We start from the raw sequence: 57,671 nt of genomic DNA, 5'->3' as shown, positions 1-57,671 counted from the left end.
TGTATTGAGGAGCGAGGCGGGACGAATTTGGTCAGGATTAACGGCAAGCCTCGCGTCAGCCGCAATGGCCCGGAGACCAGTGAGGGTGATTGGCGACCTTCTAAATCCAATGGCTTCATCCGTGGTGTCTACTCGTTTTGTTTTTTTCAATTGTACGCCAGCCACCGGGATGACATGGGGCAGGCAAACTTTATGGCCACACAAAATTTAGAAAGTTTGACCTCAAGCATGAAAACCCCCACCTACCCCCCCATGAAGGTGGCTTCGCACTCTCTCTAACCGCTCGTAGATTCATTGCATGGGTGTGGCCAGGGTTATTCGCCCTGTCTGTTGGCCCCGCCTGGGTGACCTTTATTGAGGAGAATTAAACGATGCTCAGCAAACAGGCGTTATTGCAGGCTTACCGCAAGATGCGGGAGATCAGGACCTTTGAAGAGCGGTTGCATCAGGAAAATACCAGCGGTGATATTCCGGGCTTCATTCACCTTTATACCGGTGAGGAGGCCATCGCGGTGGGGGTCTGCGAAAATTTAACGAGCGCAGATTTCATTGGTTCAACACACCGTGGACATGGCCACTGTATTGCTAAAGGTTGTGACATTCACGGCATGATGGCCGAAATATTCGGTAAGGACAGCGGGTTATGTCGCGGTAAGGGTGGCTCGATGCACATTGCCGATCTGTCGAAAGGAATGCTGGGGGCGAACGCTATCGTTGGGGGAGCCCCTCCACTGGCCATCGGCGCCGCGCTAACGGCAAAAACGCTAAAAACCGGCAACGTCGGTGTCTCTTTTACGGGCGATGGTGGTTCTAATCAGGGCCTGGTCTTTGAAGCCATCAATATGGCCGTCGTGCTCCAGCTTCCAGCCGTCTTTATTTTCGAGAACAACGGTTACGGCGAAGGGACCGGCCATGACTACGCCGTGGGTGGGCGTGATATCGCCCGGCGCGCCGCTGGCTTCGGCCTGCCGGCAGTGACCGTCGATGGCACCGATTTCTTTGCCGTTTATGAGGCAACCTCAGAGGCGGTCAAGCGTGCGCGAGAAGGCGGTGGCCCAAGCGTCATTGAGGCCAAAGCCTTCCGCTGGCATGGTCATTTTGAAGGCGATCCCGCGCTATACCGCGCGGAAGGTGAAGTGCAACGCCTGCGTGAACAACATGATCCGCTGAAGATTTTCACCGCTAAGGTCAAGCAGCATATCACCCAGGAAGAACTGGCGGCGATTGACGAGGAAGTAGAAGCCCTGGTCAACGATGCCGTATTGAAGGCCCGCGCCGCTGCCTACCCGGCTCCGGAAGACCTGCTGACAGACGTGTACGTCTCATACTGAGGGTGATAACCATGACAATAAAAACCTATCGTGAAGCGGTCAAGGAAGCCCTGGCTCAGGAAATGGAGCGCGATGAACGCGTAGTGCTCATCGGTGAAGACTTGCGTGGCGGTCATGGCGGAAATGCGCCCGAAGAGGCAAAGATTGAAGCCTTTGGCGGTGTGCTGGGTGTCACTAAAGGGCTGTGGACGCAGTTCGGCTCCGATCGGGTGATCGACACGCCCATTACCGAGTCAGCCATCATCGGTATGGCGGCCGGCGCCGCAGCGACGGGGCTGCGGCCGGTCGCGGAACTGATGTTCATGGATTTTTTTGGTGTGAGCCACGATGCACTGTATAACCAGGCGGCTAAGTTCCGCTACATGTTTGGTGGCAAAGCCAGAGCTCCGCTGGTAATGCGAGGGATGATCGGCGCAGGGTTTTCCGCCGCGGCCCAGCATTCACAGTCACCCTATAATATCTTTGCCACCACGCCTGGACTGAAAGTGGTGGTGCCCTCGACGCCTTATGACGTCAAGGGTCTGTTAATCCAGTCCATTCGCGACGACGACCCGGTGGTATTCTGCGAGCATAAAATGCTGTACGACCTCAAGGGCGAGGTACCGGACGAGATCTATACCATCCCGCTAGGTGTAGCCAACTACACTCGCGAAGGAGAGGACGTCACCATCATTGCGTTGTCGGCAATGGTACATAAAGCAAACCAGGTGGCGGACAAACTGGCCAGAGAGGGGATCTCGGTCGAGGTGGTCGACCCGCGAACCATTTCGCCGCTGGATGAGGAAGGTATTCTGGAATCGGTGGCTTCCACGGGGCGGGTAGTGATTGTCGACGAATCCGCTGCACGCTTCGGTTTTGCTCATGATGTCGCGGCGCTGATTGCGTCCCAGGCATTCCATTTCCTCAAAGCGCCCGTACTGCTGGTAACGCCGCCACACACGCCGGTCCCGTTCTCCCCTGCTCTCGAAAAACTCTGGATCCCTGGCGTTGAACGTATCGAAGCCGCCGTCCGTCAAGTGCTGGAGGATTAACCTATGAGCGAAATCAAGACGCTTGAAATGCCAAAGTGGGGGCTTTCCATGGAGGAAGGCTTGCTCGCTCGATGGGCAATCCAGGAGGGTGACGATTTCACCAGAGGACAGGAAATCTGTGAGATTGAAACCAGTAAAATCGTCAATGTGCTGGAGGCACCTTTTGCCGGTACATTACGCCGGATAATCGCCCGGGAGGGTGAGACGCTTCAGGTTGGCGCCGTGCTGGCTCTGGTGGCTGACGCTTCGGTCAGCGATGCTGAACTGGACGAATTCGCTGCCAGTCTGGCGACAGTGAAACCCGCAGCCCCTGGCCCGGAGGCTGCCGCGCCGGACGTAGCGGCACAGGCAGGCGGTAAGCCACCTTCCGTTGTTTCGCCGCCATCCAACAGTCCGGAGCCCCCTATTGGGCAGACCGTCATTCCCGTCAGTCTGCAAGGCGTGACTGATGTGACTCAGGTTAATGCCACGCCCCATGCGTTACGACTGTCTGCCCGCTGGGGTGTCGACCTGAAAAAGGTCCGCGGCAGCGGACGCGGGGATCGTATCTCTGTTTCTGATCTGGAAAGCGCGATCGTTGCCGCCGGCGGTCGCCTGGCCTCTCCGACGCCACCCGTTCGTCGCAGCAAAGCGCCCCGCTCGCATGCCGATGATAGCCAGGTATCGGCCACCCCGCTGGCGCGCCGCCTGGCCGGCAAGCTGGGTATCAACTTGCATGACTGCCGAAGCAGCGGTTCACGCGGTCGGGTGAGTCGCGATGATGTGCTGGCTGCGTCGTTGTTGCTCGACGGGCCCCCGCAGACCAGCCCTGTGCAGGAGAGTGCCCCGACACCCTTTGAGAGCATCCCCATGTCCGGTATGCGGCGGGCTATCGCTTCTCGCTTGCAAACCTCTAAGCAACAGTCTCCCCATTTCCGTTTGAGTGTCGATATCGATCTGGAACGACTGTTAGCGTTTCGTCAGGAAATTAACCGCGAAGTACCCGGTGTCAAGATTTCGGTTAACGACCTGCTGGTGAAAGCTTGTGCCCTGGCGCTGGTGGCCGTGCCAGACGTCAACATCCAGTTTGATGAAGCGACACAAAGTATCCGCCGCTTTGTGGATGCCGACATTTCAGTGGCCGTTGCGCTGCCTGACGGGCTAATTACCCCCATTGTTCGCTCGGCGAACCGGAAATCGATCAGCGACATATCGGCCGAAATTCACGCCCTGGTGACCAGGGCCAAAGCGGGCACGCTGAAGCCGGAAGAGTTCCAGGGGGGGACCTTTAGCGTGTCAAATCTGGGGATGCTCGGCATCCGGCAGTTTGACGCCATCATCAATCCACCGCAAAGCGCAATCCTCGCCATTGGCACCGGCGAGATGCGGGCGGTAGTACGCGACGGGCAAATCGTCGCGCGCCACCAAGTGACGGTATCGCTATCCTGCGATCACCGGGTCATCGATGGGGCGGCAGGTGCAGCTTTTCTCCGGGAACTCAAGCGACTGACTGAAACCCCAACCCTGATGTTTATCCAGGAGACGAGCTATGCACGATAATTACGATGTGCTGATCATCGGCGGGGGTCCTGGGGGGTATGTGGCCGCCATCCGTGCCGGCCAGCTAGGTCTTCGTACCGCCTTAGTGGAAAAACAACATCTGGGCGGCATCTGCCTGAACTGGGGATGCATTCCAACCAAGGCGCTGTTGCATGGCGCTGAGGTCGCGCACAGTATCACCCATGCCAGTCAGCTGGGCATCAGCGTGGGTGAGGTGAATGTCGATCTGCAGAAACTGGTGCAGTTTAGCCGTGCCGTTTCGCAACAGCTCACCGGCGGGGTTGAGTACCTGTTGAAGAAAAATGGCGTGAGGGTGATTGATGGCACCGCGCGGCTGCGCGGTAAGGGACAAATAACGGTAGCGGATGCCCGGGGGGAAGCGCACGATTACCGGGCCGATCACGTGATCCTGGCCACGGGCGCCCGACCACGCGCATTACCAGGCATAGAGCCAGATGGCGAATATATCTGGACCTATTACGAGGCACTACAGCCTAAGCGATTGCCCAGGTCGCTATTAATCATCGGTTCAGGCGCGATTGGCGTCGAGTTCGCCAGCCTTTATAACGATCTGGGCTGTAAAGTGACGCTGGTCGAGCTAGCGTCGCAGATTTTGCCCGTGGAAGATGCCGAAGTGTCAGCGGCGGTGCGTAAGTCATTCGAAAAGCGCGGGATTCAGGTCCATACCCAGACCCAGGTAACGCAAGTACAGCTCACCGATACCGGGGTGCGCTGTACAATGAAAAATACGAGCGCCGAATCTTTCCTGGAAGTCGAACGCGTGCTGCTGGCGGTTGGCGTACAGCCGAATATTGAAGATCTGGGGCTGGAAGCACTGGGCGTCGAGTTAGACCGCGGTTTTATCAAGACGGATGCGGCTTGTCGCACTAACGTATTTGGGCTTTATGCCATCGGCGATGTAGCCGGCCCGCCGTGTCTGGCGCACAAGGCCAGCCACGAAGGCGTGATCTGCATTGAGACACTGGCTGGTGTCGAAGGCACCCACCCGCTTGATCGCGACTATGTGCCCGGTTGCACTTATTCCCGGCCTCAGGTTGCCAGTCTGGGCCTGACGGAATCGACGGCCCTGGCCAGGGGACGGCCCGTCAGGATCGGTAAGTTCTCTTATCAGAGCAATGGTAAGGCGCTGGCCAGCGGCGAGACGGAGGGTTTTGTGAAGACCATTTTCGATGCTGAAACGGGTGAATTGCTGGGCGCGCATATGGTTGGCGCACAGGTCACGGAACAGATCCAGGGGTTTGGCATCGCCCGTCACCTGGAGGCCACAGATGAAAGTCTCCTGTCGATGATCTTTGCGCATCCGACACTTTCCGAAGCGATGCATGAGTCAATCCTCGCGGCCTGCGACCAACCGTTGCATCAATAAAAAATAAGGGAGGCGATAGCGTCGTGATACGGAGTAAGTTGCCCGTTATCCCTCCTGTATTTTCCTTGAACGTTCGATAAGGTAACAGCCCGTCGTTAGGTAAGTATCCCGCATCATTGATCTCCAGCCACTGGCAGTCATCTCACTTTATTGAAAATGAGCAGGACTAACGCAAGGCAAATGGCGCTACCGACAAATGCGGTGATGAAGAGATTATCCATTGATCCTTCTTTCCCTATTCTCTGGAGATCCCGATGCTGACTATCTGGGGCCGAAAAACCTCCTCTAACGTGCAGGCGCTGATGTGGTGTGTTGGCGAGCTTGGGCTGGACTATCTTCGGTTCGACGTGGGGCATCACTATGGCGGTACCGACAGCGAGGCGTTTTATATGATCTTACCCAGCAACCATGGTCCGGCAATAGCGAGAATCTTATCTTCCGGTAAACTAAAAAGAGAGCGAACGCCTTTATCTTCCTTAAGCGACTCATCAAAGAAACGATCGTATTGAATACCATCCACCAGGGTATATAAATTTAGATATTCAGATTTTTAGTCACATTCAGGCAGATTCCACTCTTTCCCCCCATCACTTGTTGGGTAAATCACATTTTGCCCATGCCATTTTGGTATCATATCGTCAGAAAACTGATTTTGACAAAAAAACCATGCTCAACTTTTTAATTTTTCACTTCGCATCATACACAATAAAAATAATTGATTGGAAAATAACTGCAATACTCCTCCAGCACCACCATATTTTCTATAATCAGGCACGTAAATAACCAGTTGAAACCTTCCCCGGCCACTCCTTATAAAATCATTTTATGCATTACGATAAGCCATTATTTTAATAAGCATGAGCAAAACAAAAATCAACAGAAACATTAACATTGCAAACCTATTTATTATTCTATTCAGTGGTATTTTACTCACTTCGGATAGAATGAACCGAATGAACGCCAGGTCCGTTTCCCGCCACGAGGTAAAAAGTTCGCGATACGGGCCTGCGGGGTGGTAAACCAGATATTCTACCATAACGGCTCGCTCAGCACTTCATGTCCGGTGAAATTCAGCACAAGCTTTTACACCATTAATTTCAGTGCTGGCAGCCTGGCCGCTGGCTTTTACCTGCTCACCAATTCGGTTCAGTTCTTGTTTCAGCATCTCATCCACATTAATGAGCACGTTGCCCTGTGCTTTGGCCTGCGCATCCGAACTGACAAATAGCCCCTTGCCCGCATGGATAACGCCACGTTCGTCGGTACGACGCTCCGTGCCCTGAGCGCTCGGTTACCCATGACACCTGTAATGATATCTCCTCCAACGTTGATGGCGACGTTTTTCGTGGCCGTCATTTGTATATGCTCACCGCTGATCAAGCATCTATATCTGGCCGTCGATATTTATCTACATCTTTAAATACTTCTCTTTCATAACACCACAAATGACCACTACGGCATATCCAATCGAGCACGAGAAAAACATCAAAATAACTCGAAGTGGATTTGTACCATACCATGAAAAGGTCATATAGATAATAACCACACAAATAGTCAATAAAGAGTATTTTACCTTTATGAAAGCAGAGAGAAACACCACAGGGATAACAATAAATCTCATATATAACATTACAAAACCTAGTGTAACCCCTCTGCTTCTCGGGTTAAAATGAGCCATATACCATTCGTATCCCAATTTATGTACCAAAAGGACGAAAAAACAGCCCAGAAATGCTATTGCTGTATTTATGATAATGTTTTTATTTTTTCCAGATACCATATTGCATCAACTCATTATTATTAATTGCTTCTCCAAGAACCAGTGGATTTACTGGATGATAAGTCTCTTCTACAACGATGGCAGGATATGTTTGCCCAGAAGATTTGGATTTATATGTAAAACTTTTACTTGCAAACAAAGCCCCTCTCAAAACAAAATAATTATCGTATTCATTAGAGTAATCCACATTCCCAGTTAGCGTCCCAGTACCCCATTCAATTCCGGTCTGTACTGTCTTAGTTATGCTCTGTTTACTACGGTATGTATCGACAGCAAAGGGAATCTGACCTACGGCATCGGTCCAGTAAGGTATGCCAGAGATCAAGACTAAAAGATAACCTGCTCCACCTTTTGGATTTTGTTTCCAGTCACCTTCCATATTTTTGTAAAAGCTATAAGATGGTCTATCCACCAGTGAAAATTTTGCTATGTCAGCCCAAGATAATATTTTGTAGGCCTGTTTAGCATAGTCCGCCTCGTTTACATAAAGCAACTCACGGTAGTTGTCAGCTAATGGTTCAAACCATTGATATCTAAATTCATCATACAATTTTTGAGCCGTCATAATTTTAAAAGAATCCTTTTCATCCCCTCTCAAAACGAACAAAACATCTGCATTTTTTCTTGTGATAATTAAAATTTTAGGTACATCGACCTCATGGGCTTCTTCGTCTTTTTCAGGAGTAGTGTTACCTTTTATACCTAATTCTGTCTTTCCATCTTTTGTAACGACTAGATAGGGTTTACCATCGATTTCAATATTTATTTTTTTCATTAAAACATCACTCAACTTATAAAAACCCAGTACTCAGATTCACTATCACTCTTGGTGATATAACCACTCGTACCTGAACCGGAAAGTAATATTGCTCCTTCAACTGTTTCAACCCTAAAGTTGATATCAGAGGAAAAATGAAGTTTTCTATCGAAGTATGGGGTTATCATTTTCATCTGCTTCAATGAGTCAAGTGGCTGAGTGCTTGCCCCCGCAGCCATCGTCTTTTTCACCCGGCGCAGATACGTCGCCGTCGTGCCGTACTCGATTTTCCCGGCCTCCAGCCGCAGGTAACTCCCGCCGCCGATTAATGTAATGCGTTTCTTTCCGGCAAACGTGATGTCGCTCTCATATACACATCCAGACCGCGCTCGCCGTCCATCTCCGTGCGCCAGTAAATCCCCACTTCGGACAGTATGCGCTGAAGGAACGCCAGGTCCGTTTCCCGCCATTGGGTGATAAGTTCGCGAGGCGGACAGTTCTCACAGGTCTTTTCATCCGTCTTCGCCTGTGCTCCGGTTCTGGTGTTGATGCCCTCATAACTTACTGTTTCTGAATAATCCATATCATCTTCCCAGTAATCACCGTGCGTCTCCGCACTGACATTCATCGGCTCATTCAGAATCGGGTCATAAGGTTTTCCCTGATAATCAAAGCCGCCCTGGCTTCCGGAGTGTCCGCCTCCCGGAACATAAAAAATATCATCAGCTTCCCAGCCCCCATGACTTTCTGCCCCGGGAAAAGTTGATGTTCCAGTCGCACTACCCGCGGCACCAACACTTCCGGCAGCTGCAGTACCCGTTCCGCCTGCCAGTACTGGCGGGATCATAACCATCAGAGTCCTCTCCTTTCCCTGTTTATCATCACATGCATATAGTCTTTCACCCGCTGATCAACTGCATAGCCGTTTGGGATTCTCAGCCATTTATCCACCTCGGACTGCAGGTAAAAACCGGGCCAGAATGCCTCGAGCAGCAAAAAGTCACTCCTCACTTTTTTTTCTTTCAACGGGAGCGTATTGGCATAATCCAGTGCTTTTCCCAGGCGAACATGGAACGTGTCATCTGGTTCGTTAATCGCAGGGAATTTCTTCTTCAGTTTTTGCGCGGTGTCCCGGACAAAATCGTCATCTTCCATTTTGTCCACACTGGCACACTGTTTTTCAGACAGCTTCAGCATATAAATGTCCTTTGCTTAAGTGACCAGACTTTTCCGTCCACCGTTGTCAGCCATTCCCGTATTAAACCTGTCAGTTCCCGGTGTTGCAGGTTGTCCAGCATCGTTCCCAGACGAACCTGAACGCGCGGGTCATGAAAACGCAGCAAAGCAGCCCGACCATCCGGCAGCCCAATGTTCATGTTTTTCCTGAAGTGAGCAGCCAGTTCGGCAAGCGTTGACGAAGATACTATCCATGAAACAGAAGGCAGCGTTGCTTCCAGTTCGCACAGCTTGTCTCTGAAATCCATTACGCTGTTCTGTAGTGGTCAAGTAATATTGGCCACGGTTTTACAGTAAAAATGGTACCTGTTCTCAGACTCTTCCGGCGTCAACCCACCGTTATAATGGTGAGGTCTGACGCTGTTGTAGTAGTTCAATATGTAACCATTAATTTGCTGTCGGGCCTCGTCCTTGCCCGCATAGCCTTCCGCCGGCACCCACTCTGTTTTCAGGCTGCGGAAGAAGCGTTCCATAGGGCTGTTATCCCAGCAGTTTCCCCGTCGGCTGACGCTTTGTTTTATTCTGTAACGCCAGAGAAGTTGTTGATATTTCAGGCCTGTATACTGACTTCCCTGATTGCTATGGAACATGACACCATGTGGTTGACCACGCGTCTCATAGGCCATCCGCAGCGCATCGCTTATCAGTGCGGTATCGGCATTCGCTGACAGACTCCAGTCGATAACCCTGCGGGCAAAAAGATCCATAACAACCGCCAGATAGCACCAGCGATTTCCTGCCTGGATATACGTAATATCTCCGCACCACACCCGGTCTGGCTCCGGAGCACCTGCTCCGGGGCGATACCGGCCTGCGGCGTGGTGAATTCAATGTCCCAGTTGAACGGCTCGCTGAGCGCTTCCCGGCCGGTGAAATTCAGCACATCGGGTTTTACCGCACTGTCTTTTATCTCCAGAGAATAACGCGGCTGCCCGTCAAACAGCGCCAGCCAGTTGTCTTTATCCAAAGCCAGTTATTTAATTATCCCCTGGATTTATATATACACTGCCTCCGTCTTCCCGATTTAAAAGATTCCACACAGCCGGAATTCGTATTTCAGGTGCATATATATCGCTCTGGTATTTCGTCGCTTCCGGCATCACCTGCCCGGCCTTAATATCAATAAACTGCTGATGCCCTCCGGCTATGGTCGACCAGTGACCTGAGTGAGGACAACGCTCCCCGCTTGCGCAGGTAATGCGTTTGCCTGGCGCATCATCCAGAAAGTATTCTGATTCATCGGGGATAATACCGTCACAGTAGCGGGAATCTTCCCAGACCAGACGCCAGTGAACATCCCGGTAACGAATGGGGTCATCAGGAATGACCATTTCTTTATCACTTTCAATTAATACATCATAATAATCCTGGCGGGGGGCATTCATGCCACGGATGAAATAGTTATACGGTCCGAGGTTTTTAAACCCACTAATATCGGTTCTTATCACCAGTAGCTTATGATTATACTGAATTCTTACCGGCTCCCAGATACCGTCGCAGGGTACCGGGTCATCGGTTTTGATAATAATATCGCTGCGTTCTGGAACAGGAGGGAGATTTTTAGGAAAGACAGGGTAAGGGTAAGTTGAGAATTCCCACTGATAATTTTTTGGATCGAGTAAGTATGCTGCATCAAAAAGATTACAGACATTGTTATGTGGAGGATAAAGTAAATTATCACCCCAATATTCAGCTGTAATACGTAATTTATTAATTTTTTCAACCGCAGGGGGATATGCCTCCACTTGGGTCCAGCGTTCATGGCAACGAGGATAAAAAAACTTCTGTACTAAATCGACGGGCCGATCGAGCTGGAAAAACTCCCCGGTTTTAATTTGCCATACCTGCCGGTTCCCGATAGCCAGTTGAGGCAGTCCTTCATCGTAAAGTCGTAGGGCATCATATGCCCAGATTGTGGCCTCCGGATCGAACCCTTTAGTTATCTCTTCCGGCCAGGTTTTCAGGACGTTTTCATATTCTTGCGTAAAATAAGCCCAGGCATCCCGTTTTCTCTGCCACAACGTATAGCTGCTTAGCCGCTGCAACAGCCAGAATAATCTGCGACGCACCTGCTCATCAGTCATCGGATATTTCGTTTTCTCAATGGTAATCATTGCTCACTCCCTGTCGTAGTCTGGTGTTCAAGGCGGGCTGCATTAATCATCGTCCGGTCTATCACTTTGCTGCGCAGTTCATCATCATGTAGCTCCCGAGTCGTGGTTGCATAGGGCGGTTCAATTCCCTCAGGTCTTGTATAACCAAAAGTGCCCTCAACATCTTTCCAGTGAGTCGGATAAAATTCGGCCTTCACGCCGTTAATTTCAACACTGGCAGCCTGTCCGCTGGCTTTTACCTGCTCACCAACACGGTTCAGCGCTTTTTTCAGCTCTTCATCCAGATTAATAATTACCTGCTCGCCGCCACCCTGTAGATACTGGTCAGGTCTCTTTTGACCGAACTGTTCGGCAATCTTGCCATGCCAGGCATTGGTACCCGGCATGCGGGTTGCCAGGTCTTCCGGTAGATGCAATACCACCAGAAAACCGTTACCGTTCCACTCATCCAGTACCGCTGAAAGCTGACGCCATTCCTCCGCCTTCCCAGGCACTTTCTGGTAGCCCCAGAATCCTCCTGCGGCCCACGAACCATTGGGAGCTAAATCAGTTGGATTACCAAAAGCACGAAAAATCGTGCTGCCTGCCATCTCGCGGGCATTTTTGGCGGTAATTTCACCGCTGAAAGAAGCGATGTTGGCATACACTAGACTGTTGCCAAATGCTGGGCTTTTCTCTGGTTTCCTGGAAAATAAATCCGGATATCCCTCCTTAGAGTATTTTCGCCGTAGTCTGTCTTCATGAAGTACCTCCGCATGAATACTCGGAAAACGCGTACCCTGCTTTGGCGCTTCCCGCAGCGGACGTTCGATAAGGTATGCCTCAGCTTCACGCCGGACTTCAGCGCGTCCTGTCCCCGTCGCTATCGTATGTATCTCACCCTTATACACCAGCGCCTGCAAAACCCGTAGCTTCGCATCCAGCTCTTTCAGCGCCTGCGGGATCATTCTCGACGCCAGTGATTGCAGGGCGGCAAAACCATCTCGTACCCGGAGTAACTCCGCCTGCCATTTCTCCGGCAGCATCCGTCCGACCCGGGCTTTCAGAATCTGATTAATTGCCGTGATCATCGTGTTGCAAAAATCACTCATCTTCTCAATCAACTGCGCCTGATACTCAACAACATTCAGTTTATTCAGCCACTTCACCGCATCGCCTTCGCCGACACGGTTCAGAAACTTAATCACATCCCCAAGTGTTTCCACATTTTCTGCCGCTTTTGTTGTCACGCGCAGGGCCAGACGTCCGACCCCTTTTATCACGCCGCCAATCACCGGGATCAGCGCAAACAGCAGGATCACCAGAAATACCCATTCAGTAACGCTTTCCCGTTTCTTCGGTTCTTTTGCCATCCCTATCGAAACAGCAATCAGATCGCGTACTGCCGTCACATCACCAACCAGAGGGATCATGCCGATCACCGCATCGACAATGATCTGTCCGATCGTCTGCTTTTCATTAAACGCCCCCTGAAGCGTGCCCCAGATCCACTGCCCGGTTTCCAGGCTGGTTTCCTTAAACCAGGCAATACTTATCCCGCTAATTCCACACCTCCGCTGTGCTTCGCTATCAGTGAGTCAATATCTGCCTCGCTGAGAGATGGCCCGACAAACGACTGATTATCGGTCTTATTTTTTCGTAAATAATTCCGGGTATCCGGCCCGAACGCCACCTGAATCCCTCCTGGCGGAACGTCTTTCAGGTGCAGATATCCCGCACCGTCAAGGTTACCTTTCCTGACGGTGCCATCAGCCAGGGTTGCTATGAAGGAGGCTCCTACTACCGGGGCATCGTCGTGATACAAATACTGCATCAGCGCATCGGCAGAGTGTTTAACCGGGTCGGCAAGCCAGGGCATTTCCGGCGGCATCGCCGCCGCCCCCGCCGCCATCGACCTTTTCACCCGGCGCAGATACGTCGCCGTCGTGCCATACTCGATTTTCCCGGCCTCCAGCCGCAGGTAACTCCCGCCGCCGATTAATGTAATGCGTTTCTTTCCGGCAAACGTGATGTCGCTCTCCGAGTTCAGGGTCAGCTTTTTCTCCGCAAACAACCGCATATTTCCGTTCTGCGCCTGCACCTCCACCGGTCCTTCCGAGCCCTTCAGGCTCAGTTGTCCTGTCCGCGCGAACACCCCCAGTTTCTCTCCGGCCAGCGCCGTCATATTGCCCATCACACCGGCGCTGATATCGCCTCCGGCATTAATGGCGACGTTTTTCGTGGCCGTCAGTTGCAGGTGCTCCCCGCTGGTCAGCACCATCCCCTCCGGCGCGGAGAACAGGAGGGCTTCGTTCAGCGGCTTCAGCCGCTGCTCAAACATCCGTATCTGGCTGTCGATATCCGCCTTCAGTGCCTGCGCCTGCTCCGCCGCAATCTCCAGCTGTTGCAGTTGCTGAGTTAGCTGTTCGATTTCTTTCAGCGCGGCGTGCATATCCAGCACGTCACCTTCTGCTTTTGGTTGTGTATCGGCGCTGACAAACAGTCCTTTCCCGGCACGGATGACGCCATATTCATCGGTGCGCAATTCGGCACCGGTACCGCGGGGCTGCTCCTGGGTGTCCACCAGATGTCCGGTGTTCAGCTGGGTTCTGCCGTACTCTGTGGCGAGTTTGATGTGCTCTTCGCCGCGCCGGTCCTCCATCCGCAGCTTGTTGTTCGCCGGAGTGCGCAGCACATTGCGGGTGTGGTTGTCGCGGGTGACGGGGTCAGGGTGTTCAGAGTCATGCAGGGCATAAGCGATGTACGGCAGGTCGATATCCCCGTTGCTGCAGGCAATCGCCACTTCGGTGCCGTCAGTGAGTGGGGTATGCCAGCCATATGTTTCGCCTGCATACGGCTTCGCCATCCGCAGCCACAGGTACGCAAATCCCGGCTCTGTCGTTTCCCGGTCAAAGTCCAGCTTCACCCGGTAGCGGCCCTGGTCATCCAGGTGCGCGTAAATATCGTCCTTCTCCCGGCTCTCGATGCGGGCAGGCAGCGTGCCGTGGATTTCCGGGCGCGGAACTTCAGCAGGACGGTAACAGTAACGTTCGCTGTAGGGCATGCCTTCGACAGTAACGTGCAGGCGGGTGTCACGGGCGGCATGGTAGTTCACCGTTGTAATGATGACGCCTTCCTGTAGCGCCCGGATGACATTCCCCTGCGGCTCCAGCACCTGGCCCGGCGTCAGGCCGGCGGCGTTACTCTCAAGACTGACGCGGGCCCATGCGTTCAGCTCGCGCTCATGATGGATACGCGCATAAAACGCACCGGATTCAGTTTTCGGCTCCGGGGTGGTGTCGTCTCCCGCCTCCCGGTACGGCTCTGCATAGCGGTAGTGCTCCCCGGCGGTTGCCGCCTCACTTCGCACGGAGACGGAGGTATCCATCGGCGTCGTGGCGGTGCGGTAGTTGTAGTCCCGGGTGCTGACCCTGCCCGGCACCACCTGATAACGGGTGCGCACGCCCCACACCGACTCCTCTGCACCGTCATACAGTCCCGAGGGTTCGCAGTACGGCAGGCGCACGTCAAACCGGTAGTTCAGCTGGCTGTCGGCAAAAATATACACATCCAGACCGCGCTCGTCGTCCATCTCCGTGCGCCAGTAAATCCCCACTTCAGAGAGAATACGCTGAATGAACTGCAAGTCGGTTTCCCGCCACTGGGTCATCAGCTCACGTGGCGGATAGGTGCGCTCCAGGCGGAAATCAAAATCGGGACCTTCCAGCCCGTGGCCGCGCAGCACCTGCTCAACCACCTCAGGAACCGACAGGTTCTGGAACACGCGGCACTGGCGGGTGCGCTGCAGCAGCGCCAGGCGTGCACTCAGCACCACCTGATAGTGAGACTGGTCGGCAGTGGTGGAGAGCCATTTCAGGTGAGTGATGATGCCGTGCACCGCTTTGCCGCTGCGCATGCGCAGGGTGGCGTATTTCAGCAGTATCTGTTCCGGGGTGATACGGGCCTGCGGGGTGGTGAATTCGATATCCCAGCTAAACGGTTCGCTGAGCGCTTCCCGGCCGGTGAAGTTCAGTACATCTGGTTTCACCGCGCTGTCGTTAATTTCCAGAAGATAGCGCGGCTGCCCGTCAAACAGCGCCAGCCAGTTATCCATAACAAGGCCCCTGTTACCTCAGTGATAGTTAGGCTGATTATAGTTTCACCAGAGTGATAGCCTGTAAATACCCGACGCGGTCAAAAGTGCAGAATAAGAAATTGTTTAAAGGTGAGGGGATCTTTCGTCGGGGAGTAAGGCGTTCACGGAACGTTTGACCAAAACTATCCCCTTCCCCCAACCCCCTAACGTTTTCAACCCAACCTGCTATGCTCCTTCTTTCCCTGTTCTCTGGAGATCTCAATGCTGACCATCTGGGGCCGAAAAACCTCCTCTAACGTGCAGGCGCTGATGTGGTGTGTTGGCGAGCTTGGGCTGGACTATCTCCGGTTCGACGTGGGGCATCGCTATGGTGGTACCGACAGCGAGGCGTTTTATCAGCTCAATCCCAATCGCACGGTGCCAGTGCTGCAGGATGGCGATAATCCGCCGCTGTGGGAAACGGGCGCGATCCTTCGCTATTTAGCCAGTCGCTACGCCGATGACGCCTTCTGGCCGGGCGACCTGCTGGCTCGCACTGAGGTTGATCGCTGGGCCGAGTGGTCAAAGCAGAATATCGCCCTCGGCTTACGGCGCCGGTGTTCTGGCGCGTGGTGCGCACGCCTGCCGCCGAGCGGGATCCGCAGGCCATCGCCGCGGCGGTGAAGGCTCTGGAGCAAAAGCTGGCGATTGCCGAGACGCGTCTCGCCGGTAGTCGCTATCTGGTGGGCGATACGTTCACCCTGGCCGACATCCAGTTTGGCCATGTGCTGTACCGCTACTTTGCCATCGACATCACCCGTCATTCCCTCCCCCATCTGGCGGCTTACTATGCACGGCTAACCGAACGGCCCGCCTTTCGCCAGCACGTCATGGTCAGCTACGACGAGCTGAAGGTCTGAAGATGGTCGGTAGCGCCTCCTGACGCTACCGACATACCGGTTAACGCGCCATAAGGACAAACACGCCCCAGCCGAGATATTCCCGGGTCCAGGTGACATGGTGCAGCGGCGCGGTGGTCAACTGCTGGCGAACCTCCGGCGCGAAGTCATCGTGCGGATTGGCCTCCAGCCAGCGGCGCATCGTCAGCCATTTCGCCGCTTCATAACGATCCCAGCCCTCCTGGTCGGCCAGCACCATCTCCACCACGTCATAGCCCAGTTCACCAAAGTGGGCGACCAGCGCCGGCAGCGTCAGGAAGTCATCGGGAGTCTGCGCGCCGCAGGCAACCGCCTCTTCCGCCGTGGCCGGACGTTTACGCCACCATGGCTCGCCGATCAGCAGCATGCCGCCGGGCCGCAGGCTCTGCTTCAGCAGCGCAATCGTGCCGGCCACCCCGCCGCCGATCCACGTGGCCCCCACGCAGGCGGCAATATCGCACGGCTGGCTGGCGACGTATCCGCTGGCATCCTGATGCACAAAGGTTACCCGGTCGCTTACCCCGAGCGCTTCTGCACGGGCGGTCGCCTGCTGGCTGAACAGCAGGCTCATGTCCACGCCGGTGCCGACGATCTGATGATCGCGCGCCCAGCTACAGAGCATCTCGCCGGAGCCGCTGCCAAGGTCAAGAATAGCGGTGCCCGGCGCCATCCGCAGCGCCCGTCCCAGGGTGGCGTACTTTTCCGGGGTAAAAGGGTTATGAATACGGTGTTCGCTTTCACTGATAGTAAAAATGCGAGGGATATCGATCATGGGTGTTTCTCCTTGAGAGCCATACGCCCGGGCAGCGACCCTGCCCGGGTCGCTGTATCAGCGGTTGTCCGCCTGCGCGCGAACGTTATTCAAACCAGTGGTGTTGATCCGGTACGGCTGGCCGTTCACCGACTTAATCAGCTTTTTGGTTTTGAGCTTTTTGAAGACCGCGAGGGTGCAGTCGTTCAGCAACAGCCCTTCCCGGGTGTAGCATTCGACGGCGGTAATGCGGCCGGAGGTATCGCGGACGTGCGCAATACGGCCACCTTTGGCGAGAACGTGTAAGGTCCGTTGTTCCTGACGGGATAAATTCATACTGAAACCTGTTCATTATCATGTGCGAAAACATGCCTACACCCGCAGGTGTGTGCGTAAGGTTTAAGCGCAGCGATAATCAGTCCGGCCTGGGCAGGTCGGGGAACTGATTATCTGATAATGACATTCTCCAGCATCGAAGCCTCGGTAAGCATTGAAAGGTATTAACGCGCTGAATACTAACACCCTCAGTTCATAAGGGTATGGCGCAGATTAAAAACTGTGACCGGTATTACGATTTCCCCTCAGCCTTCCCCGCATTTTGCGCTTTCCGCCACCCGCTCTGTTCCTCAAGGTTAACCACCACCTTATCTCCCTCCTGCATTGTTAAATAATTGTTGTCAGATCACAAAATAGAAACAAAAAGGCCATTTCGTACGCATTTTATAAAAATGTAGATATTTTTAATTTATGGCTACGAAATGAACATCACCCTGACCTTACAGCGAGGAACGATCCTGATGAACGCCCTGACCGCAGTAAAACCGACACCCGCGCCGTTAGCCCAGCCATATCCGGGCTTTTCCATTGCCCCTTCCGCACAGTCGCCGCGCCTGCTGGAGCTCACCTTTTCCGCCGAAACAACCACGCATTTCCTGCAGCAGGTCGCGCAGTGGCCGGTGCAGGCGCTGGAATACAAATCTTTCTTACGCTTCCAGGTCGGCAAGATCCTCGACGATCTGTGCGGCAATCAGCTGCAGCCGTTGCTGATCAAAACATTGCTCGATCGTGCGGAAGGCGCGCTGCTGATCAACGGCGAAGGGATCGATAACGTCAGCCAGGCCGAGGAGATGGTCAAGCTGGCCACCGCCGTCGCCCACCTGATTGGCCGTTCCAACTTCGACGCCATGAGCGGTCAGTATTACGCTCGCTTTGTGGTGAAAAATGTAGATAACTCAGACAGCTACCTGCGCCAGCCACACCGGGTGATGGAGCTGCACAACGACGGCACCTACGTCGAAGAGCAAACCGACTACGTGTTAATGATGAAGATCGACGAGCAGAACATGCAGGGCGGTAATTCCCTGCTGCTGCATCTCGACGACTGGGAGCATCTCGACGAATTTTTCCGCGACCCGCTGGCTCGCCGCCCAATGCGCTGGGCCGCGCCGCCGAGCAAAAACGTCAGCAAGGATGTCTTCCATCCGGTGTTCGACGTCGATTCGCTGGGCCGCCCGGTCATGCGCTATATCGACCAGTTCGTCCAGCCGAAAGATTTCGAAGAAGGCACCTGGCTGAGCCGCCTTTCCGACGCGCTGGAAACCAGCAAAAACATCCTTTCCATACCGGTGCCGGTGGGCAAATTCCTGCTGATTAACAACCTGTTCTGGCTGCACGGCCGCGACCGGTTTACGCCGCACCCGGACCTGCGCCGCGAACTGATGCGCCAGCGCGGCTACTTTGCGTATTCCACGAATCATTACCAGACTCATCAATAAGAGTTCTCAGGCGAAGGAATTGAGCGGATGTATGATTTCGTGATTATCGGCGGCGGCATCATCGGCATGTCGACCGCCATGCAGTTAATTGAGATTTACCCGGACGCCCGCATTGCGCTACTGGAAAAAGAGACCGGTCCGGCCTGCCATCAGACTGGCCACAACAGCGGCGTGATCCACGCCGGGGTGTATTACACCCCCGGCAGCCTCAAGGCGCAGTTTTGCCTCGCCGGCAACCGCGCCACCAAGGCCTTTTGCGAGCAGAACGGCATCCGCTATGACGTCTGCGGCAAAATGCTGGTCGCCACCTCGCCGCTGGAGATGGAGCGGATGCGCGCCCTGTGGGATCGTACCGCCGCCAACGGCCTGCAGCGCGAGTGGCTAAGCGCCGGGGAGCTACGCGAGCGCGAACCGAACATTACCGGGCTCGGCGGGATCTTCGTCCCTTCCAGCGGCATCGTCAGCTACCGCGACGTGGCGGCGGCAATGGCGAAGATCTTCGAATCAAAAGGCGGAACGATCGTCTACGACGCCGAAGTCAGCGCCCTGAAAGAACATGCCAGCGGCGTGGTGATCCGCACCCGCCAGGGCGCCGAATATGAGGCCTCCACGCTGATCGCCTGTTCGGGCTTGATGGCCGATCGGCTGGTAAAAATGCTCGGCGTCGATCCCGGGTTTATCATCTGTCCGTTCCGCGGCGAGTATTTCCAGCTGGCGCCGCAGCACAACCAGATCGTCAACCATCTGATCTATCCGATCCCCGATCCGGCGATGCCGTTCCTCGGCGTCCACCTGACCCGCATGATCGACGGCAGCGTCACCGTCGGCCCCAACGCCGTGCTGGCTCTGAAGCGCGAAGGCTACCGCAAGCGCGATATCTCGCTGGCCGATACCCTGGAGATCCTCACCTCGCCCGGCATCCGCCGGGTACTGCAAAACAACCTGCGCGCCGGACTGGGCGAAATGAAGAATTCGCTGTGCAGAAGCGGCTATCTGCGGCTGGTGCAGAAATACTGCCCGAGCCTGACGCTGAGCGATTTACGCCCGTGGCCCGCCGGCGTGCGGGCGCAGGCGGTATCGCAGCAGGGCAAACTGATCGACGATTTTCTCTTCGTCACCACCGCGCGTTCGATACATACCTGCAATGCGCCATCGCCGGCGGCCACCTCCGCTATCCCGATCGGCGCGCACATCGTCAGCAAGGTGCAGACCCTGCTGGAAAGCCAGAGCAATCCCGGACGCACGCTGCGTGCGGCACGTAGCGTGGAGACACTACACGCCGCTTTTACCCGTTAACCCCCTTAAGACAGGAAGCGATTATGCAACTCAACGATATGACACTGTTTCGCCAGCAGGCGCTGATCGATGGTCAGTGGCGCGATGCGCCCAACGGCGATGTGATTGCGGTGACCAACCCGGCCAACGGCGAGCAGCTCGGCAGTGTGCCGAAAATGGGCGCCGACGAAACCCGCGAAGCAATTGAAGCCGCCAATCGCGCCCTTCCCGCCTGGCGTGCCCTGACCGCCAAAGAGCGGGCGAATATTCTGCGCCGCTGGTTCGATCTTATGATGGAGAATCAGGACGATCTCGCCCGCCTGATGACCCTTGAGCAGGGAAAACCGCTGGCGGAAGCCAAAGGCGAAATCAGCTACGCCGCCTCCTTTATTGAGTGGTTCGCCGAAGAAGGTAAGCGCATTTACGGCGATACCATTCCCGGCCATCAGGCCGACAAGCGCCTGCTGGTGATTAAGCAGCCCATCGGCGTTACCGCCGCCATCACCCCGTGGAACTTCCCGGCGGCGATGATCACCCGCAAAGCGGGCCCGGCGCTGGCCGCCGGCTGCACCATGGTCCTGAAACCGGCCAGCCAGACGCCGTTTTCAGCGCTGGCGCTGGCCGAACTGGCCAATCGCGCCGGGATCCCCGCCGGGGTGTTCAACGTGGTCACCGGTTCCGCCGGGGCCGTCGGCGGCGAACTGACCAGCAACCCGCTGGTGCGCAAGCTCTCCTTTACCGGCTCGACCGAGATTGGCCGCCAGCTGATGGAGCAGTGCGCGAAAGACATCAAAAAAGTCTCCCTGGAGCTGGGCGGCAACGCGCCGTTTATCGTCTTTGATGATGCCGACCTCGATAAAGCCGTCGAGGGGGCGCTGGCGTCGAAGTTCCGCAACGCCGGGCAGACCTGCGTCTGCGCCAACCGACTGTACGTCCAGGACGGGGTGTATGACCGTTTCGCTGAAAAACTGCAGCAGGCGGTGGAAAAACTGCGCATCGGCGACGGCCTGCAGGATGGCGTCACCACCGGCCCGCTGATCGACGAGAAAGCCGTCGCCAAAGTTGAAGAACATATTGCCGACGCCATCGCCAAAGGCGCGAAAGTCGTCACCGGCGGCAAACCGCACGCCCTGGGCGGCAACTTCTTCCAGCCGACCATCCTGGTCAACGTTCCCGACAGCGCCAAAGTGGCGAAAGAGGAGACCTTCGGCCCGCTGGCGCCGCTGTTCCGCTTTAAGGATGAAGCCGACGTCATTGCCCAGGCCAACGATACCGAGTTCGGCCTCGCCGCCTATTTCTACGCCCGCGATCTGAGCCGCGTCTTCCGCGTCGGCGAAGCGCTGGAGTACGGCATCATCGGCATCAACACCGGCATTATCTCCACCGAAGTCGCCCCGTTCGGCGGCGTCAAGGCCTCCGGCCTTGGCCGCGAAGGGTCGAAGTACGGTATCGAAGATTATTTAGAAATCAAATACATGTGTATTGGCCTTTAACAGGAGCGATGGATGAACAGCAATAAAGCAATGATGGCGCGTCGCAGCGATGCGGTCCCGCGCGGCGTCGGCCAGATCCACCCTATCTTCGCCGAACGCGCGGAGAACTGCCGGGTGTGGGACGTCGAAGGCCGGGAATATCTCGATTTTGCCGGCGGTATCGCGGTGCTCAATACCGGCCATCTGCATCCGCAGGTTGTCGCCGCCGTCGAAGACCAGCTGAAAAAGCTGTCGCATACCTGCTTTCAGGTACTGGCCTACGAGCCTTACCTGGCGCTGTGCGAAAAGATGAACCAGAAGGTGCCCGGTGATTTCGCCAAGAAAACCCTGCTGGTCACCACCGGGTCGGAAGCGGTGGAGAACGCGGTGAAAATCGCCCGCGCGGCAACCGGGCGCAGCGGCGCCATCGCCTTCACCGGCGCTTATCACGGCCGTACCCATTATACCCTGTCGCTGACCGGAAAAGTGAACCCGTACTCCGCCGGTATGGGGTTAATGCCGGGCCACGTCTATCGCGCCCTCTACCCGTGCGCGCTGCACGGCGTCAGTGATGACGAGGCGATCGCCAGCATCCATCGCATCTTCAAAAATGACGCCGCGCCGGAAGATATCGCCGCCATCATTATTGAGCCGGTGCAGGGTGAAGGCGGGTTTTATGCCGCTTCCCCGGCTTTTATGCAGCGCCTGCGCGCCCTGTGCGACGAACACGGCATTATGCTCATCGCCGATGAGGTCCAGAGCGGCGCGGGCCGTACCGGCACGCTGTTCGCCATGGAGCAGATGGGCGTGGCGGCAGATATCACCACCTTCGCCAAATCCATCGCCGGCGGTTTCCCGCTGGCGGGCGTCACCGGGCGGGCGGAGGTGATGGATGCCATCGCCCCCGGCGGACTCGGCGGCACCTACGCTGGCAACCCCATCGCCTGCGCCGCCGCCCTGGCGGTATTACAGATTTTCGAGCAGGAGAACCTGCTGGAAAAAGCCAACCAGCTTGGCGACACCCTGCGCCAGGGCCTGCTGGCGATTGCAGAAGATCATCCGGAGATCGGTGACGTTCGCGGCCTGGGGGCGATGATCGCCATTGAGCTGTTTGAAGAGGGCGACCGCAGCAAGCCTAACGCCAGGCTGACGGCGGATATCGTCGCCCGCGCCCGCGACAAAGGCCTGATCCTGCTCTCCTGCGGGCCGTACTACAACGTGCTGCGCATCCTGGTGCCGCTGACCATTGAAGAGGCGCAGATCGAGCAGGGTCTCAAGATCATCGCCGACTGCTTTACCGAGGCGAAACAGGCATAGAGAAACAGGCATAGAACAGAACACATGCGGAAGCGAAGTACGTTCGTAAGGGAATGAAGACGAGACCTGCAAAACAACAATAATACGCGTGCCCCGGCGCGGGAATGTCGGGGCGCTCTCCCAGGTGACACACTTCGAGAGGGTAAATGATGGGGCAACTGTCGCAATCACAGGATTTAGGGGCGGGACTGAAGTCGCGCCACGTCACGATGTTATCTATCGCCGGGGTGATCGGCGCGAGTTTATTTGTCGGCTCCAGCGTCGCCATTGCCGAAGCGGGCCCGGCGGTGCTGCTGGCCTATCTGTTTGCCGGGCTGCTGGTGGTGATGATTATGCGTATGCTGGCCGAAATGGCCGTCGCCACGCCGGATACTGGCTCCTTTTCCACCTACGCCGACAAAGCCATCGGCCGCTGGGCGGGGTATACCATCGGCTGGCTGTACTGGTGGTTCTGGGTACTGGTTATTCCGCTGGAAGCCAATATCGCGGCGATTATTCTGCATTCGTGGGTGCCGGGCGTCCCTGTGTGGTTGTTCTCCCTGGTCATCACTCTCGCCCTCACCGGCAGTAACCTGCTGAGCGTCAAGAACTACGGTGAATTCGAGTTCTGGCTGGCGCTGTGCAAAGTGATCGCTATTCTGGCGTTTATCGTACTGGGCGCGGTCGCCATTACCGGTTTTTATCCCTATGCCGAGGTCAGCGGCATTTCGCGGCTGTGGGACCACGGCGGCTTTATGCCGAACGGCTTCGGCGCGGTGCTGAGCGCGATGCTGATCACCATGTTCTCCTTTATGGGCGCGGAGATCGTCACCATTGCCGCCGCCGAATCGGACACGCCGGATAAACACATCGTCCGCGCCACCAACTCGGTGATCTGGCGTATCTCTATTTTTTATCTGTGCTCGATCTTTATCGTCGTCGCCCTCATCCCATGGAATATGCCGGGGCTGAAGAGCATCGGTTCCTACCGCTCGGTGCTCGAGCTGCTGCATATTCCCTACGCGAAGCTGATTATGGACAGCGTGATCCTCCTGTCGGTCACCAGCTGTCTGAACTCGGCGCTGTATACCGCCTCGCGGATGCTCTACTCCCTGAGCCGTCGCGGCGATGCGCCGGCCATCATGGGCCGGACCAACCGCAGCAAAACTCCGTACGTGGCGGTGCTGCTCTCCACCGGCGCGGCGTTCCTCACCGTGGTGGTGAACTACTATGCGCCCGCGAAGGTGTTTAAATTCCTCATCGACAGCTCTGGCGCCATCGCCCTGCTGGTCTATCTGGTGATCGCCGTTTCACAACTGCGGATGCGCAAAATCCTTCAGGCGCAAGGCGGCGAGATCCGTCTGAGAATGTGGCTCTATCCGTACCTGACCTGGCTGGTGATCGCCTTTATCACCTTCGTGCTGGTGGTGATGCTGTTCCGTCCGGCGCAGCAGCTGGAGGTGATCTCTACCGGCCTGTTAGCATTGGGAATTATTTGTACAGTCCCGATTATGTCGCGCTGGAAAAAGCTGGTATTGTGGCAAAAACTGCCGCTGCAAAATACGCGTTAACCCTGTTCCCGGCGCCCGCCGGGAAGAGTATTCAGGAGTAAGAACATGACCGCCATTCCCCAGGCGACGGCCATTGACGGGTACCGTTGGCTGAAAAACGACATCATCCGCGGGGTCTACCAACCCGATGAGAAGCTGCGAATGAGCCTGCTGACGTCGCGCTATGAGCTCGGTGTCGGGCCGCTGCGGGAGGCGCTCTCGCAGCTGGTGGCGGAAAGGCTGGTGACGGTGGTTAATCAGAAAGGCTATCGGGTGGCGCCCATGTCGGAGCAGGAGCTTCTCGATATCTTCGACGCGCGCGCCAATATGGAAGCCATGCTGGTGCGCCTCGCCATCGAACGCGGCGGCGACGAGTGGGAAGCCGAGCTGCTGGCCCGCGCCCATCTGCTCAACAAGCTGGAGTCCTGTGACGCCAGTGAGCGCTTACTCGATGAATGGGACCAGCGCCATCAGGCGTTTCACACCGCCATCGTCGCCGGCTGCGGCTCCCAGTATCTGCTGCAGATGCGCGAAAGGCTGTTCGATCTGGCGGCGCGCTACCGTTTCATCTGGCTGCGCACCACCGTGCTGTCGGTGGAGATGCTGGAAGACAAACATGTTCAACACCAGACCCTGCTGGACGCCATTCTGGCGCGCGATGCCGAACGAGCCAGCGCGCTGATGCGCGAGCACTTACTGACCCCTATCCCGATTATTCAACAGGCGATGGCTGGCAAGCTGTCGCCGCAGGCAGGGTGAGTCAGATGGTGGGGTTGAAATTACGGGTATGGCGGCACGCTCCTCCACGCCGCACGGGCGTGGAGAAATCGTATCCGTAGATCAATCAGGCCCGCAGGCGAACCGGTTCGCTGAAATCGTCGGCCGGTTCCAGCTTCAGATTAAAGGTGGTCAGCAGTGCTGCCGCGCGCTCGTGGAACTCGCGTAGCGTTTTTTCCAGTCTCTCGCTCACTTCCGGGTCGTCAATGTCGACCGCCTGCCATGAACCTTCTTTATTGAACAGGCCAAACTGGTAGCTATAGGTGAAACGTGACTCTTGTGCTTCCATTTCCATCCACCAGCCCCAGAATTCACGCTTCTCCGGTGCGGGCTTAACATTGACGCAAACTGCCAGGCAATCGAAAAAGAAACGGTTGTCATGGCACTGCTCTTCGCGAATGTAAGGCCCTAGCGCCGTGAATTTCTTGATCAACTTACTTTTCAGGTGTCCACTCGGTAACGTCATTGCGATCTCCTTTAGTGATGCAACTGTTTTACCAAACCAATAGAATTTAGCAATAAATTAACCAAATCTATGATTGATCCAGCGGGCGATCTGTCGCAATGCGTGATCAAAATTGCGATACACCGGGTTAAACGGGATCTCCAGCAGTTTGCCATCGGCAGATGACGAAGTGATTAACCGCGACTCTTCTTCGGGGCTGAACGGATCGTCCTTCCAGAAGCCGGAAAGCATCGGCGTCGGGCAACGGCGCCCCAGCAGTCCCTGTGTTTTTAACGAGTAGCGGTTGAGCTCCACGCGCAGCGCTTCATCGGACGCGTCATGCATGCCCAGCCGCGAGGCCAGCACGTCAAGATACATCTCCGGCACGCGCCCCTGATGCAGGGGATCCACCAGCAGACCATGAACGACCGGGCCCAGACACGCCACAGCCTTCAGCCGCTGCGGCTCCAGGTAACCCAGACGGACCGCGATATTGGCGCCAAAGCGGAAGCCAAAGGCCGCGACCCGGGTATGATCGACCCACGGTACATTTTCCAGATGGCGCAGCGCGTGCTGGTGCAGCAGGCTGGTGTCCTGATTCAGCGTCCATTTTGACGAGAAGCCGATGGAAGGCATATCGATCGTCAGCATGGCAATACCGAGCGGTGAGAAGTAGTTCTCATACAGGTTGTAATAATCCGTCTGCAGCGAGTCCAGGCCCCCGCACATCAGCACCGTCGGAAACGGCCCATCGCCTTTTGGCATATGCAAAAAGCCGGTTATTGGCGAACCGCCAGGGATGGTGAACTCCAGTTCGCGCAGCGAGCCCGGCAGCCGCTGGGCGGCCTCTTCATACGCCCGGTTGGCTAAAGCCTGCGCCTGTTCGGCCAGCTCATCGCCTTTAATATGCGGATAAGCGGCAATGCTATACAGGTTCGATGCATGCAACCAGTGGCGGCCGCTCAGCAAAGGATCGGCTTCCTGCCCGGCCTTTTGCTGCCACTGCATGGCCTCTTTCGCCCACTCAAAGATCCAGTTGCCGCCGCGATAGCCGATAACGGTATCGAACAGTTCTGGATCCGTTCGTTCGGCCTCGCTCATCACAATGCGCGCTTGCACATCGAGGATCTCCTGCGGGGTCACGCCGCGCCAGATCCACATCAAACGGTTGATCAGACGGTACCAGTGATCGACGTGATTGCCGCTCAGCGCCGACTGCATCGCCTGCGGTTTTCCGGCGGAAAACCGACGCACCAGCGTAGAGGTTTCGGGATGTTTGAAGCGGGGTTTAAACAGCGTTTCGCTGAGGTTAGCCTGTGACATGTGCAGCCTCCGTCGTAGTGCCACTCCTGTTATTGTAACCTGCTAAAGGATAAAAAAAACCACGCCCGGCAAGCCGGGCGTGGTAAATAGCACTGTCCTGAAGAATTAACGACCTGCGATAGGCGGTACAAACACCACGCCCATATCCCACGGCTGTTCAATCCAGGTGTCCTGCGGAATATCCACAACGTAATCGTCCACCAGCGGGCGGCCTGCCGGCTTGGCGAAAATGGTGACAAAGTGTGCTTTTGGATACATTTCGCGGATCGCCACGGCGGTACCGCCGGTATCCACCAGATCGTCGATAACGATAAAGCCTTCGCCATCGCCTTCCGCGCGTTTCAGCACTTTCAGCTCGCGCTGGTTATCATGGTCGTAGCTGGAGATGCATACGGTATCAACATGACGAATGCCCAGTTCACGCGCCAGTAAGGCTCCCGGTACCAGTCCACCGCGGCTGACGGCAATAATGCCTTTCCATTGCTCAACCGGCAGCAGACGGCTGGCCAGTTTGCGGGCGTGAATCTGCAACATGTCCCAGGTGACGACGTATTTTTCGCTCATGTGAAGTGTCCCAGCCTGTGTAATACGGCTTAAATAATGTTCGAGGGGGAAAATGGTTGCGCGAGATTATAGAGATCTGACGCACTAAAAACCAGTGTTAAGCGGTTTGCGCAACGCTTTTTGCGTTGTTTACACTACCTGCGGCGGTGGAAAGTGGTATTCTCAACCCCATCGCGCAAGCCCGGGCTTGTTGTGTATTTTAACGCTAACCCTCGTCCTGCAACCGCTGTATGCAGGAGTCTGTAAGGAGACTTACCGTGTCTGAACTGTCTCAACTATCCCCGCAGCCGCTTTGGGATATTTTTGCCAAGATTTGCTCCATCCCGCACCCGTCCTATCACGAAGAACAGCTCGCCGAGCACATTATGGGTTGGGCAAAAGAAAAAGGCTTACACGCGGAACGTGACCAGGTTGGCAACATTCTGATTCGTAAAGGCGCGACTGCCGGTATGGAAAACCGCAAGCCGGTAGCGCTGCAGGCGCACCTCGATATGGTGCCGCAGAAAAACAACGATACCGTCCACGACTTCGCCAAAGATCCGATCCAGCCGTACATTGACGGCGAATGGGTGAAAGCGCGCGGCACCACGCTGGGCGCGGATAACGGCATCGGGATGGCGTCCGCACTGGCCGTGCTGGCCGACGACAGCGTCGCTCACGGCCCGCTGGAAGTGCTACTGACCATGACCGAAGAGGCCGGTATGGACGGCGCGTTCGGTCTGCAGGCCAACTGGCTGCAGGCGGATATCCTGATCAATACCGACTCCGAAGAAGAAGGCGAAATCTACATGGGTTGCGCCGGCGGGATCGATTTCACCTCTAACCTGGCGCTGACTCGCGAAGCGATTCCGGCCGGGTTCCAAAGCTTTAAAGTAACCTTAAAAGGGCTGAAAGGCGGCCACTCCGGCGGTGACATTCACCTGGGTCTGGGTAACGCCAACAAGCTGCTGTCGCGCTTCCTCGCCGGCCACGCCGATGAGCTGGATTTGCGTCTGGTCGATTTCAACGGCGGTACGTTGCGCAACGCCATCCCGCGCGAAGCATACGCGACCGTCGCCGTCGCCGCGGATAAAGCCGATGCGCTGAAAGCGCTGGTGAATACTTACCAGGCGCTGCTGAAAAACGAGCTGGAGGCCAAAGAGAAGAACCTGGTAGTGCTCCTGGAAGCGGTTGATAACGACAAAGCAGCGCTGACGCAGGCTTCCCGCGACGGTTTCATCCGCCTGCTGAACGCCACGCCGAACGGGGTTATCCGCAACTCTGACGTGGCGAAAGGCGTAGTGGAAACTTCGCTGAACGTCGGCGTCGTCACCATGACCGATGACAACGTGCAGATCCACTGCCTGATCCGCTCGCTGATCGACAGCGGCAAAGACTACGTGGTCAGCATGCTGGATTCTCTGGGTAAACTGGCGGGGGCGAAAACCGAAGCCAAAGGCGCTTACCCTGGCTGGCAGCCGGACGCCAACTCGCCGGTAATGCACCTGGTGCGCGAGACTTACCAGCGTCTGTTCAACAAGACGCCGAACATCCAGATCATCCACGCCGGTCTGGAATGCGGTCTGTTCAAAAAACCGTATCCGGAGATGGACATGGTCTCCATCGGGCCAACCATTACCGGTCCGCACTCCCCGGATGAGCAGGTACATATCGAGAGCGTCGGCCAGTACTGGACGCTGCTGACCGAGCTGCTGAAAGCCATTCCGGCTAAATAAGCCCCACCACCGGCGGCAGTCTGCCGCCGGTTTTCCCCCGCATCACCTTAGCGCCACGCGTTTTTCCATCCGGTAGTTAATAAACCACTCCCCACGGGCCGCCACCCGCTGCTCCGCCACCACTTTAAATCCATGGGCCGTAAAACAGGGCTTTGCGGTAATGCTGGCGTCCACCGTCAGGATTTGCGCAGGATACTGAGCGCAGAGCGCCTCGATAAGCGCGCCGCCGATACCCTGCCGGGCGTGATCCGGCGAGACAAAGAGCAAATCGATATGCGTCCCGATGGCGGTGATAAAGCCAACCGGTTGATTGTTAACCACGGCTACCCGCCCGACTGAGTCAGCCAGCTTTTGTCGCCAGCGCGTCTCATCCACCTGTGCCCAGGCCGCAATCTGCGCCGGGGTATAGTCCCGGCTCGCCGTTTCCTGCACCGCGCGCAGAAAGATCTGGCAGAGCAATGGCAAATCGCTGTCGCGGTAAGCACGAATATGCATGGTTAAATCCCTAATAAAAGCTGCCTTTCCAGCTGCGGATCGAGCAGCGTCACATGGAGCCCAACCAGACGCACGCCCCGTCCGCCGCGGCGCTCATCCCAGGCTTTGTGGGCGGTGGCAATCAGATCCTCTTTGTTCAGCCGCGGCCAGACGTGCTCCTGAGTGGTCAGCTGGAAGTCATTGAATTTCAGTTTAATCCCCTGGCGGGCGATCAACAGGTCCGGTTTGACCTTCGCCAGCCGCCGCTCCAGTTCGGGATAGAGATTTTCGATAATCGCTTCGCACGCTGACCATTCGTGGATATCTTCCGCTAACGTCCGCTCCACGCCCACCGATTTACGTTGCCGATCGTTATGGATTTCCCGCTCATCAATCCCGTGGCTGCGCTCCCACAGAATACGACCGAATTTACCGAAGCGCTTGAGCAGCATGGCCAGATCGCTGTTCTGCACATCGCCACAGGTACGCAGGCCCATATTTTCCAGCTTCGCCGCCGACACCTTTCCGACACCGGGTATTTTCGCCAGCGGCAGCGCCCGCACAAACTCTGCCACCTGATGGGGAGCGATAACGAACTGGCCGTTGGGTTTATTCATATCGGAAGCGATTTTAGCGAGAAACTTCACCGGCGCCACGCCCGCCGAGGCGGTGAGGTGCAGCTCCCGTTCGATGGTCTGGCGGATCTCCTGAGCTATCAGAGTGGCCGACCCGTGACAATGCACGCTGTCGCTGACGTCAAGGTAGGCTTCATCCAGCGACAGCGGCTCAATGCGCGAGGTATAGCGGGAGAAAATTTCGCGGATATGATTCGAGGCTTCTTTGTAGGCATCGAAGCGGCCGGGAAGCAGCGTGAGATGCGGGCACAGCTTGAGCGCCGTTGCCGTCGGCATGGCGCTGCGCACACCAAACTTACGCGCAGGATAGTTCGCGGTACTAATCACGCCACGCTGTACCCGACTGCCGCCTATCGCGAGGGGGATATCACGCAACGCCGGGTTGTCGCGCATCTCCACCGCTGCAAAGAAACAGTCCATATCGACATGGATAATTTTACGCATCGTCAGACTCAACACTGTATACCCATACAGCATAGCAAAACTGCGCGCCAGTTTGATGCTTTTTTTACTCCGGTGGTCAAAAAAACGCTGACAACATAAAAGTGCAATAAATCATGTTTATTTTCATAACGTTAATCAACTAATCTGAAAGATACAATTATGAAGAAACGACTCACCGCCCTTTGCCTGCTGGCCGCCAGCAGCGCTTTAGCTAACCCACAGCTGATTGCCCACCGCGGCGGTACCGGCGATGCGCCGGAAAATACCCTGCCGGCCATTAAACTGGCGCTGGAGAACCACGCTGAGGCCATCTGGGTCACGGTGCAGTTAAGCCGCGACGGCGTACCGGTACTCTATCGTTCAAGCGATCTCTCCGCCCTGACCAACGCCGAGGGTAAGGTCTCCAGCTTAACCGCCGCCGAGCTGGCGAAAGTCGACGCCGGCTGGAAATGGGGGGATGACAGCCACCCGTGGCGCGGTAAGCAGGCTACGATCCCGACCCTGCAAAGCGTGCTGCAACAGTGGCCGCACACTTTTTTCTACATCGATATCAAATCTCCAGATGCCGATCCGGCGGTGATGGGCGAACGCCTGCTGGCGGTGTTAAAAGCCACCGACAGCCTCGATCGCGTGCGGGTCTATTCCACCGATGACCGCTATATCGCCGCCCTGCCATCGACTATTCCCCGCTTCGTCACCCGCAGCGAGACTCGCACTAAACTTGCGACTATTTCACTCAGCCACCAGTGTCAACTGAGCAGCCAGCACGAGCGCGAGCAGTGGTATGGGCTGGAGCTGAAGCGCAAGGTGGAGGTGGTGGAGAAGTTTACCCTTGGCGAAGGGATCTCCCCGGCAACGCTCACCTGGGATAAAGAGGCGATGGATTGCTTCCGCTCACAGGGCAAAGCGCACATTATTTTCTTCGGCATCAACAGTGCGGAAGACTACCGCACGGCGAAGGAGCTGGGTGCCGACGGGGTGATGGTGGATTCTCCGGCACAGGCGAAAAGCTGGCAGTAAGGGAGTCAACGGCTAAAAAGGCCGCGAAAGCGGCCTCACATTGCTGGCATGCTATTGCCGGGTGGCGGCTAGCGCCTGACCCGGCCTACGGTCCCAAATCACCGCCGGGCCTGGGGCAACTGAAACTGCCGGTGCTGGCGGCCTCAACATCGCTGAGACGTTCCCGGAAGGCCGGGGCAGCCCGCATGGATGCGGGCTGAGGGCCGTGTTTTGCAGGGATGCTGCCTCGGCCCGACCCGAAGCCTGCAGGGATAAGTCGAAGGTACCACGCAGTGGCGATGTTGCTGGCCGGAGCCCGGGGGTACAGGGGGCGGCGGCGACTGGCCGCCCCCTGTGCGCTCCCTGCGCCATGAGTGACATAACGCAGAAGAAATATTGGGAGCGCAATCTGCCCGGAAATAACACAGAAGTGGTAGTCCTGCTAAGCGCAGCGCGAGCAGGGACATCTCCGGTTGCGCTGTTATTTCGCCGGGTGGCGGCTGCGCCTGACCCGGCCTACAAAACTGAAGCAGCAGGTCCGGCATGCGCAGCGCCGCCGGGCATTACAAAATACGCCGCTGCTGACGCTGCGCCTCGCGAGCGAGACGTTTCTTACGCGCGTCACACGGTTCCGGACAGTCGCAGACTTTCTCCAGTCCCAGCGACGAGATCCCGCCGCAGCTGCCCTGAATGCTCTTGCGCTTCACCAGGTAGCCCAGCGACATGCCGAGGATCACCAGCGCAAAAATCACAAAGGTCGCGACAAATACCGTCAGCATCGTCAGCCTCCAAAGTCGTCGAGCATGATGTTCTCATCTTCGACGCCCAGGTCTTTGAGCATTTTTATCACCGCGGCGTTCATCACCGGCGGCCCGCACATATAGAATTCGCAGTCTTCCGGCGCCGGGTGATCGCGCAGATAGTTTTCATACAGAACATTATGGATAAAGCCCGTATGCCCGGTCCAGTTATCTTCCGGCAGCGGATCGGAGAGCGCGACGTGGAAGGTAAAGTTTGGGTTGTCGCGCGCCAGCTGCTCGAACTCATCATCGTAGAACATCTCGCGCAGCGAACGGGCGCCGTACCAGAAGCTGATTTTGCGCGTGCTGTGCAGCCGCTTAAGCTGATCAAAGATATGCGAGCGCATCGGCGCCATGCCGGCGCCGCCGCCGATAAACACCATCTCAGCGTCGGTCTCTTTAGCAAAGAACTCGCCGAACGGCCCGGAAATCGTCACCTTATCGCCAGGCTTCAGCGACCAGATATAGGACGACATGATCCCCGGCGGCGCATCCGGGACCTTCGGCGGCGGCGTGGCGATGCGCACGTTGAGCATAATAATGCCCTTCTCTTCCGGATAGTTAGCCATCGAGTAGGCGCGCAGGGTCGGCTCTTTCACCTCAGAGACATAGCGGAACAGATTGAATTTGTCCCAGTCTGAACGATATTCATCAGGAATATCAAAGTCGGCATAGGCCACTTTATGCGACGGGCATTCGATCTGAATATAGCCGCCGGCGCGGAACGGCACCGCTTCACCATCAGGCACCCGTAATTTGAGCTCTTTAATGAAGGTGGCTTTGTTATCGTTAGAGATAACCTCGCACTCCCATTTTTTCACGCCGAAAATCTCTTCCGGCAGCTCAATTTTCATATTCTGCTTCACCGCCACCTGGCAGGCCAGGCGGCACCCTTCTTTGGCTTCGCGTTTGGTGATATGCGAAAGCTCGGTCGGCAGAATATCGCCGCCGCCTTCTTTGATGGTCACCCGACACTGGCCGCAGGAGCCGCCGCCGCCGCAGGCGGAAGAGACGAAGATACCGTTGCTGGACAGCGTGTTCAGCAGTTTGTCACCCGCCGGGGTGCGGATCTGTTTATCCGCTTCGTTATTGATCTCAATAACCACGTCGCCCGCGTTCACCAGCTTTGAGCGCGCAGCCAGGATAAGCCCCGACAGCACCAGCACAATCAGCGTGAACATCACGACGCCAAGAATAATTTCCATACTTATTCGCCCTTATAGCTGCACGCCGGAGAAGGACATAAAGCCCAGCGCCATCAACCCGGTGGTGATAAAGGTGATCCCTAACCCGCGCAGACCGGCGGGCACGTTGGCGTACTTCATTTTTTCGCGGATCCCCGCCATCGCCACGATCGCCAGCATCCAGCCGATGCCGGAGCCGAAGCCGTAGACGATGGATTCCGGGAAGTTGTAATCACGCTGCACCATGAACGACACGCCGCCGAAAATGGCGCAGTTAACGGCGATAAGCGGCAGGAAGATCCCTAACGCGTTATAGAGTGCCGGGAAGTACTTATCGAGGATCATCTCGAGGATCTGCACCAGCGCCGCAATCACCCCGATAAAGGTGATGAAGTTCAGGAAGCTGAGATCTACGCCTTCCACCAGCGCGCCGTCGCGCAGCACCAGGTTATAGACCAGGTTGTTGATTGGCACAGCAAGACCCAGCACCACCGTCACTGCGACGCCGAGGCCGAAGGCGGTGGAGACCTTTTTCGACACCGCGAGGAAGGTACACATCCCGAGGAAGAAGGCCAGCGCCATGTTCTCAACGAACACCGCGCGGACAAACAGGCTAATGTAATGAGCCATCATCGATTACTCCTTTTCCTGCTGCTCAGGCTTCCAGCTACGCAGGGCCCAGATCAGCAAACCGATAATGAAGAATGCGCTCGGCGCCAGCAGGAACAGGCCGTTCGGCTGATACCAGCCGCCGTTCTGCACCGTCTCCAGCACCGTGATACCGAACAGCTTGCCGCTGCCGATAAGCTCGCGCAGGAAGCCGACGATTATCAGGATCGCGCCGTAACCGAGACCGTTACCGATACCATCCATAAAGCTGGCCAGCGGCGGCGATTTCATGGCGTAGGCTTCGGCGCGACCCATCACGATACAGTTGGTGATGATAAGCCCGACGAATACCGACAGCTGCTTAGAGGTCTCATAAGCGAAAGCCCGCAACAGCTGATCCACCACGATGACCAGCGAGGCGATGATCGCCATCTGCACGATGATGCGCACGCTATTGGGAATATGGTGGCGAATCATCGAGATAAACATGCTGGAGAACGCCGTCACCAGCGTCACCGCAATGGTCATCACGAAGGCGGTTTCCAGTTTAGTGGTTACCGCCAGCGCGGAGCAGACGCCCAGCACCTGCAGGGCGATGGGGTTGTTGGCGATGAGCGGCCCCACCAGCACACGCTTCACCTCTTTCATATCGCTCTGTTCAGCCATTATTCAGCCCTCCCTCACGCACTTTTTTCAGGAACGGACCAAAGCCCAGTTCGCCCATCCAGAAATCAAAGCTGTGCTGCACGCCGTTAGACGTTAGCGTGGCGCCGGATAAACCGTCTACTGCATGCAGGTCACCGGCGCGCGCGCCGCCTTTCACCACCCGGAGTGCCGGAATGCCGTTGTCATCCAGCACCTGCTTGCCAATAAACTGCTGGCGCCAGTTCGGGTTCTCCACTTCGCCGCCCAGCCCCGGGGTTTCCCCCTGATCGTAATAAGTAATGCCTTTCACCGTGCGGCCATCGACATCCAGCGCCACAAAGGCGTACATCATCGACCACAGGCCATTGCCGTAGATCGGCAGCACCATCTGCTCAATCTGTTGCTGCGCGTCGCGCACCAGATAAATTTCCGCCAGGTTGCTACGCCGCTTAATGCCGGCCGGATCCTGGCTGGCGTCCAGCGCGATGCTCTGCTGTGGATCCTTCAGCGCCTGGGCCTGATTAAATTTTGCCGGGTCTTTCTCCAGCAGCTCGCCGGTCGCCAGATTCACCAGTCGCGGCGAAATGCGCGCCGCGAAGGTTTCCGCTACCGCATCGGCATCCATCCCGGGCTGTATCAGGCCGGCGACGGCCAGGATATTGCGCTGTTTATCCAGCGCCCGCTGCGCCTGCTGGCGGGATTTCAGCCCCACGGCCGAGCCCGCTACCACGATGGAGCAGACCAGACAAAGCACCAGCACCACCAGCAGCGTTTTGCCGATGCTATCGTTACTTTTCTTCTCAGCCACGCGACTTCCTCCGCTTAATATTGGCCTGCACCACCAGGTAATCGAACAGCGGTGCGAAGAGGTTGGCGAAGAGGATCGCCAGCATCATCCCTTCCGGATAAGCCGGGTTCACCACGCGGATCAGCACGCACATCACGCCGATCAGCACGCCGTAACTCCATTTCCCTTTATCGGTAAACGAGGCGGATACCGGGTCCGTCGCCATAAACATCATGCCGAAGGCAAAGCCGCCGAGCACCAGATGCCAGTACCACGGCATCGAGAACATCGGGTTGGTATCGGAGCCGATAACGTTAAACAGGGTGGCGGTGGCGATCATGCCGATCATCACCCCGGCGACGATGCGCCAGGACGCGACGCGGCCAAAGAGAATGATCGCGCCGCCGATCAGGATCATCAGCGTGGAGACTTCGCCAATTGAGCCGGGAATGTTGCCGAGGAAGGCGTCCATCCAGCTCACCGGGATGCCGGTCGCGACGTTAACCAGCGCTTCACCGCCGCCGCTGGCCCACTGGGAGAGCGGCGTGGCGCCGGAGAAACCGTCCGCCGCCGTCCACACGAGGTCGCCGGAAATCTGCGCCGGGTAGGCGAAGAACAGGAACGCGCGCCCCGCCAGCGCCGGGTTGAGGAAGTTGCGCCCGGTACCGCCGAAAATCTCTTTAGCGATCACCACCCCGAAGGAGATCCCCAGCGCCGCCTGCCATAGCGGCAGCGTAGGCGGCACAATCAGCGCGAAGAGAATCGAGGTAACGAAAAAGCCTTCGTTGATCTCATGTTTGCGCACAATCGCGAACAGCACTTCCCAGAAGCCGCCGACGATAAAAACGGTGATATAGATCGGCAGGAAGAAGACCGCGCCCAGGGTCATCATGCTCAGCCAGCCGGCGTCAGCGCTGAAGCTGACCCCTAACCACTGGGCGACGCTGTAATGCCAGTTGTTGGCGATCACCTGCTGCAGCTGTTCGGCGCCGTACAGTTTGTGCAGCGCCGGAATGGTCTGCAGCCCAACGTTGTACATGCCCCAGAACATCGCCGGGAATACGGCAAACCACACGAGGATCATCATCCGCTTGAGGTCGATGGCGTCGCGCACGTGCGCCGCGCCGCGGGTGACCTGCCCCGGCGTGTAGAAGATGGTCGCCGCCGCTTCATACAGCGGGTAATATTTTTCCAGCTTGCCGCCATGCGTGAAATGCGGCTCAAGTTTCTCAATCAGGTGCTTTAAGCCCATCTCTTATCCTTCCTGCTCAATCTGGGTTAACACGCTGCGCAGCGCCGGACCGTATTCATATTTGCCCGGACAAACGTAGGTGCAGAGCGCCAGATCTTCTTCATCCAGCTCCAGACAGCCCAGCGCCTGGGCGCTATCGCTATCGCCGGCCAGCAGATCGCGCAGCAATATGGTCGGCAGAATATCCAGCGGCATGACCCGCTCATAGTTGCCAATCGGCACCATCGCCCGCTCGCCGCCGTTAGTATCCGTGGAGAAATGAAAGCGCTTGCGCTTGAAGAAATGGCCTAGCGTAGTGCGGGTAATCGAGAACTTCTCTTTGCCCGGCATCACCCAGCCAAACAGCTCTTTTTCCCGACCTTCTCGAACCACGCTCACCTGCAGATGGAAACGCCCGAGGAAAGCGTGAGGGCCGTGGGCACGGGTACCGCTAAGTACCGAGCCGGAAATGACGCGGTTTTCCCCCTCCTCCAGCTCGCCCGCCAGCAGATCGTCCAGGCTGGCGCCCAGCGTCGTTTTGACCAGCCGCGGCGACTTCACCTGCGGGCCGCCGAGCGCAATCACCCGTTCGCAGTTCAGCTCACCTTCAAGGAAAAGCTGACCGATAGCGATCGCATCCTGATAATTGAGGTGCCAGACCTGTTTATTCAGGCTCACCGGCTCCAGAAAGTGAATATGCGTTCCCGGCAGCCCCGCCGGGTGCGGCCCGGAGAACTGATTAAAACAGACCTGGCCGGCAGGATGGCCGCCCAGCTTGCCGCCGCTGGGCTGGCAGACATGCACTTTCCCGTCGGTCAGACGCGTGAGCACGGTAAGACCGGCATCGAAGGCGGCACGCTCGGCCAGAATAATCGGCTGCGGCTCCGCCGCCAGCGGATTGGTATCCATGGCGTTGACAAAAATAGCGGCGGGCACGCTGCCCGGGCGCGGCGTTTTACTGAATGGCCGGGTGCGTAGCGCCGTCCACAGGCCCGAGGCCAGCAGCTGCTGCTGTACGGTGTCGCGCGGCAGCTCAGCCAGTGCGTCCGCGGCGTAACGGGTAAAGGCCACCGCGTCATTGCCCTCGATATCAATCACCACTGACTGTAAAACGCGCCGTTCACCGCGGTGGATGGCGCTGACAACCCCGCTCGCCGGGGCGGTAAAGTAGACGCCGGGGGTCTTTTTATCTTCGAACAGGATCTGACCTTTTTTGACCCGATCGCCCTCTTTGACCGCCATAGCGGGACGCATCCCGACGTACTCTTCGCCGAGTAGCGCGACGCGCTTCACCGCTGGCGCAGGAGAGATCTGCTGTAATGGCATGCCAGCTATGGGCAAATCCAGCCCTTTCGTGATTTTAATCATATCGTTAGCAGGTATCCGTAACCTCAACCCCGACGCAGGCCGGGGCCAGCTTATTGACAGAATGGCAGAGAAGAAAGGGCGAAACGGCGCCAGTGGCGCTCATGACGGAAGAGAAGCCTCCTTTCTTACTCTGGTGATGAACCGGCGCAAGTGTAACATTTCGTGAGCGGCGGCTGTAGCACGAGGGGCAATAAGTGCTTCTAAAATGCGAGCTATTGCGCAAAGTTCTGACTGTGTTTTCGCCGTAAGCGGGTTATAAAGTGAGGCTGAATTGTAAACGCCGCCACGTCGCCCTTGCGAAAAAATGCCGTGATGCTAATGTGAGCGCTCTAAATCCAGAAAACTCTGATTTCGGGTCTCTCTTGCCGTCCTGGCAATGTGGCTATTTTGTTTTATCAAGGAACAAGCAGTATGCGCAAAATCGCATTATTTATTGCGATGCTTCTGTTGCCGTGCGTGTCATTTGCCGGGCTGCTCAGCAGCAATAGCCCGACGACGCCGGTTAGCAAAGAATACAAGCAGCAATTAATGGGTTCACCGGTTTACATTGAGATCTTTAAAGAAGAGCGCATGCTCGACCTTTACGTCAAAATGGGTGAAACCTACCAGCTCCTCGACAGCTATCGGATCTGCAACTATTCCGGTGGCCTGGGTCCGAAACAGCGTCAGGGTGATTTCAAGAGTCCGGAAGGGTTCTATAGCGTCACCCGCAGCCAGCTCAAACCCGACAGCCGCTTCTATAAAGCCATTAACATCGGCTTCCCGAACGCCTACGATCGCGCCCATGGTTATGAAGGGAAATACCTGATGATCCATGGCGACTGCGTCTCAGTCGGCTGCTACGCCATGACCGACAGCGGGATCGATGAGATCTTCCAGTTTGTGACCGGCGCCTTAGTCTTCGGCCAGCCAAGCGTGCAGGTGAGTATCTATCCGTTCCGCATGACCAACGCCAATATGGAACGCCACAAATACTCCTACTATGCAGATTTCTGGAAACAGCTTAAGCCTGGCTATGACTATTTCCAGCAGACCCACAAACCGCCGATTGTGTCAGTGACCGACGGCCGCTATGTGGTAAGCAAGCCGCTCAGCCACGAGGTTGTTCAGCCGCAGCTGGCCTCAAACTACACGCTCCCCGAGACAAAATAACGCCCACTCGCCTGGCATGATCTTGTGCCAGGTTTCATTGGCCGTCAGCGGCTGCGTGGCGATAACCGTGACCACATCGTTGGGTGTGGTCTCGCGTTGAAAGTCGATCTCCACATCCTGGTCCAGCAGTTTTGCCACGCCAAACGGCGCCCGCCGGGTGATCCAGTGCAGATTGGTCGAGCAGAACGCCATCACGTAGCGCCCGTCCGACAGCAGCATGTTGAACACCCCTTTCTCACGCAGTTCACCCGCCAGGGTGGCGATATACTTGAAAACGCCCAGCATATTGCCCGGCGTGCGCGGATAGCGCTCGGTTAAACGGTGCAGCAGCCAGCAAAACGCTTTTTCACTGTCGGTTTCACCTACCGGATGGAAATTACCGGTTTTCAGCGATTTATAGCCTTTGAGCTGCCCGTTGTGCGCATAGGTCCAGTTGCGCCCCCACAGTTCGCGGGTGAAGGGATGGGTGTTCTCCAGGGCCACCATCCCGCGATTGGCCTGACGGATATGGGCGACGACGGAACAGGACTTAATCGGGTAATCCTGGACCAGTTTCGCGATCGGCGACTGAAAGCTCGGCTGCGGATCTTTGAATGTGCGACAGCCTTTGCCTTCATAGAAGGTGATGCCCCAGCCGTCTTTATGCGGCCCCGTCCCGCCCCCGCGCTGCACCAGCCCGGTAAAGCTAAAACAGATATCTGTTGGCACATTGGCGCTCATCCCGAGCAGTTCGCACATAGATCACCTCACCCTCACAAATCACGACGGCGCCAAAGCGAGGCCGCCGTCAACAGTACACACTCGCCTGCCTGTTAGCCTTTCACCATCTCTTTTTCGATCAGCATAATCAGGATATGGATCACTTTGATGTGGATCTCCTGGATGCGGTCGGCATAGCCAAAGTGCGGCACGCGTATTTCAACATCGGCGGAACCCGCCATTTTGCCGCCGTCTTTACCGGTCAGGGTGATCACTTTCATCCCCTGCGTCCGCGCGGCTTCAATGGCCTTGATCACGTTGCCGGAGTTACCTGACGTGGAGATGCCGAGCAGCACATCGCCCGCACGGCCGACGGATTCAACATAGCGGGAGAACACATACTCATAGCCAAAATCATTGCTCACGCAGGAGAGATGGCTGACGTCGGAGATCGCGATGGCCGGGTAACCCGGGCGGTTTTCGCGATAACGACCGGTCAGCTCTTCCGCAAAATGCATCGCATCGCAATGGGAACCGCCGTTACCACAGGACAGCACTTTCCCACCCGCCTTAAAGCTATCCGCCAACAGAACAGCGGCACGCTGGATAGCATGGATATTGGCTTCGTCCTGCAGAAAGTTAGCCAGCGTTTCCGCGGCTTCGTTCAGTTCGTTACGAATAAGATCCTGGTACATGAGGATAATCCTTCAGTATGAGTGGAATAACCCTGGCAGTGTACCGGATAGCCGCCGAAGCGAGAAGCAGCAGGCAGTGTTATCCCCCGCCCTTTTGATTTTATGTGCCGCTTTTGCATACAACAATGTGAGCGAGGTTGTAATTATTTTGTAAACACATTGCTAAATAAAAACGCATGCACTACAACCAATACATCACAAGTGGTCAGACCTCCTACAAGCTCAGGGAGCATTTCTCTATGATGATTTTGAGTATTGTTGCAACCGTCGTTTTACTCGGTGCGCTCTTCTATCACCGGGTCAGCCTGCTGCTCAGCAGTGTGATTTTGCTCGCCTGGACCGCGGCGCTCGGCGCAGCCGGAGTGTGGAATATCTGGCTGCTGCTGCCGCTGGCCATTATTTTGTTGCCGTTCAACTTTGCCCCCATGCGTAAATCGATGATTTCCGCACCGGCATTTCGCGCTTTCCGCAAGGTGATGCCGCCGATGTCGCGTACGGAAAAAGAAGCCATCGACGCCGGCACCACCTGGTGGGAAGGCGATCTGTTCCGCGGCAACCCGGACTGGAACAAGCTGCATAACTATCCGCAGCCGCGCCTGACCGCCGAAGAGCAAGCTTTCCTCGACGGCCCGGTGGAAGAGGCCTGCCGGATGGCTAACGACTTCGCCATCACCCACGAAATGGCCGATCTGCCGCCCGAGCTGTGGGCCTATCTGAAAGAGCACCGCTTCTTCGCGATGATTATCAAGAAAGAGTATGGCGGGCTTGAGTTCTCCGCTTACGCTCAGGCACGAGTGCTACAGAAACTCTCTGGCGTCTCCGGCATCCTGGCGATCACCGTCGGCGTCCCGAACTCGCTGGGCCCGGGCGAACTGCTGCAGCATTACGGTACCGAAGAACAGAAGAATCATTATCTGCCGCGTCTGGCGCGCGGCCTGGAAATCCCCTGCTTCGCACTGACCAGTCCGGAAGCGGGCTCTGACGCCGGCGCTATTCCGGATACCGGCGTGGTGTGCATGGGCGACTGGCAGGGTCAACAGGTGCTGGGGATGCGCCTGACCTGGAACAAACGCTATATCACGCTGGCGCCAATCGCCACCGTGCTGGGGCTGGCCTTCAAACTCTCTGACCCGGACCGTTTGCTGGGCGGCGAGGAAGAGCTGGGCATCACCTGCGCGCTGATCCCCACCTCAACGCCGGGCGTGGAAATTGGCCGTCGCCACTTCCCGCTGAACGTCCCGTTCCAGAACGGCCCAACCCGCGGCAAGGATATCTTCGTGCCGATCGATTACATCATCGGCGGCCCGAGCATGGCCGGTCAGGGCTGGCGCATGCTGGTTGAATGTCTGTCCGTGGGCCGCGGTATTACCCTGCCTTCCAACGCCACCGGCGGCCTGAAATCCGTCGCCATGGCGACCGGCGCCTACGCCCACATTCGCCGTCAGTTCAAAATATCGATCGGCAAAATGGAAGGGATTGAAGAGGCGCTGGCGCGCATCGCGGGTAACGCCTATGTGATGGACGCCGCGGCGTCGCTGATCACCTACGGCATTATGCTCGGCGAGAAACCGGCAGTGCTGTCCGCGATTGTGAAATATCACTGTACCCACCGCGGCCAGCGCTCCATTATCGACGCGATGGATATTACCGGCGGGAAAGGCATTATGCTGGGCGAAGGTAACTTCCTCGCCCGGGCTTACCAGGGCGCGCCGATCGCCATCACCGTTGAAGGCGCAAACATTCTGACCCGCAGCATGATGATCTTCGGTCAGGGGGCTATTCGCTGCCACCCTTACGTGCTGGAAGAGATGGCCGCCGCGCAGAATAACGACCTGAACGCCTACGATAAGCTGCTGTTCAAACACATCGGCCATGTCGGCAGTAACAAAGTCCGGAGTTTCTGGCTGGGCCTGACCGGCGGACGCACCAGCAGCGCGCCGACCCGTGACGCCACCCGTCGCTACTATCAGCAAATGAACCGTCTGAGTGCCAACCTCGCGCTGCTGTCAGACGTGTCGATGGCGGTACTGGGCGGCAGCCTCAAGCGTCGCGAACGTATCTCCGCGCGTCTGGGGGATGTGTTAAGCCAGCTGTATCTGGCCTCGGCGGTGCTGAAACGCTATGACGATGAAGGACGCAATGAAGCCGATCTGCCGCTGGTTCACTGGGGAGTGCAGGATGCGCTGCACCAGGCTGAACAGGCCATCGACGATCTGCTGAAAAACTTCCCCAACCGTCTGGTGGCAGGTGCGATGCGTGTGGCCATCTTCCCGACCGGGCGTCATCATCATGCGCCGTCGGATAAGCTGGACCATAAAGTCGCTAAAATTCTGCAGGTGCCCAGCGCCACTCGCTCCCGCATCGGTCGCGGTCAGTACCTGACGCCGAGCGAGCATAACCCGGTTGGTCTGCTGGAAGAGGCCCTGCTGGAAGTGATGGCGGCCGATCCTATCCACCAGCGGATCTGCAAAGAGTTGGGTAAAAACCTGCCGTTCACCCGTCTGGATGAGCTGGCACACAACGCGCTGGCCAAAGGATTAATAAATCAGGAAGAAGCCGCTACTCTGACCCGCGCAGAGCACAGTCGCCTGCGCAGCATCAACGTCGACGACTTTGCGCCAGAGGAGCTGGCGACAAAGCCGGTAAAGCTGCCGGAAAAAGTTCGCAAAGTTGAAGCCGCATAATAAAACAATCACCACATCACACGCCGGGCGGGGAATTTTCCCCGCCTTTTTTTCGTCCCCCCTCCTCCGTGGCTTCTGTGAGTAGCATTTTTTTAACAAAATATTCCGCTGACCGCCGCGAGGCTGATATGGTGTTACAGTTAACCTAACCCCCTCATGAGAATGGAGTTGACCATTGTGCCTGGCCTGAAAATTACGCTGTTGCAACAACCGCTGGTCTGGATGGACGGCCCTGCCAACCTGCGCCATTTTGATCGCCAACTGGAAGGGATTATTGGGCGCGATGTCATTGTTTTACCGGAGATGTTCACCACCGGCTTTGCCATGGAAGCGGCAAAACAGTCTTTACCCGAAGCCGACGTGGTGGAGTGGATGCATGCCCGGGCCGCGCAAACCCAGGCGCTGATTGCCGGCAGCGCAGCGCTGCAAACCGAACACGGCGCTGTTAACCGCTTCCTGCTGGTCGAGCCCGACGGTACGGTGCACCATTATGATAAACGGCACCTGTTCCGTATGGCCGATGAACACCATCATTATGAGGCTGGTGACCGACGCGTGGTCTTTGAATGGCGCGGATGGCGCATCCTGCCGCTGGTCTGTTACGACCTGCGCTTTCCGGTATGGTCGCGTAATCTGAACGACTATGATTTGGCGCTGTATGTTGCCAACTGGCCGGCGCCGCGCTCCCTGCACTGGCAGTCGCTGCTGGTCGCCCGCGCTATCGAGAACCAGGCCTATGTCGCCGGCTGTAACCGGGTCGGTACTGACGGTAACGGCCATCATTACCGCGGCGATAGCCGGATTATCAGTCCCCAGGGGGAGATTGTCGCCACTGCCGATCCGCATCAGGCCACCCGTCTTGATGCCGAATTGTCGCTGGCTGCCCTCCAGGAATATCGCGAAAAATTTCCCGCCTGGCGCGATGCCGATCCTTTTACCCTCGGTTAATCTCCCTCCGCTTTCTTCCTCATTCAGCAGGTAAAGAAAGCGGGATTTCGCCCGCCAGCGCACCGCAGAATATTTGCCGGGCGCCATTCATTTCTGTTCTACACTCATTAAAAGCCCCCACAACCAAATGGGCGGAGATCACCTTCAACTCACTTCTGCGTTGTAAATCATGAATTTTCTGTTGCTGGCGTGTTTTGTTAAACAACGCTGAGCGTTGGCGTAAGAATATTATGTGAGCGTAAAAGAAAATGGATAATAATAATCTGCTGTTGATTGAAAAACGGCTGGTCACCCGCTTTCTCGATATGTTTATTCGGTTCGGGCTTATTCTGGCGCTGGCCTCATTCTGTTTTACCGTCTTTTCTCCCTTTATCAATATGATGCTCTGGGCGCTGATCCTCGCCGTGGCGCTCTATCCCTTACATCAATATTTTGCCGGATTGTTAGCGGGCAAACAGGGACTGGCGTCAGTGGTGCTGGTGTTGTTAGGTATTTTACTGATCGTCATCCCCACGGTGCTGATGATCACCTCGTTGGCGGAAAGCGCCAGCGCCATGATAGACAAGATGGGCAGCCAGAGCTTTACCATTCCCCCGCCCTCCTCGCGCATTGCCGCGTTACCGATCATTGGCGAACGGCTTAGCGCCCTGTGGATGAGAGCTTCCGTCGATCTCCCGGGACTGCTCAGTAATTACCGCTCGCAAATCGGCGACATTGCCAAACAGTTTCTCAGTATTTTGGCCAGCATGGGCGGCGGGCTGATTGGCTTTATTATTTCGTTTATCGTCTCGGGAATTATGATGGCCTGGGGCGCAGCGGGCGCCATCAGCGCCCAGCGTATTGCCATCCGTATTACCGATGAAAATAAAGGCGTGACCCTCACCCGCCTGTGCACCAGCACCATCCGCGCGGTCGCCCAGGGCGTCATCGGGGTGGCATTGATCCAGGCGCTGCTGGTCGGCGTGATCATGCTGATGGCCAGCATTCCCGCCGTCGGGATCTTCTTTATTCTGGCCCTAATCCTCGGCATTGCCCAGGTGCCGGTGATCCTGGTGACGGCCCCGGCCATTGCGCTAATGTGGAGTCTCGGCACCCACAGTACCGGCATGGATATCTTCTACACCATCCTGCTGATCGTCGCCGGCATGGCCGATAACGTCCTCAAACCTCTGCTGCTGGGGCGCGGAGTCGACGCGCCAATGCCGGTAGTGCTGCTGGGCGCCCTCGGCGGAATGGCCTCTAACGGCATTCTCGGTATGTTTCTCGGCGCCACCCTGCTGGCCATCGGTTATCGGATCTTCATGACCTGGGTAAATGAAGGGCAACCCGCCCTGCCGCAGGATAAATAACCTCAAGGGAGCGTTACGCTCCCTTAATTCATTCCATAAACATTCGTACCGCGCACCAGACCAGCAGCAGCGCCAGCAGCAGATTTAACCCTCTTCCATGGCGTTCGAACACCGGCTGAAACAGATGACCGGCCAGCGCCCAGCAAAGATTGCCGGCAACGCCTATTACTGATAGCAACAGGCTTATCATCACCAGCCAGAATGGCTCGCGAGTCACCGGCAGAACAAAGGTCGACAGGGCCGTGATGCCGTACAGGATAATTTTTACATTCACAAACTGCAGCCCCAGGCTGGCCCAGAAGCTGACAGGCCGCTCCTCCGGCCCACCGCTGGCCGGGTCGCTGCGGGCAATGTGCCAGGCCAGCCACAGGATATACCCTGCGCCGACCCAGCGTAGCAGGGAGGTTATCCCCTCATCCAGGGTAACGAGAGTGAACGTCAGCCCGGCACAAATCAGCATGATGATCACAAACCCCAGGCTCATGCCGGCCAGAACCCGCATGCTCCGTCGAAAGCCGTGCGCGGTGACGCTGCTCAGCGCCAGAATATTATTCGGCCCGGGCGTCAGGGCGGTGATCAGGGTGTAAGTTAAAAAGGCGCTAATCAGGGTAGGTGTCACGTGTTTTCTCCTCTTGACTGGCAGACAGTACCCGAAGCTGATAATTTAAAAAAATGAATGTTTTTTCATTCTGAATTCGAGAATGTTGATATAAAGAGGAAATATGGATCTGCGACGCTTTATCACCTTCAAAACGGTTGTCGAAGAAGGATCCTTTCTGCGCGCCTCGCAGAAACTGTGCTGCACCCAGTCCACCGTAACCTTTCATATCCAGCAGCTTGAGCAGGAGCTTGCCATCCCGCTGTTTGAGAAAATTGGCCGGCGGATGTGTCTCACCGCCGCGGGTAAAAATGTCCTGCCGCACGTCTACGATCTGACCAAAGTGATGGCGTCGATTCGCCAGGCGGCGCGCCAGGACGATGAACCCGGCGGCGAACTTCGCGTCGCCACTGGTGAAACCCTGCTGGCGTACAAAATGCCGCCGGTGCTGCAGCGTTTTAAGCAACGCGCCCCGAAGGTCCGCCTGTCACTGCAGTCACTCAATTGCTACAGCATCCGTGATGCGCTGCTCGCTGACGAAGTCGACCTGGGGGTGTTTTACCGGGTTGGCAACGATGATGCGCTCACCATGATGGAACTTGGCCCGCAGCCGCTGGCGCTGGTCGCGTCAGTCGATCAGGCGCCGGTCGACTTCCTGCGCCCGCGGCAGCATATCCCATTGAGCTTTATCATCAACGAACCCCAGTGCGTGTTCCGGCAGATTTTTGAAAGTACCCTGCGCCAGCGCGGCATTACCATGGAGAACACCATCGAACTGTGGAGTATTGAAAGCATCAAGCAGTGCGTGGCGGGCAATCTTGGGGTGAGCTTCCTGCCGCGCTTTGCGGTAGAGGAGGAACTCAAACGCGGGACGCTGGTCGAGCTGCCGTTCAGCGAGACGCCGCTGACGATCCATGCGCTCTGCGCCCATCACGCCGGGAAAGCAATCAGTCCGGCGATGCGGGTATTCATGCAGTGTATGCAGGAGGAACAAGAGGCGCGCTGAAATTCGGCGACGAAAACGACGAAAGCCTGAATCATTGCTGATTCAGGCTTTCTTAATAGTGGCGGAACGGACGGGACTCGAACCCGCGACCCCCTGCGTGACAGGCAGGTATTCTAACCGACTGAACTACCGCTCCGCGTTGTTGTTCCGTTGGGAACGAGGCGAATATTACGGATTCCCCTCTACCCCGTCAACGCTTTTTCTACCGTTTTGAATCGTTTGCTGCAAAAATCGCCCAACCGCCTACTTTTAATCCATTTTAGTGGTTATCAGGCACGCCACAGGCAGCTTCCGCCTTTCTTTTGTACCAGATCGAGGCGGGATTCATGGTTCACCAGTTCTTCATCAGAGGCATAAACTACCCGTAACTGGCTGGCGGCGCGGACGACGCGCTGAATGCCCATCTCTCCCGCCTGCTGCTGGCTTTCGCCTTCCATAGAGAACGCCATCGACGTCTGGCCGCCGGTCATCATCAAATAGACATCGGCAAGGATCTGGGCATCGAGTAATGCCCCGTGCAGCGTACGCTTGCTGTTATCTATTTCGTAGCGCGAACATAACGCATCCAGACTGTTGCGCTTGCCGGGGAACATTTTCCGCGCCAGCGCCAGACTGTCGGTGATTTTACAAAAGGTCTCGGTTTTTCCAATGCCGCGGTTCAGCTTACCGAACTCATAATCCATAAAGCCGATATCGAACGAGGCGTTATGGATCACCAGCTCCGCGCCGCGGATGTAATCCATAAACTCATCAGCCACGTCGGCAAAGGTGGGTTTGTCCAGCAGGAACTCATCGGCGATCCCGTGCACGCCGAATGCTTCAGGATCCACCAGCCGATCGGGCTTCAGATAGACATGGAAATTGTTACCGGTCAGGCGGCGGTTGATCACCTCCACGGCGCCGATCTCGATAATCTTGTGTCCTTCGTAGTGCGCCCCGATCTGGTTCATACCGGTGGTTTCGGTATCGAGAACAATCTGGCGCGTAATTGCAGTGCTCATAGCGGTCATTTATGTCAGACTTATCGTTTACAAATCGATTTCAATTACAGGAAGTCTACCAGAGATGCTCAAACAGGTAGAAATTTTCACCGACGGCTCTTGCCTGGGAAATCCAGGACCCGGCGGTTACGGCGCCATCATGCGCTACCGCCAGCACGAAAAAACCTTTAGCGCCGGCTACCGTCTGACCACCAATAACCGCATGGAACTGATGGCGGCAATCGTCGCTCTCGAAGCGTTAAAAGAGCATTGTGAGGTGGTGCTCAGCACCGACAGCCAGTATGTCCGCCAGGGGATCACCCAGTGGATCCACAACTGGAAAAAGCGCGGCTGGAAAACGGCAGAGAAAAAACCGGTAAAGAATGTCGACCTCTGGCAGCGGCTGGATGCTGCGCTTGGCCAGCATAAGATCAAATGGGAGTGGGTGAAGGGCCACGCCGGCCATCCAGAAAACGAACGCTGCGACGAGCTGGCCCGCGCGGCGGCCTCCCATCCCACTCAGGACGACATCGGTTACCAACCGGAGAGCTAATTCTGCCCCTTGCGCCACTGCCGGGTGGCGCCGACTGCCGGCCGCAGCTGGGTTTTCGCTTTACCGGATTTCATCGGATTGAGCGTCAGCGGAATGGTCCGTTTGCGGGCGACAATCAATTGCAAACAGCCCAGCGCCGGCAGATGGGTGCTCAGCAGTTTGCCGCCGTGGCGCGACCAGGGTAAAACCTGGTAACGCCCATAATGCAGCACTTCAAAGTTGAGTAGCGACAGCCAGTCCAGCTGGCGCATCAGCGTAAACATACGGCTATTATAAGGCGTACCGTTGCGCAGGAGCGGCACCAGCTTACGCAACCCCATCAGGCTGACCGGATTAAACCCGGTCAGGATCATCCAGCCATCATCGATCAGTACACGATCGGCTTCCCGCAGCAGACGATGCGGATCGCTACACCACGGCAGGGTGTGCGCCAGCAGGCAGGCGTCGACGGACTTTTCGGCAAAGGGTAAATGCAGCGGATCGGCCCGAACCTGCATCGGATTTCCTGCCAGCGAGACATTGACCTGGTGCGAGATGGCGCAAGCTTCAGTATTGATTTCCGCGCTCAGATTGCCAATCTTAAGCAGATGAAAGCCATATAATTTAGCCAGCCACGGTTTCATCTGCTGCTCCAGCGTTTCGCGATAGTATTCGCCCCACGGCATACTGGACCAATGCTCAGGCGCTGTCACTGTGTGAGGTATCCTTGCCGGCTTCATTGCCACCTTCCGCTACGCTTTAGAGGTAATTTATGAATCTTATCAGTATTCCCGCGTTTCAGGACAACTACATCTGGGTTCTCAGTGAGAATAACGGCCGCTGCATCATCGTTGACCCAGGAGAAGCCGCGCCGGTTCTGGCGGCCATTGAGGAAAACCAATGGCAGCCCGAAGCCATTTTACTAACCCATCACCATCAGGATCACGTCGGCGGCGTAAAACAATTACGTGAAAAATTCCCTTCTATAGTGGTTTACGGGCCGGCGGAAACCCAGGATAAGGGAGTCACTCAGGTGGTAGGCGATGGCGATCGGCTGTCAATTCTCGGGCACGATTTTTCCATTTTCTCTACGCCAGGTCACACATTAGGACATATCTGTTACTACAGCGAACCTTATCTGTTTTGTGGCGACACAATGTTCTCCGGCGGCTGCGGAAGGCTCTTCGAAGGTACTGCAGAGCAGATGTATCAATCATTTATGAAAATTAACGCCCTTCCTGAAGAAACCCTCATATGTTGCGCACATGAATATACGTTAGCGAATATGAAGTTTGCATTGAGTATCCTGCCAGATGATAGGGACATAAACGATTACTATCATAAAGTTAATGAGTTACGTGCAAAAAAACAAAAAACACTACCCGTAACTCTGAAAAATGAGCGTCGTATAAATTTATTTTTACGCGTAAATGATATTGATTTAATTGATAAAATTAACCAAGAAACAAATTTGCAACACTCTGTGGCGCGATTTGCATGGTTAAGGTCAAAGAAAGACGACTTCTGATATTTAATTCTTGTCATCGGCCAACTTCGCCGTTATCCTTGGTCGTCTTTTAAGCAACTATTGACACACACATGAAGGCACGAGCGATATTACTCGCCTCTGTCCTGCTGGTGGGGTGCCAGGCGTCTAAGCACGATGGCACCGTCGAACAGCGAGCACAGAGCCTTTCTGCGGCTGGTCAAGGGGAAGCAGGTAAGTTCACAAGTCAAGCGCGCTGGTTAGATGATGGAACCTTCTACGCGCAAGACCAGGATCTGTGGACTTCCATAGGCGACGAGCTAAAGATGGGAATACCGGATAATCCCCGGATTCGCGAACAGAAACAGAAGTACTTAAGAAATAAGAGCTATCTCCACGATGTAACTTTACGGGCAGAGCCGTATATGTACTGGATAGCCGGGCAGGTTAAGAAACGTAACATGCCAATGGAACTGGTATTACTACCCATAGTGGAGAGCGCTTTTGACCCACACGCGACGTCTGGCGCCAATGCCGCAGGCATTTGGCAGATCATTCCGAGCACAGGGCGCAATTATGGTTTAAAACAGACCCGCAGTTACGATGCGCGTCGTGACGTCGTCGCATCTACTACCGCGGCGCTGGACATGATGCAACGTCTGAACAAAATGTTCGACGGCGACTGGTTATTAACGGTCGCAGCCTATAACAGCGGCGAAGGTCGGGTCATGAAAGCAGTAAAAGCGAACCGTTCGCGTGGTAAACCCACCGATTTCTGGTCGCTGTCTCTGCCGCATGAAACGAAAATCTACGTACCGAAAATGCTGGCATTGAGCGACATTCTCAAAAACAGCAAGCGTTACGGCGTAAAGCTGCCCACGGCCGATGAAAGCCGTGCGCTGGCGCGCGTTCGCCTCGACAACCCGGTTGATATTTCTCAGCTCGCGGACATGGCAGGAATGCCGGTCAGCAAACTGAAAACCTTCAACGCTGGCGTAAAGGGGTCAACGCTGGGCGCGAGTGGGCCAAAGTACGTCATGGTGCCGCAGAAGCACGCCGCTCAGCTGCGTGAATCGCTGGCCTCTGGCGACATTGCCGCCGTGCAGCCAACGCAGCTCGCGGACAATACGCCGCTGACCAGCCGTAGCTATAAGGTACGCTCTGGCGACACGATTTCCGGGATTGCTTCGCGTCTCGGCGTCACGACCCGGGATTTGCAGCAGTGGAACAATCTGCGCGGTTCAGGGTTAAAAGTCGGGCAGAGTCTGGTTGTCGGCGCAGGTAGCAGCGCACAGCGCCTGGCGAACAACAGCGATAGCATCACCTATCGTGTTCGCAAAGGTGATTCGCTGTCGAGCATCGCCAAGCGTCACGGTGTTAATATTCGCGACGTGATGCGCTGGAACAGCGATACCGACAATCTGCGGCCTGGCGATCAGCTAACGCTGTTTGTGAAAAACAGCGATCGACCAGAGTCCTGATACGTCAGGGTTCGATAAAAAGGCACCGACTTCCCCCGGTGCCTTTTTTGTTGCCCGTATTAAACCGCTTTATGCGCTTCGAACAGGATGGTATCGCTGGTAAACGACCCGTCCTGCTGTAATTCGAAGTAGGCTTTGACCTCCGCCGAAGCGCTCTGCTGATATAAGCGAATCGCTTCTACCAGCGCCTCTGGGGTGCGCATCCGCGCCACCCATGAGCTGAACTCCAGCGGCAGGCGATCGGTCGATAAATGATTAATCACCAGGCCTGCGTCATTGGCCAGCGCCAGCCACTCGCCGCTGGAATAATTACGCACGTGCGAGGTATCGCGCAGCGCTTCCACGGTCTGCAACCAGACATCACGTACCGGATGACCCGGCGACATCACGTCCATTATGATCATCACCCCGCCCGGCTTGAGAACACGTTTCACCTCACGCAGCGCCTGGCCGACATCATGCCAGTGGTGCGCGGAGTAGCGGCTAATCACCACATCAAAGCTGGCATCAGCGAACGGCAGCGTTTCAGCATATCCCTGCTGGGTCACGATATTGCTAAAGCCTTTCTCTTTTGCCGCCGCGGTAACCACTTCCAGCATCTGGCTTGATAAATCATAGGCGGTCACCTCGGCAACCTGTCCCGCCGCGGTAAAGCTGGCGTGCCCTGCCCCGCAGCCCATATCCAGCACTTTCGCCTGAGGGAAATCGGCCAGCCGTTCAGCCAGCCGCTGCAGATCGCGCCCGGAGGCGTGCACGGCGCTGGTCAAATAGGCGCTGGCCTGGGAGCCGAACTGCTTTTCGACGTTGTCATGGTGAGAGCGTGTTGTCATTGTGTTGTCCTTCGGTTGTGTGAGTAATTTAGGGCAGCATCGTGCTGAACGCAGACCTGCCCGATGGCAGGCCTGACATACCTTAAATTAATCAGGCTTGCCGGGACTGAATTCGACTAGTAGCGGGTTGTGATCGGAGGCGCGGGTCACCAGCACGGAAGCATCGTGCACGCTTAACCCACGATAGAACACAAAATCGAGCGGACGACCAAACGCACGGCGGCGCTGATCGTCAGAGAAACGAACTTCGCGTAACGACATCTCACGCGCAAAGCGGTACAACGCGTTCATTCGCGGCCGGCTCCAGGCATTGAAGTCCCCGGCCATAATCACCGGCCCGCTGTGATGGGCGATCTGATCGCCGATCGGCAGCAACTGCTTGCTGTAGACATCGACGCCAAGGCTAAAGTTGACCGCATGGATGTTGACCACCATCAGCAGCCGCGCATCGGGCAGCGGATAAACGGTCACTAACGCCGATTTCGGCAATCGCAAAATAGGCTCGCGCTCGCGCAGCGGACAGCAATAGATGGGGTGAGCAGAGGCCAGCGTCATCACGCCGGAAGGATGCTGCGGCAATACCAGCGCCGGTACCTGATCGGCGGCCAGATAGTTTGAAGTCGCGAACCTGACCAGTTCTGGGGTAGTTTGCGCCTCCTGCAACAGGACCAAATGCGCATCTTTGCCGAAATTTTTGAGGACCGACTGCCACTCTGCGCGCTGCTGCTTGAAGATATTCCATACCAGCACGCGGATCTTTTCATCGCTGCTTAACGGCGTGCCGGCAGGATAAACCGGACTCACGCCCGCAAACGCCCCCGGAGGCAATATCCTCTCCGCAGGTTGTCCGGCGACGTAGCGCATGGCATAGGTATTCTTTCGCAATTTGGGCATCAATCCTCAATAACAGAAACCAGCCCAACAACGACTGGTTCTTCTGTTATAGGGATTTTCCCATCCACTTTCAATGCAATTTGCGATAAACCCTTAGCCTTCGAGAGAAACCGCTGCCGAACGGCGCGGCGATTTATCTAAACGACCGCTCAGCACCACCAACAGCAGGGCGACCAGCACAATCACCGCACCAATCCACGGCGTCTGCGCCAGACCATACCGTTCAACCGTCTGCCCGCCGACGATGGATCCCAGCGCAATACCAATATTGAAGGCGGCAATATTCAGGCCGGAAGCGACGTCGACGGCGCCAGGCGTATACTGTTCGGCTTTTTGCACCACGTATACCTGCAGACCCGGCACGTTGCCGAAGGCGAAAATACCCATTACCAGCACCGTTGCCAGCGCAGCATAGTGGATGCTGGCGGTCAACTGGAAGACCAGCAGCAGCACAACCAGCGCGGCGAAGATAAACTTCAGCGCGGAGACGGCGCCATGCTTATCGGCCAGTTTGCCTCCCCACACATTGCCAATAGCGACCGAGACACCGTAACCCAACAGGATCCAGCTAACCGTAGACGGACTGAAACCGGCCAGCTCCTGCATCATCGGAGCAAGAAAAGTAAAGGCGGTAAATACGCCGCCATAGCCCAGCGCGGTAATGGCGTAGATCATCAGCAGGCGAGGATGAGTTAAGACTTTCATCTGATCGCGCAGGCTGGCGCTGGCGCGGCCCGGAATATTATTCGGTACCAGAAGCAGACTGCTGATAAGCGCAATCACGCCCAGAATCGATACCGCGAGGAACGTTTCCCGCCAGCCAAAATGCTGACCGATGAAAGTCCCGAACGGCACCCCGGTGACCAGCGCGACCGTCAGGCCGCCGAACATAATAGCGATAGCTGAGGCGGCTTTCTCTTTTGCCACCAGGCTGGTGGCGATTGTCGAGCCAATAGAGAAGAACACGCCGTGTGCCAGACCGGTCAGCAATCGCGCCAGGATCAGCGTTTCATAGCCCGGGGCCTGCCAGGCCAGCACATTACCCGCCGTAAACAGGACCATCAACGCCAGCAGCAGCTGTTTACGCGGCATACGCCCCGTTAACGCCGTTAGCACCGGAGCGCCAATCGCCACGCCCAGCGCGTAGATAGAGACCAGCAGTCCCGCCGAAGGCAGAGAGATAGAGAGTTGTTGCGCGATAGTCGGGACCAGGCCGACAATCACAAATTCAGTGGTGCCAATTGCGAAGGCACCGATAGTTAAGGCAAATAGCGCCAGTGGCATAATTTACTCCGTAGCATCAGGATTAAGATGACACGTAGTATGAAGGGTTGTATAAATAACAAAACTATCAAAGTATCAATAGAATTTTGCTACAGGTGCAATAATGAGAGCCACATCAGAGGAGATCGCCATCTTTGTGGCGGTGGTGGAAAGCGGAAGTTTCAGCCGGGCGGCCGAGCAGCTCGGACAGGCCAACTCTGCCGTCAGCCGGGCGGTCAAGAAGCTGGAATCAAAGCTAGGCGTAAGCCTGCTCAATCGGACCACCCGCCAGCTCAGTCTGACGGAGGAAGGCGAGCGCTATTTTCGCCGGATGCAGGTGGTCTTGCAGGAAATGGCGGCAGCAGAGAATGACCTGCTGGAAACGCGCACAACGCCGCGGGGCCTGCTGCGGGTGGATGCCGCGACGCCGGTGATGCTGCATTTTCTCATACCGCTGGTGAAGCCATTTCGCGAGCGCTACCCGGAAATGACGCTGTCGCTCGTCTCTTCAGAGACGTTTATTAACCTGATTGAACGAAAAGTGGATGTGGCCATTCGGGCCGGGACCTTAACGGATTCCAGCCTGCGCGCCCGACCGCTATTTACCAGCTATCGTAAGATCGTCGCCTCACCAGACTATGTCGCGCGCTACGGTATGCCGCAGCATCCGTCCGATCTGAAACAGCATCACTGCCTCGGGTTCACCGAGCCGGTATCGCTGAATACCTGGCCGGTCTCCTGTTGCGATGGTCAGCTGTTAGAGATCGAATCGGCGGTGTCCTCCAATAGCGGTGAAACGCTCAAGCAACTGTGTCTGACCGGTAACGGCATAGCCTGTTTGTCGGATTATATGGTGGATAAAGAGATTGGCCGTGGGGAGTTTGTGGAGTTACTTGCCGACAAACGCTTGCCGGTGGAGATGCCATTCAGTGCGGTGTACTACAGCGACCGGGCGGTCAGCACGCGCATCAGGGCATTTATTGACTTTCTAAGTGAGCACGTCAAACAGCTCCCGAAGGAGCTGTCGTAATATCGTCTCAGACGGCAGTGCGAACGGCATGCCGAAAGCGGGAGATTAATCCCACTGTGGAGCCAGACCTTCCGGACTCACCAGACGATCGTTGCAGTCGAGTGCGGCGATCGCTTTACGATCTTCATCATCCAGCTGCAGATCCTGCGCTTTCAGGTTGCTGGCCAGGTTGTCACGTTTGGTGGACGATGGGATAACCGCATAGCCTTCGCCCATCGCCCATGCCAGGATAACCTGCGCTGGGGTCGCACCATGTTTCGCCGCGATGCGGGCAATCACTTCATCTTTCAGTGCCTTACCGTAGGCCAGCGTCATGTAAGAGGTGATATGGATGCCGTGCTCACGCGCCCAATCGACCACTTTACGGTTTTGCAGATACGGCGAGAGCTCAATCTGGTTAGTCGCGATATTCTCAGCGCCAACGGCGGCAATCGCGCGCTCCATCAGTGGAATAGTGAAGTTGGAGATACCGATCTGACGGGTCAGCCCCAGCTTCTTCGCTTCCATCAGGGCTGCCATAAACTCTTCAACAGCTACCGCATCGTTCGGTGACGGCCAGTGGATCAGCGTGAGATCAACATAGTCAGTGCGCAGCTTCTGCAGGCTCTCTTTCAGGCTGGCGATGAGTTTGTCTTTGCTCAGGTTTTCGATCCAGATTTTGGTCGTGATGAACAGCTCATCACGCGGCACGCCGCTTTCGGCGATGGCCTGACCCACCGCGGCTTCGTTGTCATAGATTTGCGCGGTGTCGATAGCACGATAGCCCAGCTCCAGCGCGGTTTTTACGGATGCGATAACAACATCATCTTTCAGACGGAAGGTGCCAAGACCAAATGCAGGGATTGCCATGATTTTCCTCGTTATTTCTTCATTTCGGTTAACGGATGAAATTATGGCTGATGGTGTGGAGGAGAAAAAGAGCGATTAATGCAGAGGATTTTTGCTGAATTAGCAATAATAGAGAACAGATCAAACAAAAAAGCCCTGAGCAAATGCTCAGGGCTCTTAATAAGTGGCGGAACGGACGGGACTCGAACCCGCGACCCCCTGCGTGACAGGCAGGTATTCTAACCGACTGAACTACCGCTCCACCGAATTTCTTCGCTTTATTACCACCGGTTGTCACCCCGGCTTACTGCAATTTGATGCCTGGCAGTTCCCTACTCTCACATGGGGAGACCCCACACTACCATCGGCGCTACGGCGTTTCACTTCTGAGTTCGGCATGGGGTCAGGTGGGACCACCGCGCTAGTGCCGCCAGGCAAATTCTTTGTGCTCGTCCTGTGTCTTTTGCGCTCATACTGCGTTGGCTGCTCTCGCGAGTGTCAGTCACATACTTATGTATGCTCCTTCCATCGCCTCGTTTGCCGCCTTGTCTCAGCGCAAAATCCTTCGGACTCTGAATCAGAGCTGAAAATCTTCTCTCAAATCCGCCAAAACAGCTTCGGCGTTGTAAGGTTAAGCCTCACGGTTCATTAGTACCGGTTAGCTCAACGCATCGCTGCGCTTACACACCCGGCCTATCAACGTCGTCGTCTTCAACGTTCCTTCAGGAGACTTAAAGTCTCAGGGAGAACTCATCTCGGGGCAAGTTTCGTGCTTAGATGCTTTCAGCACTTATCTCTTCCGCATTTAGCTACCGGGCAGTGCCATTGGCATGACAACCCGAACACCAGTGATGCGTCCACTCCGGTCCTCTCGTACTAGGAGCAGCCCCCCTCAATTCTCCAGCGCCCACGGCAGATAGGGACCGAACT

General features: G+C 56.3%; 51 protein-coding genes, 2 tRNA genes, 2 rRNA genes and 7 pseudogenes (1 of these 62 running past the window's edge). 23 read left to right on the top strand and 39 right to left on the bottom strand.

Translation table 11 applies throughout. The annotated features are described in order from the left end of the window. Positions 1-119: the beginning of a LuxR C-terminal-related transcriptional regulator gene (locus N438_RS14155; RefSeq protein WP_116696345.1), read on the bottom strand. 2,647 nt of this gene lie to the left of the window's left edge; only the first 119 of its 2,766 coding nucleotides appear in the window; the start codon lies at positions 117-119; the stop codon falls past the left edge of the window. A gap of 252 nt (positions 120-371) precedes the next feature. Between N438_RS14155 and N438_RS14150 the strand changes: the two genes are divergently transcribed. The 5 genes and pseudogenes from N438_RS14150 to N438_RS14130 form a co-directional block, all read left to right on the top strand. Further along, the gene (locus tag N438_RS14150) at positions 372-1,331 is read left to right on the top strand and encodes a thiamine pyrophosphate-dependent dehydrogenase E1 component subunit alpha (RefSeq protein ID WP_002889884.1); all 960 of its coding nucleotides are present in this window, start codon (positions 372-374) and stop codon (positions 1,329-1,331) included. 11 nt (positions 1,332-1,342) lie between these two features. Then, entirely contained in the window at positions 1,343-2,362 is a 1,020-nt protein-coding gene (locus N438_RS14145; protein ID WP_002889881.1) for an alpha-ketoacid dehydrogenase subunit beta, read from the top strand. A gap of 3 nt (positions 2,363-2,365) precedes the next feature. Then, complete coding sequence (locus N438_RS14140) at positions 2,366-3,901, top strand: 2-oxo acid dehydrogenase subunit E2 (RefSeq protein ID WP_114500434.1); 1,536 nt, start codon at positions 2,366-2,368, stop codon at positions 3,899-3,901. After that, positions 3,891-5,288 carry a dihydrolipoyl dehydrogenase gene (gene lpdA, locus N438_RS14135; protein WP_039102881.1) on the top strand — a complete coding sequence of 466 codons (1,398 nt, stop codon included), beginning with the start codon at positions 3,891-3,893 and terminating at the stop codon, positions 5,286-5,288. The genes N438_RS14140 and lpdA overlap by 11 nt, the downstream gene beginning before the upstream one ends. A gap of 254 nt (positions 5,289-5,542) precedes the next feature. Next, positions 5,543-5,692, top strand: a pseudogene (locus N438_RS14130) (glutathione S-transferase); the annotation flags it as partial. Positions 5,693-6,411: 719 nt separating this feature from the next. On the opposite strand, the pseudogene N438_RS28965 reads toward N438_RS14130, so the two are convergent. The 11 genes and pseudogenes from N438_RS28965 to vgrG form a co-directional block, all read right to left on the bottom strand. Beyond that, positions 6,412-6,567: pseudogene (locus tag N438_RS28965) on the bottom strand (type VI secretion system Vgr family protein); the annotation flags it as partial. A gap of 481 nt (positions 6,568-7,048) precedes the next feature. Then, complete coding sequence (locus N438_RS14105; protein WP_116696343.1) at positions 7,049-7,843, bottom strand: hypothetical protein; 795 nt, start codon at positions 7,841-7,843, stop codon at positions 7,049-7,051. Between the two features lie 11 nt (positions 7,844-7,854). Next, positions 7,855-8,190 (bottom strand): annotated as a pseudogene (locus N438_RS28775) (hypothetical protein); the annotation flags it as partial. An 11-nt stretch (positions 8,191-8,201) separates the two neighbouring features. Beyond that, positions 8,202-8,318: pseudogene (locus N438_RS14100) on the bottom strand (contractile injection system protein, VgrG/Pvc8 family); the annotation flags it as partial. Between the two features lie 359 nt (positions 8,319-8,677). Then, complete coding sequence (locus tag N438_RS14095) at positions 8,678-9,022, bottom strand: hypothetical protein (protein ID WP_116696342.1); 345 nt, start codon at positions 9,020-9,022, stop codon at positions 8,678-8,680. Next, the gene (locus tag N438_RS14090) at positions 9,016-9,309 is read right to left on the bottom strand and encodes a DUF4123 domain-containing protein (protein WP_080783181.1); all 294 of its coding nucleotides are present in this window, start codon (positions 9,307-9,309) and stop codon (positions 9,016-9,018) included. Before N438_RS14090 ends, N438_RS14095 begins: the two co-directional genes overlap by 7 nt. Before the next feature lie 18 nt (positions 9,310-9,327). Further along, positions 9,328-9,843: pseudogene (locus N438_RS14085) on the bottom strand (IS3 family transposase); the annotation flags it as partial. Then, positions 9,765-10,028: pseudogene (locus N438_RS14080) on the bottom strand (type VI secretion system tip protein VgrG); the annotation flags it as partial. The pseudogenes N438_RS14085 and N438_RS14080, both read right to left, overlap by 79 nt. A gap of 10 nt (positions 10,029-10,038) precedes the next feature. Beyond that, complete coding sequence (locus N438_RS14075; RefSeq protein ID WP_116696341.1) at positions 10,039-11,175, bottom strand: Imm72 family immunity protein; 1,137 nt, start codon at positions 11,173-11,175, stop codon at positions 10,039-10,041. Continuing rightward, positions 11,172-12,587, bottom strand: a complete 1,416-nt coding sequence (locus N438_RS14070; protein ID WP_227515345.1) for a hypothetical protein — start codon at positions 12,585-12,587, stop codon at positions 11,172-11,174. The genes N438_RS14075 and N438_RS14070 overlap by 4 nt, the downstream gene beginning before the upstream one ends. Positions 12,588-12,706: 119 nt before the next feature. After that, positions 12,707-15,268 (bottom strand): type VI secretion system Vgr family protein, encoded by a 2,562-nt coding sequence (gene vgrG / locus N438_RS14065; RefSeq protein ID WP_080783178.1) that lies wholly within the window; start codon positions 15,266-15,268, stop codon positions 12,707-12,709. A gap of 243 nt (positions 15,269-15,511) precedes the next feature. Between vgrG and N438_RS14060 the strand changes: the two are divergent. Further along, positions 15,512-16,149 (top strand): annotated as a pseudogene (locus N438_RS14060) (glutathione S-transferase family protein). 40 nt (positions 16,150-16,189) lie between these two features. Here the strand turns inward: N438_RS14060 and N438_RS14055 are convergent. Both N438_RS14055 and N438_RS14050 read right to left on the bottom strand, forming a co-directional pair. Further along, positions 16,190-16,939, bottom strand: a complete 750-nt coding sequence (locus N438_RS14055) for a class I SAM-dependent methyltransferase (protein ID WP_022065067.1) — start codon at positions 16,937-16,939, stop codon at positions 16,190-16,192. Between the two features lie 57 nt (positions 16,940-16,996). After that, positions 16,997-17,254, bottom strand: a complete 258-nt coding sequence (locus N438_RS14050) for a YjhX family toxin (protein ID WP_008805277.1) — start codon at positions 17,252-17,254, stop codon at positions 16,997-16,999. Between the two features lie 461 nt (positions 17,255-17,715). Between N438_RS14050 and glaH the strand changes: the two genes are divergently transcribed. From glaH to csiR, 6 genes are all read left to right on the top strand, one after another. Continuing rightward, positions 17,716-18,693: a glutarate dioxygenase GlaH gene (glaH, locus tag N438_RS14045; RefSeq protein ID WP_116696370.1), complete on the top strand. Its 978-nt coding sequence runs from the start codon at positions 17,716-17,718 to the stop codon at positions 18,691-18,693. Positions 18,694-18,720: 27 nt separating this feature from the next. Continuing rightward, entirely contained in the window at positions 18,721-19,989 is a 1,269-nt protein-coding gene (gene lhgO / locus N438_RS14040) for an L-2-hydroxyglutarate oxidase (RefSeq protein WP_023339623.1), read from the top strand. A gap of 23 nt (positions 19,990-20,012) precedes the next feature. After that, positions 20,013-21,461, top strand: coding sequence for an NADP-dependent succinate-semialdehyde dehydrogenase (gene gabD / locus N438_RS14035; RefSeq protein WP_002889845.1), 1,449 nt, complete (start codon positions 20,013-20,015; stop codon positions 21,459-21,461). 12 nt (positions 21,462-21,473) lie between these two features. Beyond that, complete coding sequence (gene gabT / locus N438_RS14030; RefSeq protein WP_008805274.1) at positions 21,474-22,757, top strand: 4-aminobutyrate--2-oxoglutarate transaminase; 1,284 nt, start codon at positions 21,474-21,476, stop codon at positions 22,755-22,757. Positions 22,758-22,906: 149 nt separating this feature from the next. Then, positions 22,907-24,307, top strand: coding sequence for a GABA permease (gene gabP, locus N438_RS14025; protein WP_012968880.1), 1,401 nt, complete (start codon positions 22,907-22,909; stop codon positions 24,305-24,307). 45 nt (positions 24,308-24,352) lie between these two features. Beyond that, complete coding sequence (gene csiR / locus N438_RS14020; RefSeq protein WP_008805273.1) at positions 24,353-25,045, top strand: DNA-binding transcriptional regulator CsiR; 693 nt, start codon at positions 24,353-24,355, stop codon at positions 25,043-25,045. A gap of 85 nt (positions 25,046-25,130) precedes the next feature. Here the strand turns inward: csiR and crl are convergent, their stop codons facing one another. The 3 genes from crl to gpt form a co-directional block, all read right to left on the bottom strand. Next, positions 25,131-25,529 carry a sigma factor-binding protein Crl gene (gene crl / locus N438_RS14015; RefSeq protein WP_004178681.1) on the bottom strand — a complete coding sequence of 133 codons (399 nt, stop codon included), beginning with the start codon at positions 25,527-25,529 and terminating at the stop codon, positions 25,131-25,133. 57 nt (positions 25,530-25,586) lie between these two features. Further along, a complete protein-coding gene (gene frsA, locus N438_RS14010) occupies positions 25,587-26,831 on the bottom strand; it encodes an esterase FrsA (protein ID WP_012542786.1) in 1,245 nt (414 codons plus the stop codon). A gap of 105 nt (positions 26,832-26,936) precedes the next feature. Beyond that, positions 26,937-27,395 carry a xanthine phosphoribosyltransferase gene (gene gpt, locus N438_RS14005; protein ID WP_002889733.1) on the bottom strand — a complete coding sequence of 153 codons (459 nt, stop codon included), beginning with the start codon at positions 27,393-27,395 and terminating at the stop codon, positions 26,937-26,939. Positions 27,396-27,652: 257 nt separating this feature from the next. Here gpt and pepD point away from each other — a divergent pair, with 257 nt between their 5' ends. Continuing rightward, positions 27,653-29,110, top strand: a complete 1,458-nt coding sequence (gene pepD / locus N438_RS14000) for a cytosol nonspecific dipeptidase (RefSeq protein WP_012968882.1) — start codon at positions 27,653-27,655, stop codon at positions 29,108-29,110. A 42-nt stretch (positions 29,111-29,152) separates the two neighbouring features. Here the strand turns inward: pepD and N438_RS13995 are convergent, their stop codons facing one another. Together N438_RS13995 and dinB are read right to left on the bottom strand one after the other, a co-directional pair. Further along, positions 29,153-29,605, bottom strand: a complete 453-nt coding sequence (locus N438_RS13995; RefSeq protein WP_012542788.1) for a GNAT family N-acetyltransferase — start codon at positions 29,603-29,605, stop codon at positions 29,153-29,155. Between the two features lie 2 nt (positions 29,606-29,607). Continuing rightward, positions 29,608-30,663, bottom strand: coding sequence for a DNA polymerase IV (gene dinB / locus N438_RS13990; protein WP_008805269.1), 1,056 nt, complete (start codon positions 30,661-30,663; stop codon positions 29,608-29,610). 159 nt (positions 30,664-30,822) lie between these two features. On the opposite strand from dinB, the gene N438_RS13985 reads away from it, so the two are divergent. Further along, positions 30,823-31,683, top strand: coding sequence for a glycerophosphodiester phosphodiesterase family protein (locus N438_RS13985; protein ID WP_116696340.1), 861 nt, complete (start codon positions 30,823-30,825; stop codon positions 31,681-31,683). A 542-nt stretch (positions 31,684-32,225) separates the two neighbouring features. Here N438_RS13985 and nqrM read toward each other — a convergent pair. The 7 genes from nqrM to N438_RS13945 are packed head-to-tail and all read right to left on the bottom strand — an operon-like array spanning position 32,226 to position 38,286. After that, entirely contained in the window at positions 32,226-32,441 is a 216-nt protein-coding gene (nqrM, locus tag N438_RS13975) for a (Na+)-NQR maturation NqrM (RefSeq protein ID WP_004204638.1), read from the bottom strand. Between the two features lie 2 nt (positions 32,442-32,443). After that, positions 32,444-33,667 (bottom strand): NADH:ubiquinone reductase (Na(+)-transporting) subunit F, encoded by a 1,224-nt coding sequence (gene nqrF / locus N438_RS13970; protein WP_008805267.1) that lies wholly within the window; start codon positions 33,665-33,667, stop codon positions 32,444-32,446. Between the two features lie 12 nt (positions 33,668-33,679). Next, positions 33,680-34,276, bottom strand: coding sequence for an NADH:ubiquinone reductase (Na(+)-transporting) subunit E (gene nqrE, locus N438_RS13965; protein ID WP_004177335.1), 597 nt, complete (start codon positions 34,274-34,276; stop codon positions 33,680-33,682). A gap of 6 nt (positions 34,277-34,282) precedes the next feature. Beyond that, positions 34,283-34,921, bottom strand: a complete 639-nt coding sequence (locus N438_RS13960) for an NADH:ubiquinone reductase (Na(+)-transporting) subunit D (protein WP_002889716.1) — start codon at positions 34,919-34,921, stop codon at positions 34,283-34,285. Continuing rightward, positions 34,914-35,708 carry a Na(+)-translocating NADH-quinone reductase subunit C gene (locus N438_RS13955; RefSeq protein WP_032732553.1) on the bottom strand — a complete coding sequence of 265 codons (795 nt, stop codon included), beginning with the start codon at positions 35,706-35,708 and terminating at the stop codon, positions 34,914-34,916. The genes N438_RS13960 and N438_RS13955 overlap by 8 nt, the downstream gene beginning before the upstream one ends. Next, positions 35,701-36,939, bottom strand: coding sequence for an NADH:ubiquinone reductase (Na(+)-transporting) subunit B (locus N438_RS13950; protein ID WP_012968885.1), 1,239 nt, complete (start codon positions 36,937-36,939; stop codon positions 35,701-35,703). Before N438_RS13950 ends, N438_RS13955 begins: the two co-directional genes overlap by 8 nt. A 3-nt stretch (positions 36,940-36,942) precedes the next feature. Further along, positions 36,943-38,286, bottom strand: a complete 1,344-nt coding sequence (locus N438_RS13945; protein ID WP_012968886.1) for a Na(+)-translocating NADH-quinone reductase subunit A — start codon at positions 38,284-38,286, stop codon at positions 36,943-36,945. A gap of 411 nt (positions 38,287-38,697) precedes the next feature. Between N438_RS13945 and dpaA the strand changes: the two genes are divergently transcribed. Continuing rightward, entirely contained in the window at positions 38,698-39,438 is a 741-nt protein-coding gene (gene dpaA, locus N438_RS13935; RefSeq protein WP_008805263.1) for a peptidoglycan meso-diaminopimelic acid protein amidase, read from the top strand. Here the strand turns inward: dpaA and N438_RS13930 are convergent. Continuing rightward, a complete protein-coding gene (locus N438_RS13930; RefSeq protein WP_008805262.1) occupies positions 39,409-40,176 on the bottom strand; it encodes a class II glutamine amidotransferase in 768 nt (255 codons plus the stop codon). The genes dpaA and N438_RS13930 overlap by 30 nt on opposite strands. A 74-nt stretch (positions 40,177-40,250) precedes the next feature. After that, positions 40,251-40,832, bottom strand: coding sequence for a D-sedoheptulose 7-phosphate isomerase (lpcA, locus tag N438_RS13925; protein WP_023339616.1), 582 nt, complete (start codon positions 40,830-40,832; stop codon positions 40,251-40,253). A 239-nt stretch (positions 40,833-41,071) separates the two neighbouring features. Here lpcA and fadE point away from each other — a divergent pair, with 239 nt between their 5' ends. From fadE to N438_RS13910, 3 genes are all read left to right on the top strand, one after another. After that, on the top strand, positions 41,072-43,516 hold the full coding sequence (fadE, locus tag N438_RS13920; RefSeq protein WP_116696339.1) for an acyl-CoA dehydrogenase FadE: 2,445 nt from the start codon (positions 41,072-41,074) through the stop codon (positions 43,514-43,516). A 177-nt stretch (positions 43,517-43,693) separates the two neighbouring features. Then, positions 43,694-44,464, top strand: a complete 771-nt coding sequence (locus tag N438_RS13915) for an amidohydrolase (RefSeq protein ID WP_016160335.1) — start codon at positions 43,694-43,696, stop codon at positions 44,462-44,464. 248 nt (positions 44,465-44,712) lie between these two features. Beyond that, entirely contained in the window at positions 44,713-45,813 is a 1,101-nt protein-coding gene (locus N438_RS13910) for an AI-2E family transporter (protein WP_012542797.1), read from the top strand. A 28-nt stretch (positions 45,814-45,841) separates the two neighbouring features. Here the strand turns inward: N438_RS13910 and eamB are convergent, their stop codons facing one another. After that, complete coding sequence (gene eamB, locus N438_RS13905; RefSeq protein WP_116696338.1) at positions 45,842-46,432, bottom strand: cysteine/O-acetylserine transporter; 591 nt, start codon at positions 46,430-46,432, stop codon at positions 45,842-45,844. 103 nt (positions 46,433-46,535) lie between these two features. Here eamB and N438_RS13900 point away from each other — a divergent pair, with 103 nt between their 5' ends. After that, positions 46,536-47,417, top strand: a complete 882-nt coding sequence (locus N438_RS13900; protein ID WP_012968890.1) for a LysR family transcriptional regulator — start codon at positions 46,536-46,538, stop codon at positions 47,415-47,417. 59 nt (positions 47,418-47,476) lie between these two features. On the opposite strand, the gene N438_RS13895 is transcribed toward N438_RS13900, so the two are convergent. Together N438_RS13895 and dnaQ are read right to left on the bottom strand one after the other, a co-directional pair. After that, positions 47,477-47,553 (bottom strand) — tRNA-Asp (locus tag N438_RS13895). Positions 47,554-47,686: 133 nt separating this feature from the next. Next, a complete protein-coding gene (gene dnaQ / locus N438_RS13890) occupies positions 47,687-48,418 on the bottom strand; it encodes a DNA polymerase III subunit epsilon (RefSeq protein ID WP_004204621.1) in 732 nt (243 codons plus the stop codon). A gap of 64 nt (positions 48,419-48,482) precedes the next feature. On the opposite strand from dnaQ, the gene rnhA reads away from it, so the two are divergent. Further along, positions 48,483-48,950: a ribonuclease HI gene (gene rnhA / locus N438_RS13885; protein ID WP_004204620.1), complete on the top strand. Its 468-nt coding sequence runs from the start codon at positions 48,483-48,485 to the stop codon at positions 48,948-48,950. Here the strand turns inward: rnhA and N438_RS13880 are convergent. Further along, positions 48,947-49,669: a class I SAM-dependent methyltransferase gene (locus N438_RS13880; protein ID WP_012968892.1), complete on the bottom strand. Its 723-nt coding sequence runs from the start codon at positions 49,667-49,669 to the stop codon at positions 48,947-48,949. The genes rnhA and N438_RS13880 overlap by 4 nt on opposite strands. Before the next feature lie 32 nt (positions 49,670-49,701). Between N438_RS13880 and gloB the strand changes: the two genes are divergently transcribed. Then, positions 49,702-50,457, top strand: coding sequence for a hydroxyacylglutathione hydrolase (gene gloB, locus N438_RS13875; RefSeq protein WP_008805253.1), 756 nt, complete (start codon positions 49,702-49,704; stop codon positions 50,455-50,457). A gap of 71 nt (positions 50,458-50,528) precedes the next feature. Further along, on the top strand, positions 50,529-51,896 hold the full coding sequence (gene mltD, locus N438_RS13870) for a murein transglycosylase D (RefSeq protein ID WP_012542801.1): 1,368 nt from the start codon (positions 50,529-50,531) through the stop codon (positions 51,894-51,896). A gap of 59 nt (positions 51,897-51,955) precedes the next feature. Here mltD and N438_RS13865 read toward each other — a convergent pair whose 3' ends face one another. The 3 genes from N438_RS13865 to N438_RS13855 all read right to left on the bottom strand — a co-directional run bounded on the left by N438_RS13865 (position 51,956) and on the right by N438_RS13855 (position 54,904). Further along, positions 51,956-52,726 (bottom strand): class I SAM-dependent methyltransferase, encoded by a 771-nt coding sequence (locus N438_RS13865; protein WP_008805251.1) that lies wholly within the window; start codon positions 52,724-52,726, stop codon positions 51,956-51,958. A gap of 87 nt (positions 52,727-52,813) precedes the next feature. Continuing rightward, on the bottom strand, positions 52,814-53,611 hold the full coding sequence (locus tag N438_RS13860; RefSeq protein ID WP_002889629.1) for an endonuclease/exonuclease/phosphatase family protein: 798 nt from the start codon (positions 53,609-53,611) through the stop codon (positions 52,814-52,816). 102 nt (positions 53,612-53,713) lie between these two features. After that, positions 53,714-54,904, bottom strand: coding sequence for an MFS transporter (locus N438_RS13855; RefSeq protein ID WP_116696337.1), 1,191 nt, complete (start codon positions 54,902-54,904; stop codon positions 53,714-53,716). A 103-nt stretch (positions 54,905-55,007) separates the two neighbouring features. Between N438_RS13855 and yafC the strand changes: the two genes are divergently transcribed. After that, entirely contained in the window at positions 55,008-55,913 is a 906-nt protein-coding gene (gene yafC, locus N438_RS13850) for a DNA-binding transcriptional regulator YafC (RefSeq protein ID WP_044650190.1), read from the top strand. A 45-nt stretch (positions 55,914-55,958) separates the two neighbouring features. On the opposite strand, the gene dkgB is transcribed toward yafC, so the two are convergent. The 4 genes from dkgB to N438_RS13830 all read right to left on the bottom strand — a co-directional run. Then, positions 55,959-56,762, bottom strand: a complete 804-nt coding sequence (dkgB, locus tag N438_RS13845; protein WP_012542802.1) for a 2,5-didehydrogluconate reductase DkgB — start codon at positions 56,760-56,762, stop codon at positions 55,959-55,961. 164 nt (positions 56,763-56,926) lie between these two features. Next, a tRNA-Asp gene (locus N438_RS13840) sits at positions 56,927-57,003 on the bottom strand. A gap of 57 nt (positions 57,004-57,060) precedes the next feature. Then, positions 57,061-57,176, bottom strand: a 5S ribosomal RNA gene (rrf, locus tag N438_RS13835). Positions 57,177-57,368: 192 nt separating this feature from the next. Next, positions 57,369-57,671: ribosomal RNA gene (locus tag N438_RS13830) — 23S ribosomal RNA — on the bottom strand; the annotation flags it as partial.

The organism is Klebsiella sp. GL120222-02 (genome assembly GCF_003097195.1).
In the GTDB taxonomy this organism is placed as follows: Bacteria; Pseudomonadota; Gammaproteobacteria; order Enterobacterales; family Enterobacteriaceae; genus Klebsiella; species Klebsiella variicola.
Note: the sequence above shows the minus strand (reverse complement) of the source record. Positions and strands in the feature narration are given on the sequence as shown.

Bases quoted from the DNA above. Each gene is read 5' to 3' on its own strand.
- N438_RS14140 (WP_114500434.1), top strand. From the start codon at position 2,366: ATGAGCGAAATCAAGACGCTTGAAATGCCAAAGTGGGGGCTTTCCATG.
- N438_RS14150 (WP_002889884.1), top strand. From the start codon at position 372: ATGCTCAGCAAACAGGCGTTATTGCAGGCTTACCGCAAGATGCGGGAG.
- N438_RS13950 (WP_012968885.1), bottom strand. From the start codon at position 36,939: ATGGGCTTAAAGCACCTGATTGAGAAACTTGAGCCGCATTTCACGCAT.
- fadE (WP_116696339.1), top strand. From the start codon at position 41,072: ATGATGATTTTGAGTATTGTTGCAACCGTCGTTTTACTCGGTGCGCTC.
- nqrF (WP_008805267.1), bottom strand. From the start codon at position 33,667: ATGGAAATTATTCTTGGCGTCGTGATGTTCACGCTGATTGTGCTGGTG.
- glaH (WP_116696370.1), top strand. From the start codon at position 17,716: ATGAACGCCCTGACCGCAGTAAAACCGACACCCGCGCCGTTAGCCCAG.
- gabT (WP_008805274.1), top strand. From the start codon at position 21,474: ATGAACAGCAATAAAGCAATGATGGCGCGTCGCAGCGATGCGGTCCCG.
- N438_RS14095 (WP_116696342.1), bottom strand. From the start codon at position 9,022: ATGCTGAAGCTGTCTGAAAAACAGTGTGCCAGTGTGGACAAAATGGAA.
- N438_RS14055 (WP_022065067.1), bottom strand. From the start codon at position 16,939: ATGATCGATATCCCTCGCATTTTTACTATCAGTGAAAGCGAACACCGT.
- csiR (WP_008805273.1), top strand. From the start codon at position 24,353: ATGACCGCCATTCCCCAGGCGACGGCCATTGACGGGTACCGTTGGCTG.
- gloB (WP_008805253.1), top strand. From the start codon at position 49,702: ATGAATCTTATCAGTATTCCCGCGTTTCAGGACAACTACATCTGGGTT.
- N438_RS13945 (WP_012968886.1), bottom strand. From the start codon at position 38,286: ATGATTAAAATCACGAAAGGGCTGGATTTGCCCATAGCTGGCATGCCA.
- gabD (WP_002889845.1), top strand. From the start codon at position 20,013: ATGCAACTCAACGATATGACACTGTTTCGCCAGCAGGCGCTGATCGAT.
- gpt (WP_002889733.1), bottom strand. From the start codon at position 27,395: ATGAGCGAAAAATACGTCGTCACCTGGGACATGTTGCAGATTCACGCC.
- rnhA (WP_004204620.1), top strand. From the start codon at position 48,483: ATGCTCAAACAGGTAGAAATTTTCACCGACGGCTCTTGCCTGGGAAAT.
- N438_RS14090 (WP_080783181.1), bottom strand. From the start codon at position 9,309: ATGGATTTCAGAGACAAGCTGTGCGAACTGGAAGCAACGCTGCCTTCT.
- N438_RS13960 (WP_002889716.1), bottom strand. From the start codon at position 34,921: ATGGCTGAACAGAGCGATATGAAAGAGGTGAAGCGTGTGCTGGTGGGG.
- mltD (WP_012542801.1), top strand. From the start codon at position 50,529: ATGAAGGCACGAGCGATATTACTCGCCTCTGTCCTGCTGGTGGGGTGC.
- dnaQ (WP_004204621.1), bottom strand. From the start codon at position 48,418: ATGAGCACTGCAATTACGCGCCAGATTGTTCTCGATACCGAAACCACC.
- gabP (WP_012968880.1), top strand. From the start codon at position 22,907: ATGGGGCAACTGTCGCAATCACAGGATTTAGGGGCGGGACTGAAGTCG.
- N438_RS13930 (WP_008805262.1), bottom strand. From the start codon at position 40,176: ATGTGCGAACTGCTCGGGATGAGCGCCAATGTGCCAACAGATATCTGT.
- N438_RS13900 (WP_012968890.1), top strand. From the start codon at position 46,536: ATGGATCTGCGACGCTTTATCACCTTCAAAACGGTTGTCGAAGAAGGA.
- frsA (WP_012542786.1), bottom strand. From the start codon at position 26,831: ATGTCACAGGCTAACCTCAGCGAAACGCTGTTTAAACCCCGCTTCAAA.
- dinB (WP_008805269.1), bottom strand. From the start codon at position 30,663: ATGCGTAAAATTATCCATGTCGATATGGACTGTTTCTTTGCAGCGGTG.
- N438_RS13880 (WP_012968892.1), bottom strand. From the start codon at position 49,669: ATGAAGCCGGCAAGGATACCTCACACAGTGACAGCGCCTGAGCATTGG.
- N438_RS14050 (WP_008805277.1), bottom strand. From the start codon at position 17,254: ATGAATTTATCCCGTCAGGAACAACGGACCTTACACGTTCTCGCCAAA.
- N438_RS13855 (WP_116696337.1), bottom strand. From the start codon at position 54,904: ATGCCACTGGCGCTATTTGCCTTAACTATCGGTGCCTTCGCAATTGGC.
- N438_RS13865 (WP_008805251.1), bottom strand. From the start codon at position 52,726: ATGACAACACGCTCTCACCATGACAACGTCGAAAAGCAGTTCGGCTCC.
- N438_RS14105 (WP_116696343.1), bottom strand. From the start codon at position 7,843: ATGAAAAAAATAAATATTGAAATCGATGGTAAACCCTATCTAGTCGTT.
- vgrG (WP_080783178.1), bottom strand. From the start codon at position 15,268: ATGGATAACTGGCTGGCGCTGTTTGACGGGCAGCCGCGCTATCTTCTG.
- N438_RS13910 (WP_012542797.1), top strand. From the start codon at position 44,713: ATGGATAATAATAATCTGCTGTTGATTGAAAAACGGCTGGTCACCCGC.
- lhgO (WP_023339623.1), top strand. From the start codon at position 18,721: ATGTATGATTTCGTGATTATCGGCGGCGGCATCATCGGCATGTCGACC.
- nqrM (WP_004204638.1), bottom strand. From the start codon at position 32,441: ATGCTGACGGTATTTGTCGCGACCTTTGTGATTTTTGCGCTGGTGATC.
- N438_RS13995 (WP_012542788.1), bottom strand. From the start codon at position 29,605: ATGCATATTCGTGCTTACCGCGACAGCGATTTGCCATTGCTCTGCCAG.
- lpdA (WP_039102881.1), top strand. From the start codon at position 3,891: ATGCACGATAATTACGATGTGCTGATCATCGGCGGGGGTCCTGGGGGG.
- nqrE (WP_004177335.1), bottom strand. From the start codon at position 34,276: ATGGCTCATTACATTAGCCTGTTTGTCCGCGCGGTGTTCGTTGAGAAC.
- N438_RS14070 (WP_227515345.1), bottom strand. From the start codon at position 12,587: ATGATCCCTCTGGTTGGTGATGTGACGGCAGTACGCGATCTGATTGCT.
- crl (WP_004178681.1), bottom strand. From the start codon at position 25,529: ATGACGTTACCGAGTGGACACCTGAAAAGTAAGTTGATCAAGAAATTC.
- dkgB (WP_012542802.1), bottom strand. From the start codon at position 56,762: ATGGCAATCCCTGCATTTGGTCTTGGCACCTTCCGTCTGAAAGATGAT.
- yafC (WP_044650190.1), top strand. From the start codon at position 55,008: ATGAGAGCCACATCAGAGGAGATCGCCATCTTTGTGGCGGTGGTGGAA.
- N438_RS13985 (WP_116696340.1), top strand. From the start codon at position 30,823: ATGAAGAAACGACTCACCGCCCTTTGCCTGCTGGCCGCCAGCAGCGCT.
- dpaA (WP_008805263.1), top strand. From the start codon at position 38,698: ATGCGCAAAATCGCATTATTTATTGCGATGCTTCTGTTGCCGTGCGTG.
- N438_RS14075 (WP_116696341.1), bottom strand. From the start codon at position 11,175: ATGATTACCATTGAGAAAACGAAATATCCGATGACTGATGAGCAGGTG.
- lpcA (WP_023339616.1), bottom strand. From the start codon at position 40,832: ATGTACCAGGATCTTATTCGTAACGAACTGAACGAAGCCGCGGAAACG.
- N438_RS14145 (WP_002889881.1), top strand. From the start codon at position 1,343: ATGACAATAAAAACCTATCGTGAAGCGGTCAAGGAAGCCCTGGCTCAG.